Here is a 57,671-nt window from a genome sequence, read left to right on the forward strand (position 1 = left end):
TGCAGCCCGGAGCGGGTGGGGCAGTTTTGCATCGCGCCGCCTGAGCCCTTCCGCGGCTTGGAGGGCCCGCTTCGCAGGATCGGGGAAGCTCACAGGGAGGTCATCCGCGAACTTGAAGGGCTGGAGCGCCTGCCGCAGCAGCTTGTGCACGGGGACCTGAATGCCTCCAATCTGCTGGTGGATGCAGACAAGCCTGAGCAGGTCACGGCGCTGCTCGACTTTGAATTTTGCACCCGTGACGTACGGGCAATGGAGCCCGCTGTCATCCTTCCGGGGCTGCTGGGGGACGATCCCGATACCGGCATGGAGGCGGCCGTTCAGTTTTGCCGCGGCTTCGGCAGCCGCGTCCGCCTGACTCCGGATGAAATCCGGGCGATCCCGGTGCTGATGAAGCTGCGGAACGTGGACGTGTTCCTGCATTTTATGACCCGGTACGATGAAGGTACGGACGGCCCCGAGGTGCTGCGCGAGCAGATTTCGGCCATTGGTGCCGAACTTGCACGGCTGGAACGGGACAGGACGGCGGTCGAAGCTCTGCTCGAACGATACCTGGGCTCAGAATGACATCAAAGGCGAACTTCCCTTACAACGGGAAGTTCGCCTTTATTTTCAGAAATATCTTACCTGCCTTGAGAACCCTTTGCTATTTTTACGATGATTGTATGGGTCGCTCTCTATTCATGCGGAGCAGCAGAGGTTGATGCTTGTTGACCAGGGCCTCTATCGAACGATAGGGATAAAAATTGTTGCGTGTATTTCTGTGCTTCTTCAAATCTCTTCCTGTTTCTGCAGTAGCGGGAAAGCATCATGAGAATCGACAGGTAGATGGTCTGCTCTTCCGGACGCATATCGTCATGCTGATAAGCATCAAAGCGCTCCGTCAAAGGCGCGATATACTTATCGACGTTAAGATCCTGGGAAAGGGCGCATTCTAAAAGGGTCAGCAATCCGGATAATGTTTCGGATGGATGCTGATTTAGAAATTGGGCGTACTCATCGAGTTTTGTAAGATTTCCCGATAGAAGGTGTACAGACAGTAAATTGGCATAAGCATAAAAAGCATATTGGTCGAGTATCCGCTGGCTGCGTTCGCTTCCGTCCAGAAACCGGCCAAGATCTTTATACTGATCAATACACTTCAGCGATTCCCCGTATTGCTTGTCTTTTTGATAGCCGATTCCCTTCATCAGCAGACTATATCCTATATAATAAATCATCGGTTTTTGTGCCTGTTTATTGTGAATAAATGATTGATACGCGTCGTTGTAGAGCTGATCCGATCGCCGAATCAGAAGTGTCCAATTTTCTAATGAATAGGCGTTGTTCAAGGCGGATACGGCCGTATCCAAATTCATATCTCCATCATTTCCGCAATCGTCCATGGCATCCTCCTAGCATTCCTATTTCTTCCAATGAGTAGAGTATATAAGGTAGGCCGGTTACGGTCAATTTATTGAAAAAAAGAACACCGGGCGTGGTCGCTGCGATTTTTGCGGTTCAACAATCCAATACATGCAAAAGGCGACCTCCCCAATATGACGGAAGGTCGCCTGTTTATGCGCTACATTATTTCTTTTGCACCGTAATTGTCCAGGATGCATCGTCGATCTGTTCGAAATTCGTGACGGTGTGGCCGGCTTCTGCAGCCCAGCGCGGTATGGCTTCGGTGGCCTGCGTGCAGTCGAAGTCGATGACCAGCTCGTCGCCGCTGTTCAGCTCTTCGATCGCCTGCTTGGCTTCAATTAACGGGAACGGACAGACCATGCCCAGAACGGCTAGTTTTTGTTGTTTCATGGAAGTAACCTCCTTAAGATGTGACTAGTTTAACGTAAAGCTCCTAATTAGGTTGTCGTGGTTTGCAGCGAAGCGGACTGCTTCAGCTTGGCTTTGGTGCGAGGGCGGACGTACACGAAATAAGAAGCCGTCCATGTGCCCAAAATCATAAACACGAGGGATACCCAGCCCTGCCATGTCATCATGGCGGTCATGACGAGACCGTTACCGATCGAGCAGCCGCCTGCCCAGCTGGCGCCGAAGCCCATCAGGATGCCTCCGGCAAAGCTCGAAACCGCCGTCTTTGCATCCGGGGCGCGGAAGCGGAATTCCCGGCTGCCTTTGGCGGCGATAAAGGATCCGACAAGGATACCCAGCACCAGGAACATGCCCCAGTTCACATACTTATCGCTGTCTCCCGTAACCAAGTACTGCAAAATGTTAGCGGAAGGCGTCGTGATCCCAAGACCCGACATACGTCCGGTCGCCTCGCTCAGCGGCCAGGCCAGCAGGGCGATCAGGCCGACAAGAATGGCGGTAAAAAACGGATGCCAGCGTTTTTCGAACAGCAGATGGCTGAGCCCGGTACGCTTTGGCTTCATTGCCGGAATGGCCACCTTCGGTTTGCGCAGTGTACGGATGACCATCACGATCGTAATGATAGCTAAAAGGGCGATAAACGGCCAAACCGAAATGCCGAAGGTGTCCGGAATGGAGTTGGCCGGAGCTTCTACTTTCTTGATTCCGTTATTGAGCGGCGCCAAGGCACCCGATTTCATCGTGGCGCTCATCGCCATATAACCGAACAGTGCGATCCAGCTGCCGATCAGTCCTTCACCGGCCCGGTACCAGGTTCCTGTCGCGCATCCCCCGGCTAAAATAATACCAATCCCAAATATAAACGAGCCGACTACGGTAGCCACCCAAGGGAACGTGCCGGCGCTGAATTCGATGAGTCCAAGCTGGATCAGCGCAAACACGCCGATGCTCTGAATCGAAATGGCGATCAGCAGGGCATAAAACATGCGGTTGTCCTTGGTCAGATACATGTCCCTGAATCCGCCTGTCAGGCAGAAGCGTCCACGCTGCATGACGAAGCCGAGCAGGGCGCCGCATAGCAGGCCTGTTAACATCAACATGACGTCATTCTCCTCCTTTGCTTATATACGAGTAATTCACTTTGTTTTATCGGTATTTATGATTTTAACAAACGGGCAGGAGAAGTCAATGGACAAATGTTCCAATGAAACTGACATATCATGTGATCGTGTTGATGAGCGGAGGCATGCCTGACCGCTGCGCCTGTGCAACGTATTCGGTAGGGGAGAGGCCGCAGTACTTTTTGAACACCCGGTGGAAATACGAAGTATCGTAATAACCGAGGTACTGCGATATGCCCGCGACTGTCATATTTGAGCCCAGCAGCAGGCTGCATGCCTCCTGCATGCGCAGCTCATGCATATACCGGATCGGGGACCGGCCGTAAACCTCCTTGAAGACGGCGGTTACGTAATTGGGGGAGCGGCCGATCAAAGCGGCCAGCCGGGCAATCTCGATCTGCTCCCGGTAATGCTCCAGCAGATAGGCTTTGACCGCTTCGGCATATTTCAGCTTGCTCGGTGTCAGTGCGGGCTGTTCGAGTTCCCGGGCCATCATGCCCAGGAGCTCCTGCAATATACCAAGACAGATGATGGAACGGTAGCTTTTCCCGCCCCGCATCTCTTCGTACAGCCTGTCGCAGCGGTGATAGGCGTACTGGATTGGGGAGAGCCTGAACTTGATGAAATGTCCTTGATCCACGAACGGAATTCCCGTCTCAGCCCCGGGCTCGCATGTAAATAAAACGGTATGCTTTTGGTGGGGAATGCCGTCCTTGTTCTCTCCTGAACGGCGGGCTCCGCGGGGGATAAAGAGCACGTCCTCCGCTTCGGCGATCACAACACTGCCATTAATCTCGTACCGGACCTGGCCCTGCCGGACGACGACCAGAACGTTGTACGGAATTGTCTCAAGGTTGGTCCTCCATTGGGGGATTTCATTGTCGAAATTTACACTCATGATTTGAAGCATGCAGCTGCACCTCTTTATCCCATAACTTAATAAAACCCTATCATAATGCCGACTTCTCGTAAATTATGCTTCCTTGCAATCGGCATATATCTTATAAATTGCAATAGAAATGTACATCGGATCAATGAAATGTACATGGACGCATATGGAGCGTCACGCCTATAATTCAGCTGCAAAGGCATTTCATATTATCCGGAGAGGACGGATGAACGATGAGAGTGTTACTGCTGGATTTGGATTCAACGAGACCGGATCACCTTGGCTGTTATGGCTACCACCGCAATACGTCGCCGCACATCGACCGGGTCGCGGCCGAAGGCGTACGCTTTGACAACTACTATACATCGGACGCCCCGTGCTTCCCGTCGCGTACGGCATTGATGACGGGCCGTTTCGGCATACATAACGGCGTCGTGGGACACGGCGGGACGGCGGCGGACGTCCGGTACGAAGGAGCTGACCGCGATTTCCACGACAAGCTCGCGTCAGAGAGCTTCCCGGCGGTCTTCCGCCGCGCGGGCATGCGGACGGCCCTAGTCAGCCCATTTGGGGAGCGGCATTCCGCCTGGACCTTCTATGCGGGATTCAACGAAATTTACAATACGGGCAAGGGCGGCATGGAGTCGGCCGAGGAGGTCACCCCCGTTGTGCTGGACTGGATCGAGCGGAACGCAGACCAGGAAGACTGGCTGCTGTACGTGAACTACTGGGATCCGCACACACCTTACCGGGCGCCGGCATCGTTCGGCAATCCGTTTCAGGACGAACCGCTTCCGGAGTGGATCACCGAAGAAGTGCTGGAGCGCCACAAGCAAAAGGTTGGCCCGCACGGCGCAAACGAAATCAATATGTATAACAGCAGCACGTCGCCTCAGTATCCCCGCCATCCCGGCGACATTCAGAACATGGACGATTTGCGGAGGATGATCGATGGGTATGACTGCGGCATCCGGCATATGGACGACAACATCGGGATGATTTTCGATCGTTTGACGGAGAAGGGGATTATGGACGACCTGGTGATCATCATTACCGCCGACCATGGCGAAAACATGGGCGAGCTCGGCATTTACGGCGAGCACGGCACCGCCGACCAGGGCACCTGCCGGATCCCGATGATCATCCGGTGGCCGGGGATGCAGAAGGGGATTTCCGATGATTCCCTGCATTATCATCTCGATCTGGTGCCGACCGTCGCGGAACTGCTGGGCGTTCAACCTGCGCCAAGCTGGGACGGCCGCAGCTACGCCGGTACGCTCCGCAGCCGAGAGGACGGCGGAAGGGAGTACCTCGTCGTCTCGCAGTGCGCCCACGTATGCCAGCGCAGCGTACGATTCGGGGACTGGCTGTATACCCGCACGTACCATGACGGATATCATCTTTTTGACAAAGAGATGCTGTTCCATATTACCGAGGATGCCCACGAGCAGAACAACCTGGCTCAGGAACGGAGAGACCTGTGCAGGGAAGCGGTCTACTTGCTGAACGAGTGGCATGACGAGATGATGATGTCGATGAAGTTTGACGTCGATCCGCTATGGACGGTCATTCAGGAAGGCGGGCCGTATCATGCGAAAGGGCATCTGCCGATGTACATCGAGCGGCTGGAACAGACCGGGAGAGGGCATGCCGTGGATGAGCTGAAGCGCCGCCATCCGCGGGAGTTTGCACAGAAATAAGCGGTATGCGGCGGGAATGAAGACAAGGGGCTATCGATTGGCGATAGCCCCTTTCTTTATTGCCGGTCGGCGCTGACCATGCTGGCAACGGCGGTTTACCATGCATCGGCGCAGCTTAGTTCAAATCTTCGAGCAGCAGCGGTGCGATGAAATCGCGGAACACATTTGCCGGATGCCGCTCTTTTTTACGCTTGTCATCGGTCAGGACTACAACCGTCTCCAGGACGGGGACGATATAGATGAACTGTCCTGCATATCCGCGGGCGTAAAAATAGTCAAATGAAAGCGGGGATGCTGCAGCGGAATGACCACCAAGCTCGGCTCCAAAAGTATCCGTCCACCAATGCCAGCCATAAAAGCCGCGGTTTGGCGGACCAGCGGGGATGAACGGCTGTACGGACCGGTTCACAAGCTCACTTGGGATTAGCTGCCGCTGTTCCCAGCGTCCCTGCTGCAGATACAGCTGCCCGAACCTCAGCAAATCCCCGGGACGGAGCCATAAGCCGTAGCCTCCGGTGTGGATGCCCTGCGGGTCGGACTCCCAACGATAGTCTTCGATGCCCAGCGGTCCAAATAGATTTTCTTCGGCGTACCGGGCCGTTGACTTGCCGGCAGCTTGAACCAGGATCGCGGACAGAAGCTGGGAGCATCCCGAGCTATACTCCATCCGGGTCCCAGGTGTATCGGAAATCGGCTGCTCGAGCACAAATTCGACCCAATTGCCGGTTCGGGTCATGCGCGGAAACGACTTGATCCCGCCGAATTCGCTCCATTCAAAGCCGGCTGACATCGTCAGCAGATGCTCCAACGTGATCTCCCGCTTGCGCGGATCAGAAGCGGAACGTAGCTGCGGGAAAAATTCGGTGATCGGCGTCTCCGCACCCGGCAGGATGCCTTGGTCCATTGCGACGCAGATCAGGGCTGACAGAAAGCTTTTGGTGCAGGAATTGACCTTCGCCTTCTCGTCAGGGATGCGGGGATGGCGGTAGTGCTCAAACACCAGCCTGCCGTTTTGGCTGATCAGGCAGCTTCTCAGGTCGACCGGTGCGATCATTGAAGCGAGTGCAGATATATTCATCGGAATCTTCCTTTGTTAAGTATGGCTTTTGTGGCATGACGCCGCCTATACATTATGGCAAACTGACGCCTCCCGGACAAGGTTCGGACGATGCTCCAATGGTTATTTTCGATCGAAGGACCAGCACGTATAATGAATACATAGTCCGCTTGAACCTCATCTATACACGTAAAAAGACAGCGGCTCCAGGTGAACCGCTGTCTTCGGCGAAGGCTGTTATTTAGTTAAAAGGTTAATATGATCAAGCTCCGTGCTGCTGTTGAAAATAAACTCGAGCTTATAGTTGCCGCGGTTGTACGTCAGCTTGGTTTGCGTCTTGTTCCCGGTTTTGAAGGTGGACACCGAACTTGGTGCATACCAGTTCTGCTTCAGCATCTTCATCGTAATGCCGCCGATATTGGTCTGGCGTTCAACGTTAGTGCCGAAGTAACGCATCTCACGGATTTTCCCGAGCTTATAATGGATGGCGTAGCCGGGATTGCCCATATTCGCGCTGTATACATCGAACCCATCGGCATCCTTCATCGGATTTTCGGGTTCCCCGATCTTGTGAAGGACATCCTGTCGGGTGCTCTTACCAACGGTGAGGCCGCTAACTGCCCCTGGGAACTGGCCTTTCAGCGCCGGTTTGTAGAAACTGTTCAGCGTCTGGAGTGCCTGCTTGGATGCGTAACCCGCATCGGCTGCCGCAGCAGCGTTTGCTTGATGTACGGAATATGTCGTGCCTGCGCCTACGGCTCCCAGGCCTACCATGCCCGCCACGGTCATGGCCATGATTGCTTTTTTTGCCGGTTTTGTGATGTTCATGCTGTATCCTCTCCTTGTAACTTCTGGGGTCTCTATGTTTGTATTACCCATTCTGCGTAAGATTCAATTCTTCTACAGCATAGTAGAACCCGAAGGAGATTGGGTTACGATTCCGTGAAAGAATATGTCAATTTTGACACGGATGGCGTTAAAGGACGCGTTCAGGGAACGGACAGAAGCCAGGATTGGCTGATGACAGCATCTTGGTATATTCCGGCTGAAGCTTGGATAACTCGTTGAAATAGCTGGAGATGACGTGGTTCCCGCCGAAGGATCCGAGCTGAAAATGCCGGGGTGACAAGTTCTTTACATGGCTGTAATAAAATGTTTTGGACCGTTTCGGCAGTTTGTATACGGCAGGTGGCGCATGGGTCACGACATCAAACAGATTGGCGATGCGAAAGCTGTTGGGGACATAGCTGGCACAAGCCTTGGCAAAGGCCGGATCGCCTACCCGCGGTGAACCGAATGTGAACAGGTAAGGGGAGCGGAACCCGGTATTGGCTGCAACATCGACCGCGCATAAGGTCGCCAGCGCCGCACCGAGGCTGTGACCGGTAATAAACAGCGTCTTGCCGCGGGAGACCTTAGCCAGTGTCGAGATAATGCGGGTCCTTGCGGAGGCATAAATGTCCGTGAAGCCCCGATGTGTCATACAGTCTTCTTTAATGTATTTGTATTTCTTCTGAGATGCGATCAGGTCCGCGATCCAGTTGGTCGTCGTGCTGGTTCCCCGGAATGCAATGATGACCTCTTGATCCGAATCGAGAATAAAACCGAAGCGTTCCCAATCGTTCGTAATGGACCTGGCCTCAATCGTCTCAAGCCGTGTGTATGGAGAAGGGACGACAAACGACCCGTCTGCATTCTCAAATTGAGCATAGGTCTGTCCGCAGATGGCCGCCAAAAAAATGGTACGCTGCTGCAAATCGTCTGCCTTGCTCATACGCATCCCGCCTTTCACTCCTACACTATATTAAGAGGATAAGGATCGGGTGCTTGGGCATGAATAGTCTAATAAGGAGGTGTCCATCATTCCGATTCATATCAAACGGGTCTATGAAAAGCCTGAAGCATCAGACGGCAAACGAATCCTGGTCGACCGTCTCTGGCCGAGGGGACTCACGAAAGAGCAGGCCGCGGTCGACGAATGGATGAAAGAGATCGCGCCCAGTCATGAGCTGAGAAAATGGTACGCGCATCGGCTGGAGCATTACGAGAAGTTCAAAGAGCTCTACCTGCAGGAGCTGCAGCAGGACAAGCCTTCCCAGCTTTTACGGCATATCCGGGAGTTGGCGGAGGATTGTACCGTTACGCTGTTATATGCCGCGAAGGATACCACCATGAATCAGGCGGTTGTGCTCAAAGAAATCATTGAAACGTCTTAAGCACCGCGGGCTGGCCGGATAGTTGTAGTCGTTTGCTCTCTCGTATATCATTCCGGTGACCGTAATGGCGCCTCCTTAAGCCCAAGGGCTGCAGGGGGCGCCATTTTGAGTTGGTTGAGCCGCGCCTCTAATTGCCTGCCAATCACAAATGGTTTTGCCGCAGCACAAAATATTTGCTGCCTCTGTCATCTGTTTTTGGACCGCCATTGGCTCGGGGCTTCGCCCATCAGCCGCTTGAAGTGCCGGTTGAAGCTGGATAAGGTCGCATAGCCGACCTCCTCGGAAATAGCCAAAATGCTGCTGCCGCTATGGCACAGCAGGGCAGCCGCAACCTGAATGCGCACGTTGTTGATATAGTCCAGCGGAGCCATGCCCATGCATTTGTGGAAAATGCGCCGGAAATGGGTGACGCTGAGGCAGCATAGCTCGGCTAACCGGTGGATCGGGACCGGTTCCATATAATGCTGGGAAATGTACTCGAGCGCTTTTGAAATTTGCTGCATCGCCCGCCGGTCGGCCCCGCCAGCCGCAGCTTCAGCTGTGCCGCTCTCTTGAAGCAGCAGCTGCCTGCCGATCAGCGTCAGGAGCGTCCAGATGTATCCTTTTACAGCCGATTCATATCCCGGCCGGTGTTTCTCCAGCTCCTTCATCGCGTGATCTGTCAGCCAGACGACCTCAGCGTGATCATCCGGGGTGACGATGTTGTTGAACCGGGGATACGTATCCGTTCCGACCCGGTCCCAGAATCGGGAAGACATCGGGTCAGACGAAAAGAGGGCGTCCGGATCAATAAAGCAGAAATGCCACCTGCTTTCTTTTCCCTTTAAGCTTTGGGCAAGATGCAGCTGATTCGGAAAGATGATGCTCACATCCCCTTGGGTGTAAGGCAGGATTTTGTCTTCTACGAAAAAGACGCCTGAGCCTTCCAGGCAGTAGCCGATCTCAAGGCAGTTGTGAAAGTGCAAATACGTAATTTCATTGTCTCCCTGCACATAATTGCTGAGCCAATCCACAGGGAAATCGGAAGGAAGCATATAAGGCTGGGATACGACTTTATAATCAAATGGTCGATTCTGCACAGCTTTCAGTCCTTTTTCGGCGGAAGTCATTGTTTTCATTATAATAAACTATCCTTGAACGAAATTCATTGATCTTGGGAAAGGAGTTTATTGATATGGCTTATCCTAAGGAACCGAGGCTCCACGAACTGGCAGGCAAAATTATTGAGTACGGGCGGCTCGCGCACGAATACGGAGGACGGGGCGTGGCCGATGCCTGGATCGACATGGAAGAGAAGATGAAAGAAACGTTGGAGAAACTGCAGGGATTACCCATTGACGCCGAGCTTAAGGAGCGGGAGCCGGACGATCTGCCTTCCATTCGAGCGCAGCGTACTGAAGGACCAAGAAGGCTATGGGCATCGTTTGACAAGGCGGTCTACAAGGAAAAGCTCGAAGGGGCGATGCTCGCCCGTTTTGCCGGATGTACGCTGGGGGCGCCGGTGGAATTCTGGGAAGTGAGCGACATGGAGAAATGGGCCGCATATATCGGGGATGCCTTTCCTCCACAGCATTATTGGTCCAAAATCAAAAATCCGAACGATCTCCGTTACGGCAAAAGCACCTTTTATGAATATACCTTGGAAGGCTTGACCCAAGTCCCTGTCGATGACGACATTACTTATACGATCCTCGGACTGCTCATTGCCGAAGAGCACGGCCTCAACTTCACGACAGAGGATGTGGGTAAGAGCTGGCTCAAGTACCTGCCGGTTGCTTGTACTGCGGAGGAGGCTGCGCTCAACAATTTGAAGGCGGGCATCCCGGCGCTGCAAGCAGCTGACGTAAACAATCCGTTCTGCCAGTGGATCGGTGCGGATATCCGCTCGGATCCGTGGGCTTACCTGGCTCCAGCGTACCCGGCGAAAGCGGCGGAATACGCCTATCGGGACGCTTATTTGAGCCATCGGCGGAACGGGATTTACGGGGAGATGTTTTTCAGTGCTGCGCAGTCCGCGGCGTTCGCCGTCGATCATCCCGAGCAGGCGCTTCGTATCGGCTTGACCGAAATTCCGAAGGAATGCAGCCTTTACAAGGATGTGGAGTGGGCGCTTGCCGTTAGCGGTGAAATCCATGATTACAAGGAAGCCAGAGCGGCGGTTGATGAGCGCTTCAAGGGAATGTCGGGCGTGCACACCAACAATAACGCCTGCTTGACGGTGTTCGGCCTAATGATCGGGGGGACCGATGTGTCCAAGGTGATCTCAGAGACGGTTGCCATGGGACTGGACAACGACTGTACGGCTGCGACGGCCGGCAGCATCGTTGGCGCGATCGTCGGGAAATCCGGCGTGCCGGAGCATTGGGTTAAGCCGTTTCACGATACGGTCACAACGTATATGACGAACGCGGAGAAGTTTCAGATCAGCGACCTGATCGACCGATTTACCATCCTTGCCGGCAAAACGCATCACGAAGCGTAACTTGGCGACGTCGGCCGTAGTTCTTTTTAAGAACGATCCAGCGTGAATCCGTATGTGATCGAACAAAAGACATATCAAATCCATCCACGAATCATGCCCTTGGATCCATGGACAACGGGCGGAGGATCGGAAACAATGGGGGAAACGGTGTCCAATCAACCGGGAGAGGTGGAAAAGGATGAAACTCAAATTGATCAAGGCGTTGTGGGGCATGGAGGGAACGGGCACATTGGAAGAGCAGGTGGCGCGTATCGCTTCCGCCGGTTATGATGGCGTAGAGGCGCCCCTGCCGGGACCTGACGACGAACAGCGGTTTAAGGAGCTCCTCGCAAGCCATAAGCTTGATTACGTAGGGATGATTTTTACCGAAGGGCCGGACCACTATGCTTCTTTCGAAGCACAATTGGAACGGGCAACGTCGTTTGGGCCGATCCATGTTACTGCGCATTCCCTAAAGGACTATGTTCCGCTGGAGGAGCAGATCGATTATTTCCGGCGGGCCGTTCAGCTTGAGCAGCAGCTTGGCGTCAAGGTGGGCCATGAAACCCACCGGGGCAGAGCTTTATTTAATCCCTGGGATACGGGGAAGGTGCTGAATGCGGTCCCTGGACTTGGACTGACGGCCGATTTTAGCCATTGGTGCTGCGTTACCGAATCGACGCTGGAACATTTCGAGAGCGAGCTGGACCTGGCTATCGCCCGCACCGTACATATCCATGGGCGTGTCGGTTATGCGCAGGGCCCTCAAGTTCCCGATCCGCGTGCACCCGAGTACGCACATGAAGTCGCTCGGCATTTTGACTGGTGGAACCGGATCGCCGATGCGAGGCAGCATGCCGGTGCCTCCGAATTGACCTTTACGCCGGAATACGGTCCGCCGGGTTATCTTCACACGCTGCCTTTTACCAATCAGCCGGTTACGGATTTGTGGCAGGTATGTAAGTGGACGGTAGAACAATACCGTGAAAACTTCGAACGAACCCAATCCGTGAGAGCCACCTGACAAACATGAGTGAACCTATGTAAAAGAATGCAAAAAAGGCTGACGCAGTGCTTCGACAGCATGCGGGCAGCCTTTTGTCATAGATGCAGGTACATCCGGCCGAAATTAATTTCGGTAGAGCTGCCGGAAAGACTTCGGGGTATGACCGGTATATCTCGCAAAGCTCCTAACGAAATAAGGAAAGGATCCGAAACCCGTCTGCTCGGCGACACGTCCGATCGGATCGTCGGTATGGATCAGAGTTTGCTTGGCCTGCTCGATCCTGTGCCTCGTTAAATACTCCAGCGGCGTACAGCCGAACGTCTTTTTCATACATATGGCGATGTAGTTGGAATGAAAGTGCAGGGCTTCCGACATCCGCTTATAGCTGACGGGCTCCCGGTAATGCCGGCGAAGATATTCGCCCGCCAGTTCCGCTACCTTCAGATGTGGATTCTGTACTTCTCCACCTTCCGTCTGCTGCAGCATGGACAGCAGGTCCTGAAAGCAGATCTGCTGCTTCCAGCGGGCGGATACAGTCTGTTCCGGGTGCAGCAGCATCAGCCTGCGGAGGAGCTCTTCCACTTGACTTGGGAGAAGCGGGGCTCCTTGCTGGGAAATATAGATTGAGAATTTCTCGATCTGATAGAGCGGATGGCCTTCAAATGCCGGTAAAGAGGAATCCTGCTCGGAAACTTCGTTCCAGCTGCCCAAGGTTTGATAATGCAGCCAGTAAAAATGCGTTTCTTCCAAACAGGGCCGGGCGGTCCGGTGCGACCGGTCAGGCCGAAGGATGGCGTAATGTCCCGCCGGGATGGTGAGCATCGTAAGCTCTTCCTCCAGAAACAGGCAACCCCTCGTCACGAAGATCAGGTCAAAGACGCCGATGCCGCTGCGGTCCGGATGGGTTCCGCCAATCGGGTAGGTGTCCTCCCCGCAGGTAATGTAATGGGGCAGAGGCGGAGCGATGAATTGAAACATGGCGATCCTCCTTCCTTCGAATCGAATTGCTTCTATCATAAAGGATTGCACATGGCGAAGCCATATGTTTTGCCTGCATGATGAGGTTGTGATTGGACAAAAACATGTTGATATCCGGTATCGGTAAATAGCGGGGGACATGGTATATTTCATAGCGTTAGCCAAAGTAAACCGAAGATGAAAAGGGAGTGGCGAGCTATGAAATTCGTTAAAACCGCTTTTGAACAACTGCCGCTTGGCGCGGTTAAACCTTCCGGTTGGCTTAAGGATCAACTGTTGATTCAAGCAAAAGGTCTTACCGGGCATTTGGAGGAGCATTGGGCGGATGTCGGGCCCGAAAACGGGTGGATCGGAGGCAGCGGAGAAAGCTGGGAACGCGGACCGTACTACTTGGACGGGCTCCTTCCGCTGGCCTATTTGCTCGAAGATGAAAGGTTGATCGCCAAAGCCAACCGGTGGGTTGAATGGTCGCTTGCCAGTCAGCAGGACGATGGCCACTTCGGTCCGAAACGGATCGAAACCGTCAACCGTGAGGTCGATAAAAAGCACGATTGGTGGCATTACATGATCATGCTAAAGGTTATGATGCAGCATGAAGAAGCGACGAAAGATGAACGGATCGTTCCCTTTCTGACGAAATTTTTCGGCTATGTCCGAAGCACCATTGAAGAGAATCCGCTGCAAGGCTGGGCGAAAACCCGGGGAGCAGAAATGCTGCTCTGCCTGGTATGGCTGTATAAACGGACGCAGGATCCTTTGCTGCTGGAAGTGGCGGAGATCGTTGCCAAGCAGACGACAGACTGGTCCGATATTTTTTACGATTTCCCGTTCTGGCGAAAGGTAGAGGAATGGGACTGGACGACGCATGTGGTCAATGTGGCGATGGGGATCAAGACGCCGGGGGTTTTGTACGAACTGACCGGAGATGCCGTCTTGAGGGAGGCTGTGCACCGCGGAATCGATTCGCTGATGACATACCACGGTCAGGCACATGGCATGTTTTCGGGTGACGAGTGGCTCTCCGGCACGCACCCGAGTCAGGGTGTCGAGCTGTGCGCCGTGGTGGAATACATGTTTTCGATGGAGCAGCTGACGCGGATATTCGGCGACGGCAGGTTCGGCGACATTCTTGAGAAAGTGGCGTTTAATGCGCTGCCGGCGGCAATCTCTCCGGATTGGACCTCCCATCAGTACGATCAGCAGGTGAACCAGATTTTGTGCAACGTCGCTCCCCGCAGCTGGGTGAACGGGCCTGACGCGAACCTTTTCGGCCTGGAGCCGCATTTCGGCTGCTGCACCGCGAATATGCACCAAGGATGGCCGAAGCTGACGTCGCATTTGTGGATGAAGGACCATGAGGGAGGGCTTGCAGCCGTCTCCTATGCGCCGTGTACTGTCGAGACCCCGGTTGGCAACGGTTCCTTGGCCAAACTGGCCGTCAGCGGAGAATATCCCTTCCGGGACCATGTCTCCATCTCAATCACTTTGGAGCGCCCGGAAACATTTACGGTTTCCTTGCGGATCCCGTCCTGGTGTACACAGCCTGAAATCCGGATCAACGGTATGCCGGTGAACGTTCAGACCGAGAACGGCTATGCCAAAATCAACCGCGAGTGGGCGAGCGGAGACGGGATCGAACTGACGCTGCCGATGGCCGTCAGCACGACGTCGCGCAACCTTTATGCGGTCAGCGTAGAGAGGGGACCGCTTGTCTATGTGCTGCCGGTCCGGGAGCAATGGCAGATGGTGCGGGAGCGTGAAATGTTCCATGATTGGGAGCTGTATCCGGGATCGGCCTGGAAATACGGCCTGTTGGCCGATACCGGCTTTGAGGTAACCGAGGCGGATATTCTAAGCCAGCCGTTCTCCGCGGATGGAGCCCCCGTGCGGATCAAAGCATCGGGACAGCTGGTCAAAGACTGGAAGATGGAAGGCAACAATGCAGGCACACCGCCCATTCATCCCGACTGTAACGGTCAGCCTGTGGCGGAGCTTGAGCTGATCCCTTACGGAAGCGCGCGGCTGCGGATCGGTGAGTTTCCGCTCATCGGCAGCCGGAAGCGGTTCAAGGAGCAATAAGAGAAGCTGTGTTAGACAGGGCTTCTCACCCTGCACGGCAAGGCGTGCGGAATCCGTCCCGGGTTCGCTCAAAAGAGAGATGCTGCAGGGCATGCGGTCATCTCTCTTTTTTTGGGCTGCAGGGCGCGGTTTAATAGTGTATCATGCTATTAAAACGAGCGGTTCCGATCCGGCAGCGAGAGGGCCAGAGACTAGGGAGGTTGTGCATCGTTGCTTACATTACCCGCCATTCATGCCATGGGGGACATCGCCGTGAAGCCGGGATCCGTTCTAGGGAGTCGTACGATCGACGATTTCGAATTGGTATACTTCCCGGCAGGGACCCGATCCGTTTACGAAATCGACCGGGGGCCGTTTGCGCTGGACCGTCCGGGAGTCGTGTTCACCCGCCCCGGAGAACCGCACCGGTACCGGTTTGATCCCAGCCTTCCCACAAGGCACTTATTCGTTCACTTCGAATTTGCTGCGTTTCGGGAAGCCTTCTGCGGGGCGGACCCCAACCGGAAAAATTTCCGTGACTGGTCGGTCATTGCCGGAGGGAGCCTGATTCCCTCCATGCTTAAGCAGATGCTGAAGATCGCACATATGAAGCCGGCCGGCTGGCAGCGAAGGGCGTCCGTTTTACTGATGGGCGTCCTAGAGGAATGGCAGGCGATTGAGGAAGACGAGTCGATGTCGGCCGCTTCGCTGCCCGCTCCCATTATGCGGGCCATGGACTATATGGAGCAGCAGCTTCACCGCCAGATTACCATTGAAGAAATCGCGGCCAGCTCAGGCTGGACCCATGAGCATTTCACCCGGATGTTCGTCCGCTGGATGGGCATTCCGCCTCAGAAGGCGCTGCTGGAACGCCGTCTCCGGAGAGCTGAGCAGCTCCTGATTCAGGCGGAGCGGACCATCAAGCAGATCGCTTACGACGTCGGATTCACTGATGAGCATTACTTCTCCCGCATGTTCAAGCGAACCCGTGGAATGACGGCCCTGGAGTTTCGCGACCGGTTCGCGGATCCGTTGTTCCGGCATTTGGCCGTCATCGAGGAGGAGGAGGCCGCGTATCCTTTGAACCGGCATTTTGTCGTACTGGATCATGGGGATTCCCGGTAAAGCGGATATCAAATCCGTCCACCGTTTTCCGTGTCCTCTCCATTGAGAACGCTTACGAAATCCTTCACACTTAAGATAATCAATGCGTGTGGAGGGGATCAACCATGGGGCAGACTTATGTGCCGAAAGCCAAATTAAGAGAGGACCGTTATTATGTAACGGTGGAAGAGTATAAGCAGTATCACAGGGACGGATTCGTCATCGTCCGAGGGCTGCTGGATCCGAAAGAAATCGAACAGTACGCCGTGTGGGCAGAACGGCTGCGGATCGAGAATGAAGGAAAGCGCGAGCAGGCATCCGAGGAGGATACCGACCCGCTCAAAGCGGAGTTCGCTGAAAAAACGCGGGTGCATATGATCTCACGCCTCTTCCCGGAAGGGGAGCAGCTGATGCTGTATCCCCGAATCCTCGACGTGCTTGAGGCGCTTACGGGTCCGGATGTGTATGCCCTGCAGTCCATGATCTTTTTTAATCCTCCGGGAAAAGGGGGACAGGGATGGCATCAGGACGCATACTACATCAAAACCCATCCCGACACGCTGATCGGAGCCTGGATCGCTCTTGAGGACGCCGATGAAGAGAACGGCTGCCTGTGGGTGGTTCCCGGCTCCAACCATGAGCCGATTTATCCGCCGCCGGGAGATCATGGCGGAAACGTTCACGCCAGGGAGGCGTTTTCCGATCTCCATTCCGTGGAGCATGTCAGTCACCTGGATGACGAAGTCAACACGCTGTCGAAGGTGGTGTCCCATTATCCGGACCCGATTCCGGTTCCGTTAAAGCCTGGGGACGTGCTGTTCTTCCATTCACACCTGTTTCACCGCTCCTACCCGAATCGAACGACGGACCGTTACCGCCGATCGTATGTGTGCCATTACTGCAACGCCCGTTCATTTGTTCCATGGGACCATGACGGCTACGAGGGCGACAGCGGGAATTACCGCCAAATCTTGGCGCGCGGACGGACGCATCTGGCATATGCCGAACCGCTATTCGATACGCCGGTTGATATTACGCAGCATGATGAGATTCCCGAGTCCACCAGCGTGACGATGATGGGGATGGACGACGGCATGATGATGCCGGTCGTTCAGGAAAAAGACGAACAGGACTGAATCGCGGTACCTGGACTTTTTTGGAGTCATGAATCCAGCCTTTTGTATCTTTCATAAAAAGAGCCCGGCACCTGTGCCGCGCTCTTCTTTGTTTTGAAGGCGTATGCCCCCAATCACGCTATTCTTCATCCAGTATGGCGATCGGACTGAAGGCTTCATAATGAATGCGCTCCTTAGGAATTTCCAGCTCTTTCAATGCTTGATGGATTGCTTTCATGAAGGAGACGGATCCGCAGAAATAATAAACCGCCGGCCCGGACGGAAGAATGGAGCGCAGCCACTCTGCATCAACAAAGCCCTTGTGTGAAAAGCTTTCTGATCCCAGGTCTTGCTCGGTTGGAGAAGAATACGCCGTGAAGCAGCGGAGGTTCGGATGGCTGTTGGCCAGCCCGGCAAGATGCTCCTTGAACGGATGGTTGTTCCCGTTCGCGGCCGCTTGCACAAAGGTTACTTCGCGGCCTGAAGATTGATCGGCAACGGTATTGATCATGCTCATCAAGGGAGTAACTCCGATTCCTCCGCCGATGAGGACCAGATGGTCGTTGGTATGGTCCAGGGTGAAATCACCTGCCGGCGCTGAAAAGAGGAGGGAATCCCCTTCTTGAACGCGGTCATGCAGATCGTTCGATACGATCCCGGCCGGTTTCCCCTCGTTCGAATGCTCCCGCTTCACGCTGATCCGGTAATAGCTTTTGCCCGGGGCGTCCGAAAGGCTGTAATGCCGAATGTGCTTATACTTTTCGCCCGGAACTTCCGCTTTGATCGTTAGATATTGGCCGGGTTCAAAGCCAGCAAGGGCCTGTGTGTCCGAAGGCTCGAGGTAGAAGGAGGTCACATCGTCGCTTTCCGCTACTTTCCGGGTAACCGTAAAGCTGCGGAAACCTTCCCACCCTCCGGCTTGTTCTTTGGCTTCTTTATAAAGATCCTGTTCAATTTGAATAAAGGCATCGGCAATATATTCGTATGCCTTACCCCACGCCCCGATAATGTCATCGGTTGCTGCACTTCCAAGCACCTCCTTGACCGCCTCGAGAAGCGTCTCACCGACCAACGGGTATTGCTCCGGTTTTACGCCGATGGCCCGGTGCTTTTGGGTGACCCTGGTAATGACCGGCATGATGGCATCCAGATTCGTAATATGTTCACCCGCGGCGTATACCGCATAACCCAATGCCTCCTGCTGCAGCCCGCGCTTCTGGTTGGTCTGGTTAAATAGGTTGTACAGATCCGGAGCCTTGGCAAACAACAATTCGTAAAACTTTTTACCGATTTGTTCGCTGTGCTGCTTAAGAACAGGCGCTGTCGATTGAACGATTTCGATCGTTTTAGAGTCAAGCATGTCTGTTGAGCCTCCATCCATATTTCATTACCAACCATTATCTTGACCGATTTCATTTTGCATTAGTCAAAATTTTTCCAATAGATGGGGCTGTATGATATGCGGTACAGGGAGGGGGCAAGAACAGATTATTTTTTTGAGAAAAAGAGGAAAAAGCAAAACAGATGTAGAATAACCTTGATAGGAACATTTGTTTGTATTGTGTTTTTTATTCACAATCCCAAGGGGCAGATCTTATGCGATGATGGTACAAGGGAGTGAGGTGAGTTATATGACGGAAACAACCCTTAATTCTTCCTTCCCGGGGGAATTTGCCGGATTATTGGCCGAAGTGAGACCCCAGCTGCTGCAGTACTGCCGATCGCTGACCCATCGGGAATGGGAAGCCGAGGACCTGGTTCAGGATACCATGGTCAGATTGATGAACCGGTGTATACAAATGCCGGAGATGACCCTGAGCAAGCCGTATGTGTTTCGCACGGCCCGCAATCTTTGGATCGACCGCTGCAGGTCCAGCCGGAGGCTGGTCACCATGCCGGTCGAACAATTTGAATCGGCTTACGGAAGTGAACCGGAACCCTTCGCGGACAACCTGATCACCCGCGATCTGCTGGAAGAGCTGATGTACCAGCTGAAGCCGAAGGCTTTCGTCATGGTCCTCCTGTGCGACGTATTCGGGTTTACCGCCAAGGAAGCGGGAAGCTGCATCAACATGGCGGAGGGGGCCGTTCAGGTCGCCCTTTCCCGGGCGCGCAAACGGCTGCGCCTGCTGGCGCTCCATAAGTTGGAAGGGATCGGGAACGATGCATGCGCGCCGCGGAGCCGGCCGGGAGATCCCAGGTCGGCCGCCAAGCTTCTGGAAGCGGTTGCCACTGCTTTTATCCGCCATGATCCCCACATGATTTATGAAGCTTATCTCCGGGTGTACGAGAACGGCTGCCGCATTGCGGACATCCGGACCCGCGATGGTCGATTTTATTTTACTTTTCAGGATCCGGACGGCAATGTTTTTATGGTGAGCGAAACATTTTAATCATCACTTTAAGGTGATTGTGTATGGTTGTAGGCAGAATCATCGTTATTTACATGTGTGGGCATTTAAGCTAGAGAGGAGGTAGAGTGTCATGCCATCAGGCAGCGCTTCATTTGTATGCATCGACAGAGTCATTCTGCCGGTCCCTGATGCCAAGGCGGCTGCGGAATGGTACATCAACGAGTTTGAATTCCGGATCGGGCGCAGAGGCAGTAAGGAGATCGACTTGCGAATACATGATGGGGAAACATTGCTTACGCTGACGGAACATTCCGGAAACCAGCGTTATCAGCCGCTTATCCACCTGGACGCCCCCGGCCACGTTCCATGCTTCAACTTTTATAGTCATTGGGACGATCTGCACAGCGGCTGGCTTCGTTCCAGGAACATTTCGGTCACGTCAACGATGCAGACGGCTCACATGAACGTTTGTGAGATGACCGATCCATACGGAAACGTGACCGGGATCTGCCATGAAAAAAGCAATTCGCTCTTCTACACGCCGGCTCCCGGACCGGTTCCCCCGATGTTTCACCGGATTCTCGCCGTTTTTCTTCCCGTTATAGATTTGGATTCCTCGATCCGATGGTACTCGGATATGCTTGGCTTTGAGCTGGTAAACCATTGGGGGCAGGGGGCCGATCTCAAAATCGGCAAGGGAGAAACAATTGTCACGATGATTGTTATGGACGAAGAGCTGCACCGTCAAGCGTTGCTGAGGCTGAACGGCCAGGCTTATTATTCGCTGCAAACGCCCAGCATTCACGATGCTTACCGGCAGCTGTCCCAATTAGGCGTCCCAGCCGAGTCATGCAGGGAACAGGATGGAGTCAACAGGTTCCATATTTGTTCTCCGGAAGGTTTAATCATCCGTATATCGGAAAAGGAGCTGATTCAAATTGTCTCAACATGAAGAAATGAACCACACCACCACGATCCCGTTCGAGAACCGGGTCGCAAGCGTGTTTGTGCATGTCACGAATCTTCGGGAATCCGCTGAGTGGTACAGCCGCCTGCTGGGTCTTCCGATCAAGGAAGAACGGTTAAACGGCGGACCGGTGTATTGGTTTGATTTTCAAGGAACGCACCTCATCCTGGATTCCAATTCGGGGAACAGGGAAAATCCGGATTGGAAGGAAGACATGATGCCGCGTATGATGTTACCTGCCAAGGATATTGACGAGGCATACTTTTTTATTCGGGAGCAAGGCACGCCTCTATCTGAACCGGAAAGACACGGGCCGATGGCATACTTTAACTTCCGCGACCCGGAAGGGAACGTACAGATGGCATGCTGGGCAGAGAACCGTGAGGAAGACCTCTCTTTGGCAGGATTAAGCCGAAGTCCGATTTTGCCGAGAATCGGCGGCGTATTTGTTGACGTGAAGCATATGCCGGCGGCTGCCCGGTGGTACTCGGGTCTGCTTGGTGCGGAATATGATGAAGAGGCTGCCGAGCAGCGGATTTATTCCGTTCCGACGGCATCCGGTGCCGCGCTTCTGCTTGACCATAACCGTCATCTGAACGGGGAGTCGTTTTCGGAGCTGTTTTATTTCGAAACACAGGATTTTGACGGGGCACTCCAATTTGTAAAGTCAAACGGCTTTGAGTTGGCCGGTGAACCGCAAATCTTTCCTGACCTGAGCGAATTTGCGCTTCTGGACCCGGATGGGAACCGGATCGTCATTGCACAAATGAACGAGAAAGGACATTGAAAGAATGAGGGAGAAGCGTACGGCGCGTTGTTCAGCTGGTTTGAGCAAGGGCCTTATGAAAGGGATGTAAGTGATGGCGTCGGAGCAGCCCCCCAAGCGTTTGCTTGGGGGATCCGCTGTGAATACCGCCCCTGTCAGCCTGGCCAGAATGGCTGCAAATCACGGTAATTCATCCTGCACGCTTGTTTGCCACCCTCCGGATTTCATTGATTCATTAATGCGGGTAGGCGGTGCCGAATTCGATGCCGCAAGGACCGCCGTCCGGATTGACATCGAGATCGACCTCACTTCCGTCCCTGCGGAACAACGGCCGATAAAATGAACTGATCTGGGTAGCGGAAGCGTTGGCATAATGGCAAATAAAAGCACGCCGGAAACGATTCTGCGATTTGTTGCGGTAAGACCCATGGATCAGATTACCGTTGAAGAACAGAACGTCTCCCCGGTCCATGATGGCAGGCACGGCTTTCCTGTCTTTGGGCGGCTTGACCAGATGAGTCGTGAACGACTCACTGGAATCTGCTTCCTCCGGACATACCAGCGCATAATCGCTCGTTTTGGGAACGATGAGCATTCCGCCGTTTTCTTCATCCGCCGGGTCGATTGCGGTCCAGGCCGCAATGCAGTTACCCGGTTCGACCTGCAAGTAGAAGTTGTCCTGATGCAGCGCTTGCCCGCGTGAGCCCGGCGGTTTGTAATAAAACATGCTTTGTGCCGCCAATGCCTCCTCGCCGTACAAATCGGCGAGCACATCCATCACGGGCTTATGCAGCATATACTTTTTTGCGGTAGCGTTGAACCGGTGGGGATGCATGACGCGAGGATATCGCTTCAGCGGATCGCCTGCTTCCTGATCGAGCACCGGCTCGAAGTGTCCGGGTACGACGGTGTTGCCGATCTCTTCGAAGGTAGCGTCAATGTCTCTCAATTCTTCCGGCTGAAAAAGCCCCTTTACGATTAAATACCCTTCCGTTTCAAACATTCGCAGCTGTTCTTCCGTCAAAACTTGCGGATTCGTCTGCATGGGGGTCCCTCCCTGATTCGTAATGGATACTGATTGACAATAGCATACGGTACCTCTATGTTAAGGAGAAGACTGAAATCTGCTATTAAGTCACGGAATCCTGCTATCATCCGAAATGAGGGGAGGTGCGAATGTGTCAGGGTTTATTCGTCAACGCGACGTCCTTGAAGGAACTGGCGCAGCGATATTCGGTGACCATTTTGAAAAAGATGACACCTACAGACTTCACCGGCCAAACGGGATGCGGGACTGGCTGCTGGTCTATACGCTTAGCGGCGAGGGTTACTTCCTGACACCCAGCGGAAAAAAGTGGTGCGGAGCCGGGCAGCTTGGCTTGCTCCGGTCAGGCGTGCCGCACGAATACGGGACGGTCCGCGGATCATGGTGGAATTTTTTATGGATCCATTATTCCGGACTCCCGGAAAACGCTTATCTGCCCGAAGACGACATCCTGATTGAAACGCTGTCCGAAGATCGCATCAAAGACCGGATCGAGCGGGCGTTTCGCAACGTCCTTCAGGATTCGCGCGACAGATCCGTTTTGTGGAAGCCCTTGTGCGAGAACGCGATTCGTGAAGTGCTGCTTCTGCTTGCGCAGCGGACGAAGAAACGGTTTGATCCCAGAATCGAACAGACGCTGGGCATCCTCTCCAGCCGGATGAAGGAGGAGATCAGGGTTGATTTGTTGGCCCGGGAGGTCGGGCTGTCCCCTTCACGCCTGGCCCATTTGTTTAAGGCGGAGACGGGCCGCACCATTGTGCAGCATGTCAATCAAATGCGCATCCGTCAAGCGGCTTTGCTGATGAAGCATTCCGGAAGGCTGGCGGTAGAAGCCGCCATAGAGGTCGGTTTCGGTAACTACAACCACTTTGCCGACCAATTTCGCAAATATTACGGAGTTACGCCCCGTGAATACCGCAATCCGTCCCCTACTATGGACAGGGGCTCTTAACGATGAAAACCGATGGTTGAATCGGGCAGTAAAAGAGTGGTATATATGAACGAGACAGGCGACCGCAAGTCGGCGTTCTTGACCCAGCAATGCGGGAGGGCGGCATGATGACACATGCGGAGCGCGACATTTGTGAAAGGGGAAATGGCTATGAGCAGTTTCGAACGTTTGACCCCGCTGTTCAAAAGGTATATGGAACAGGGAGGACCGTCTGGTTGCGCCTGCTTGGTGATGCGCAGTGGTGAAACGGTCTATGATGAGAAATTCGGATATGCGAATTTGGAAACAAAGCAGCTTATCCAATCGGACACCATCTATCGCATATATTCCATGACGAAAGTCATCACATGCGCAGCAGCTCTCCAGCTGTATGAACGTGGATTGTACCTGCTTGATGATCCGCTGGAGGAATATTTGCCCGAGTTCAAGAACCCGTCGGTATTTCGTCAAGATGAAAGCGGTAACATGGTGGCCGGCCCAGCGGCGGGTCCGATTCGCATTAGGGATCTCTTTACGATGACGTCCGGTCTCACCTATGGCGGCAGCGGATCGGAAACGGAGCGGTTAACGGGGCCGATTTATCAAAAAGCGACGGCGTCGATGGACGTGCGTTCTTTCACCCGCGCGCTGGCGGAAGTTCCGCTCGCCTTCGATCCCGGAACACGCTGGCAATACGGCCTGAGCCATGATGTGCTCGGGGCGCTGATTGAAGTGCTGTCCGGACAGACGTTCGAACAATACTTGAAGCAGGAAATATTCGACCCGCTGGGGATGAAGGACACTTCTTTCCGAATTAGCGAAGACAAGCGGGATCGTCTTGCCGTGATGTACAATCTTGCGGAAGACGGAACGCTATCGCCCAACAACTCGCTCGAAACTCCTTATCAACCGGAGTGCCTGTTCGAGAGCGGCGGGGGCGGGCTGTTGTCGACGATTGGTGATTACGCCCGATTCGCACAGGCTCTCGTTCGTGGAGGGGAATTGGACGGCTACCGGCTGTTGAGCCCAAAAACTGTTCAATTGATGGCGAGTAATCATTTAACCCCACAACAGATGAATGATTACAATTGGGGGCATTTAAACGGATACGGTTACGGGCTTGGCGTTCGGGTGATGATCGAATCCGGCGGCGGGCGGCACAGGCAGCTCGATCGGGGAATACGGCTGGGCCGGCATGGCCGGTTCCTGGGTTATGATCGACCCGCAGGAAGACTTGACCCTCGTGTATATGCAGCAGATGCTGCCGAGCCGTGAGCCTTATATTGCGAACCGGATCCGCAACGTCGTTTACAGCGCGTTGGATTAAACAAACTAGAGATACGTCTTCGGCTTTTTTTATATCTTTACTGCGGCTTACGTCATCCACTGGACGTAAGCCGTTTCTATTTCCGGGAGATGGCATAGTAGGTACCTTATATTAGTCAAAATGTACTTGTGTATTGGTCAGTTTGGCAGGGGGCGATCCAGCCCTTTTGCCGCTTGTTGGAAAGCGAATCGCCGCCCATAATGGAAACGGGTCCCAATTCTGACAAGGAGCTGATGAAATGATGATGACAATCACTAAACGGTCCGGCAAACCATCGAATATCCGCAAATGGCTGTTTGGGGCAGCTGTTGGCCTATGGGGCATAATCGTCGGCAGCCATGTATTTGCGGAGCCGTCCGCCCTGAAACCCCCAGAGATTCTTTCTTATTCGGACTTGAATGCTAGTGCTGGCGATGTATTTGAACACGGGACGAACGAGATATCCTATGCCGGAATTCAAGGGGATCAGGTAGTCGTCCATTCGATCGGCGCTTATGGTCAAATCAAGAAGGAAATCAGCTTTCCCAAACATGAGCTTGAATATATCGCGGAGTTCCACCACACCCAGGATCAGGGGTATATCGCTGGAGGTGGATCACAGATTTTAAAGGTGGGCGAAAAAGGGCAAAAGGAGTGGGCTTATACCCTGGAGAAGGCGGACAGTTATATCGTTTCGGTGGATCAATTGAAAAACGGAAAATATGCGGCTGCAGTGGATACACCTGGAAGCACCTCCAATAGCCATACGCTGCATTGGATCGTATTTTCCGAAGCGGGAAAAGCATTGCATGAAGGAGATCTGGTAGACGTTGCCTTCGAACGGATTCATTCCGTGCAGCACACGTCGGATGGAGGGTTTCTCATATCCGGCAGTGAGTACCGGGACGGGGAGAAGGGGCATGTGGTGCTGGCCAAATTCGCTCCATCGGGTCAAGTCAAGTGGAAGCAATCGATCGCCGTGGCAGACGATTCCCAGAACGTTGAAGTTTTGTCGCTCGCCGAAGGACATGACGGCAGTATCGTGGCCGCCGGCTATTATAACCATCCAAACCCGAACGATCCGATCCGTTATTTGACTACAGGCTTTGTGCTGTCGGTGGATCGCAGCGGCACGCTGCAATGGACAACTATACTTGATTCTGCGTTTGACCGCAGCATGGTGAACGATATCCAGCCTGCATCAGACGGCGGATTTATCGCGACGGGCAAGGTGAATGAGGATTGGCACGGGACGGTATCCCGACAAGGGGTTTGGGGAATCGCTCCTGACGGGGATACGACGTGGACGAAAGTGATTAACCGTGCCAGCTACAATGCCGGTGAACTCGTACAGCCTTTACAGAATGGGCAGACGCTGCTCATTGGCACTGCGGACGGAGCTTACAAGCTAATAAAGCTTGGTGCCGCCGCCCTTCAGAACTAGTGAAATCCGCTGAAATTTGACGATGTATACGAAAAAAATGATCAAAACAAAGTGCCCATCCACGGCGGTATCGACGCCGAATGGGCTTTTTACTTATGCGAACTCTCTCTGCTTCTTATAGGCGTTCACTTCCCGCTCCGATGTCCACGGACAGCGGCTTCGTATCTGTTTCGCATGATTCGAAAGTTTTTTCTTTATTTCGAGTATGCTACACTTACAACAAAGGCACAGAGCGAGCGGCAAATCGCTCCTGTCCACTACAGACGCACTAGTAGCGGCGCAAATTGAATGAGAAGGGAGCTTTTGTTCGATGGAAATATCCGATTTTCTGTTCCCCAAAGACAAGGTGGCTTACATCCATTCTTCTTCCACGATGCAGGAGGCTATGGACAAGCTGGAGCAAAGCCAGTATTCGGCGATCCCCGTCATCGATGAAGAGGGGAAATACGCAGGCACGCTGGCCGAAGGGGATCTATTATGGAAAATGAAGAATACCCCCGGGCTGAGCTTTCAAAATTTGGATACCGTCAAGGTCCATGAGATTAAGCGCCGGATTAAAAATGAATGCGTTTCAATCCATGCGCATCTGGAAGATATGCTGGAATTGGCCGCCGACCAAAACTTTGTTCCCGTCGTGGATGAAAACGAGATCTTTATCGGCATCATCCGCCGCAAGGTCATTATAGAGTATTACACGAGCAACATAAGTGATTGATCATTCGGTCAGATCAAGACCGGAACAACGGGTGAATGAATCTTATGAACAAGTTCACAGCCATCCTGAGCAAGTATTACGGTCTGGAGCAGGTGGAGGTTCTCCGGCAGAAGGGCGGATGGGCCGCGCTGGCCTATAAGGTGACGGAACCGGAAAGCCGCCGCTCCTACTTTTTGAAGGTATATGAAAAAGACAGATCGTCCACGCCCAAATGGACCGCGCGGATTGATCAATATGTACCCATCACGAGCTGGCTTGAGCGGTCTACAGGGCTGCATGGGAAAATACCTGTTCCGATGATGACGACCCATGGCCATTACCGTTGTGAAGATGATTATGGCATCTATCTCCTCTATGACTATATTGATGGTGAGACTATTGGGGACAAACCGCTGACACAGGAACAAATTTGCCAGCTCGCGGCAATCGTGGCCGAACTGCATAGCTGCGGTAAAGAGATGCCTGTTCAGTCCGAAAATATCGTGGAAAATTTCGAGCTGCCGTTTGCATTAAGCTTGAAAAATATCCTGATGACTAAGGGTGCCGGTCTTCCTGGCGATGTATATGATCTGCTGGGGCCATACCTTGAAGCGTTAAACCGGATGATCTTCAATGCCGATGAAATATCGGCCGTGCTAAAACAGAGCAACCTTCCGCTTACGCTGTGCCATACGGATATCCATCCTTGGAATTTAATGCAGCCTCAAAGCCGCCGTCAACTGATGCTAATTGACTGGGAGGGCCTAAAGCTAGCTCCTGTGGAAGCTGACCTGATGTTTGTGGTAGACCAACCCTACTTTAATGAATTTATGCAGATTTACCGGCAATTTCATCCCGATTTCACGCTGAATGACAGGACGCTGCTGTTCTACCAAATCAGACGGAAGCTGGAGGATGTATGGGAGTTTATTGAACAGCTGTTATTTGACCGTCAATCACCGTCAGAACGAACATCGACCCTTCAGAGTTTAGAGAAGGAACTGCTGGAAATAAAATGATCCAACGATGACTGAAATTTTCATCTCGGATGTTGATATATTCATACACGAGCTGAAAAGAGGAGGAAGCCAACCGGCGTCCTCCTCTTTTCATAAAGATTAATTGCGCTGCAGCAGCAGGTACCCGCTGATATCGGAAGTCATTTTGCGGAATACGATTTTAAATCCTACATCATGATCCTGTAGACAAGCCAATGCAGTGCTGAGCAGCGCATTGGGTCTTAAGTCTTGCCTGCAGGGAGCGGCGCTGCCAATGACACGAGCAGCGACGATTCTGCGTGCAGAACCGGGAACCAGCGGGTTTCTGGACCAGCTGATCAGTACAAGGTCCGGCTGCCGGACAGCCTTCACACGACGGGGCATAGCGTCTCACCTCTCTTCTAGTAGTTCGCTATATTCAATGCAGTGGAGATAGAAAACGTGCTAGACAGGAACCTCACAAGACACGGGGATCCCTATCGCTTGCTTATATAAGGATAAAAGCTGCAATAGATTGGCATTGCTTTAAGTTTTCAGGGTTAGGCTCATCAGTTCCATACAGCCATTGTTGAGGCGATGCCAACGATCCGGCTATTTTGAATGCTTTGGGTACATCCTAAAATGGAGGTCGCTGGAATAACGCATTCGACAATTTTCTGGTATAATCAACTCAGTTTCAGAAAATAAGCATTCACGCAGAACAAAGGGGAAATTCACATGCCGAAGATTATGAAGACGTTAACCATTGCCGGCAGCGACTCCAGCGGGGGCGCAGGCATTCAGGCGGATTTGAAAACTTTCGAAGAGTACGGCACTTACGGTTTCAGCGCGCTGACCACGATCGTGACGATGGACCCGGACAACGGCTGGCACCATAACGTATATCCGGTGGATTCGGCTTTGGTTGCGGAGCAGCTGAAGACGGTCTTTGCCGGTGGACCGGTGGACGCCATGAAGACAGGCATGCTTGGCAGCGTGGACATCGTCCGCGTAGCAGAGCAGGCGATCAAAAGCAATCAGCAGAAAAACGTGGTCATTGACCCGGTTATGGTCTGCAAAGGCGAAGACGAAGTGCTGAATCCCGAAAGCGCAGATGCGATTCGCGACCTGCTGCTTCCGCTGGCCACGGTGGTTACGCCCAATCTGTTTGAAGCCGGCGTGCTGTCCGGTCTGGGCAAGCTGACCAGCATCGAGGAAATGAAGGAGGCGGCCCGCAAAATTCACGGCCTCGGCGCCCAAAACGTCGTTGTCAAAGGCGGCAAGGCACTCGGTGGAGACCGTGCGATCGACGTATTCTTCGACGGCAAGGACTTTACCGTCCTGGAGACGGACAAGATCGAACCGGCCTACAACCACGGTGCCGGTTGTACTTTCGCCGCGGCGATTACGGGCGGACTGGCGAACGGACTATCTGTCGCAGAGGCGGTGGCCAAAGCCAAAGATTTTGTGTCGGCGGCCATTCGCAGCGGATACCAGTTCAACGAATACGTGGGGCCGGTCTTTCACGGCGGGTATCGTCTGAACCGGTAATTTCGAAGCCGATGGGCAGCAGGCTGCTGTGGAGCCATAAAGAAAAAAAGGATGCACATTCCCGGAATGAGCATCCTTTTTTATTTTGTTTTTATGATATAGGCAGCGGGGGGATTACTCACCGCCGATAGAAAGGCGTGAGCCGCTCCAGTCCGATCGCGCTGATCAGCATCCGCTGCTTTTTATTCCCGATCAGCTGCTGCGTCCAGTTTACGAATCCGCCGTCGCCGATGGCATAGGTGTTTCCTTGAATTTCGGTCACTAAAGTGAACTGGAGACCCTCGTAATACGCGTTATTTGTTTTGTCTGAGTGAAGGGAAACGGTCACGTCAACCGATTCCGTTTTGCCGGCCCCGGCCACCCGGCGCACCAGCCCTTCGGGATCCGCATAACCTTGACGGACTTGGATTTCAATGCTGATGGAACTGTGGAACAGCCGGTCGAAAATGTCCCGATATACCCGGATATGCTCCCAAAAGGAAGGGATTTCAAAGCTGTACGATCCTTGGTCCATGCCGGATGAAACCATGCAAAAGACATGAAAGTGGGGTACCATTCCGGGGGCATGAAACCGCTGGGCCCGCACGTGACGATGTGTCGTACTGAGCCGGACGTGGCGGCTCCGGTTATCCAGCTCACCGCTCTTTAACCCGTCGCTTATATGCAAGGCGAGCATGTTGGTCGCATCCGCCACAAGCTCGGTTCCCCTTAAGGCGGATATGACCTTGTTCTGGTCGACGGTGGCGACGACCGAGCACGACCCGAGCGGGGCGGCAGGAGAGAGCTGAATGGGATCAAAAGCATGCGCATTGGCGATTTCGAGCACGTCCAGCTCCAGCCTTTTTAAATCAAGCGCGGACACTTCGGCCGGTTTGACAAACCGGTTGTCATGGTACCTTTTCAGCAAATCGGAGGCATTCCCCGCTCGGGTCCGTTCCCTGAATACCTTCAGCAGCAGCGTGTTCAGCTCCGAACCCGACAGCCGCCTGCTTAATGTTTCCGATAACGGCCCTTGATCCAATGTATGTTCCGTATGAATTCTATGGTTGGTTTCATCTGACACTTCTGATCCCTCCCTTGAGCCAAACCGCACAGAAGGCAGCAGCCCCTAATTAGGGGGATTATAGGCAGTGGGTGGACCCCGTGTCAAGGTAATGTAACAGCCAAAATGAATCGGGACATCAAAAAGAAGGCCGGGCATCCAAAACGGACACCCAGCCTTCGCTATAAATTAATACGCCTGTTCAACCTCAACATCAACGTGAGCCGTGATTTCTTCATCCAAATCCAGCGTCACCTGCTCGCGGTAAGCCCGAATGTTATATTCGCTGTAGAGGTAACGCAGGATGGCTTCAATCATGTTGGACTCGACCAAATACTGGCTCCGTCCCTGTGCCCAAACCTCTGCGGAATATCCTGTTTCCTCGTCCCAGCTCAGCTCCACCTGCACATCCGTCGGACGGATCTGCTTACGCTCGGCGGTATGAAGACAAATCGCGTTCACGATTTCATCCATGGTCAGAATCAACATGATTAATACCGTCCGTCATTCGGATTCGGTCGTTTCCGGTTGCGGAACGCTCTGTATCCGGCCCGGATGAGCGAGAAGAGAACGTAAATGGCCAGCAGGTTGATGATCAATCCGAAGAGATCGCCCATGAATCCCATGTTGCTGAACATGCCGCCGAACAGAAGTCCGGCCAATCCGCCGATCATGAGTCCCTTCATAAAGCTGCCGCCGCTGAAGAAGCCGCGTTTTGCCGTTGTGCCGGCTGTACTCGAGGTGTTGTTGGTCGACTTTTTGACGTTGCTGTTCGGCGTCGACTTGCTTGGCGTGTTCGTGTAGGATCTTGTGCCGGATTTAAATCCACCGCCTGCACGTCTGGCGTCCGCGTTATCCGGTACGGTAACAGCGAAGAAGAACGTAAACGCCAAAGCAATCAGCATCCACTTCTGTAAAGATTTTTTCATGGTTTGAAATATACCTCCCTGAGAATGGTGAAAGCATGTCTATCTCATAATACATTACGTACCAAATATCTTAAGGTTTCAAAATTAATTAAATTAATTTTTGACGATAAAAGATGAATAATGTCTGATCATTCAATTTACGGTTTGACTAAAACCGGAGGCTCTGAATAATCGCATTCTCTCAATATGCCCAGAACCCAGTTGCACCATTCCAAACCGGCTGCCGCATTAAAGATTCCTTTCTGAATCAGCAGGTGATCGTAAAATTCCCGGGTACCGAATTTCTTATGTTCCTCTGTCACTTTGCCCTGCATCGATTGGAACGATTCCAGCCGGCGGATGAAGTAAGATTTGCGGGTTTCCACGATATCGATGGCGTTATCCCTGTCGGTCATCCACATGCAGAAGGTTTTCATCGATAATTCGTCGCGGGTCACCGGATCGGGAAGCGGTTTGTACATCCATTCCTTGAGCTTGCGGATGCCGCTGTCCGTAATGGAGTATACCTTTTTATCCGGCTTGTCGCATTGTTTCACCCAATGGGAGCTCAGCAGCTCGTTCTCTTCCATCTGCGCCAGCAGCGGATAGATTTGGCTGTGCTTGGCCTGCCAGAACGGCTGAATCTTGAGCATCACATCATATCCTGATCCGGGTTCCCGTGCAAGGAAAGCTAGTAGTCCATAGGAAAGTGTATTCATTAGCATATCTCCTATACGTGAGATGGTCTTTTCAACCAAAGTGTACACTTAAACTGTATGGTTTTCAACCTGAGCTCATGACTGAAAAGCATGGATCGGAACGGAAAAAGAAAATGATGTTCGTCTAACAATGATAAATCGAGTTTTAAGGAGCGCGGTTCGGCGCTGGACTGCTGCCCGCTGTTCACAAAATAGAAAAAACACGGATGATGATCATCCGTGTTTTTGCAAATCCAAACGTATTCTACTTATCGTAACCGTCGACAACCAGCTCGAGGTGGCCTGTTTTCGGATCGATGACCATGCCGTGAACGCTGCAGCCCGGCGGGAGAAGCGGGTGATTTTTGATCAGGCCCACGGTTCCTTTTACGCCTTCCTGTACGTTATCGAATCCGCGCAGCCAATCGTTCAGATTGATGCCGGAGTTCTCCAGCGTCGACAGCACCTCATCGGAGATGCCGCGCTCCTTCATATGCTCGATCATGACGTCTGCGTTAAGCGCCGCCATGCCGCAGTCTAGATGCCCGACGACGATGACTTCGTCAGCTTTCAGTTCATACAGAGCGACGAGAACGCTCCGCATGACGCTGCCGAACGGATGCGAGATGATCGCACCGGCGTTTTTGATGAGCTTCACGTCGCCGTTGCGGACGTTCATCGCTTTGGGCAGCAGCTCTACGAGGCGCGTATCCATGCAGGTGACGATGACGAGCTTTTTCTCGGGGAACTTGCCGGTAATGTATTTTTCGTACTCTTTACTTTCTACGAACTGCTGGTTGAACTCCAAAATCTGCGAAACGGTTGTCATAATGAATTGCTCCTTCCATTGTTGGGTAATGATGCATGATGTAAGGCGTCAACGCTTATCCACTAGCCTGATATTTTGACCGTACAGCTGGCCGTCCCCGGTGAGCCGGAACGATGGATAGTTTTTTTCGGAGTCCAGGTATAGATGCTCTTCGAAAAAAACCGCCTGCAGGCGGTGAATAATAAAATGCAGATGATTACTCTCTATTTCCACATCATCGGTCTCTTTGGCGGAAACGATCCAGAGTGCCGGCAGCCCGTTAACGCCGCAGCCGCAGCCTTCGGAATCGTAGGCTAGCCGGATTATGGCAGGCTCCGACCCGGCAAGCGACTCGATATGCTTTTTGGCAGTTTCGGTAACTTGGATAACCAAGGCGGGTTTCAGGCTCCTTCCCTATGTAAAAAGGATAATAGCGTCTATTAAATATTGATTATACTTTCCAGTAAAAGTATCATCAAGAAGGAAGAAAAAATTCGGCGTGAGGTGAACCTAATTATGGAAAAAGAAGCAAAAGCGACATTGGACTCATTTCTCGGGCTGGTCCGCAAAATCAGAAGCTATGACGAGGCCATCGGCTTGATGCACTGGGACTTGCGGACGGGTGCACCTCGTAAAGGAGCAGAGCAGCGTTCCGAGGTGATCGGGATGCTGTCGGCGGAAGATTTCAAACTCCGAATTTCGGATGAAATGGGCTCGTATCTGGAGGCGTTGACCCGTCCTGATACATATGAGGGGCTGGACGATATTTCCAGAAGGATCGTTGACGAGTGCAAAAAAGAATATGACGAGAACAAAAGCATCCCTGCGGAAAAGTTTCAGGAATTTATGGTGCTGTCATCCCATTCCCAGACGATTTGGGAGGAAGCGAAGGCGAAGAGCGATTTTGCCATGCTGGAGCCTAACTTGACGAAGCTGGTGGGCATGCTGAAGGAATTCATCGGATATTGGGGCGTCAAGGGAACGCCATATGACACGCTGCTGGACCGTTATGAGCCGGATATGACGGTTGAGAAGCTGGACCAGGTGTTCAGCAAGCTTCGTGATCGGCTGGTTCCGCTCGTGGAGGCGATTGCGGCATCTCCGAACAAACCGGATACGTCGTTCCTGGACCAGCTGTTCGAGCAGGAGCAGCAGGCGAAGATGAGCCGCTTCATTCTGGGCGAAATGGGGTACGATTTCGAAGCCGGGCGCCTCGATGAGAGCGTACACCCGTTTGCCACCGGCTTGAACCCGGGAGATGTCCGGATTACGACCCATTATTTGCAGGACGACGTGACGAGCGCGCTGTTCAGCTCCTTGCATGAAGGCGGCCATGCCCTGTACGAGCAAAACGTGAGCAAGGAGCTGGCCGGAACGCCGCTCGCCCAAGGGACGTCCATGGGCATTCACGAATCGCAGTCCCGCCTGTGGGAAAATATGATCGGACGCAGCCGCGCCTTCTGGGAACGCTACTATGCCGATCTGCAGCAGCATTTCCCGCAGCAGCTGAAAGATGTGCAGCTGGATGATTTCTACCGGGCGGTCAACCGCGTGGAGAACTCCCTGATCCGGATCGAATCTGATGAGCTGACGTATAACCTGCACATTATTATCCGCTATGAAATCGAGAAGATGCTGTTTAACGAAGGGCTTGAGGTCAAGGATCTGCCTAAAGTATGGAACGAGAAATACGAGCAGTACCTCGGCATTACGCCGCCAAGCGACAGCCTGGGCGTCCTTCAGGACGTGCACTGGTCCGGCGGGGATTTCGGTTACTTCGCCTCCTATTCCCTCGGCAACATGTATGCTGCGCAAATCATGAACACGCTGCGCAAGGAGATGCCAGAGCTGGATCAGCATATTAAGGAAGGCAATCTGGCACCGATCCGCGAATGGCTGACGGAGAAGATTTACCGCTACGGCAAGAGCCGCAAGCCGTCCGAGATCATTTTGCAGGTGACTGGTGAAGAGCTGAACCCGGACTATTTGGCCGATTACCTGGAAACGAAATATAAGGAAATTTATCAATTGTAATGCAGCACAGGAACGCTTGACATCAGATCCAACCATCCAAGCGTAAGCACAGAAGCACCCCTGTCACTTCCGTAAAGAAGCCCCGAGGCTACTTGAGGAAATGGCGGGGGTGTTTTTGTGTTCGTCCGTGGCCATGTTTAACCCTTTGCTGGGCGCATGCATAAGATGGCATATGGCTGGAACGCGAAGAAGGATGGAGGACAATGACAATGAGAAAGGGTAAACGTGGATTCGCCCTGGTGCTTGCGGCGGTTCTCCTTTGCGCAGCCGTGCTGTCCGGTTGCTCCGGAAGCAAGGGCGACGTGAAGGTCAGAATCGGCGAAGTGACGCGCTCGGTATTTTACGCTCCGGAATATGTGGCGCTTGGGAAAGGCTTTTTTAAAGAAGAAGGACTGGATGTGGAGCTGCAGACGATTCCCGGCGGTGATAAGACGATGACGGCGCTGCTCTCGGGTGCCATCGATGTGGCCCTGGTCGGATCCGAGACGTCGATTTACGTATATCAACAAGGTTCGGACGACCCGGTGATCAACTTCGGTCAGGTGACGCAGACGGACGGCACGTTCCTCGTCTCGAGGCAGGATGAAGGAGAGCTGGACTGGAATCAGCTGAAAGGGAAAACGTTCCTCGGGCAGCGCAAGGGCGGCATGCCGCAGATGGCCGGCGAGTTTACGCTGAGAAAGCATGGCATCGATCCGCATCAGGATCTGAACCTGATCCAAAACATCGATTTTGCCAATATCGCTTCGGCGTTTTTGTCCGGAACGGGTGAATACGTGCAGCTGTTTGAGCCGCAGGCCTCGATTTTTGAAAAAGAAGGCAAAGGGCATGTCGTCGCCTCATTCGGAGTGGAGAGCGGACATCTGCCCTATACGGTCTTTATGAGCAAGCAGAGCTATATCAAGAAGAACGGCGAGACTGTTCAGAAATTTACGAACGCGCTCCAGAAAGCCCAAAATTGGGTGCAGCAGCACACCCCCGAGGAGATCGCCGACGTCATTCTTCCTTATTTTAAGGACACCGATAAGGATATCGTTGTCTCGGCGGTCAAACGGTATAAGGATCAGGGAACGTACGCGGCGGATCCCGTCGTGGATGAGACGGAGTGGAACAACCTGCTGGACGTCATGAATCAGGCTGGTGAACTGAAAGAGAAGGTGCCTGCCTCCGCCATCGTGGACAACAGTTTTGCCGAAAAGGCCAAATCGTCTGTGAAATAATGGTTATGGAAAGGAGATCGTGCGCATGGAGCCGGTAGTCGAACTTAAAAATTTGACGCATGTATACGTTAACGACCGGGAAGCTTCGCTTGCTGTCGAAGGACTGAATCTGACGGTACATCCCGGAGAGTTCATCAGCCTGGTCGGACCGAGCGGATGCGGAAAAACGACGATTCTGTCCATGATCGCCGGGCTCTTGCATCCGACGAACGGCGAGGTGCTTGTCTATGGGCGGAAGGTGGAGGGGCCTTCCCCGGATGTCGGGTATATGCTGCAGCAGGATTATTTGTTCCCTTGGCGCACAATCCTTCAAAACGCGGCCATCGGGCTTGAGGTAACCGGGCGCCTGCAGCGGGAATCGATGGATCACCTGACGCAGCTGCTTGACGAGATGGGGCTGGAAGGAACGGGGAGCCTGTACCCGCAGCAGCTGTCGGGTGGGATGAGGCAGCGGGTTGCCCTGGTACGGACGCTGTCGACCGATCCCGGACTGCTGCTGCTCGATGAGCCCTTCTCGGCGCTTGACTATCAGACCAAACTGCAGCTTGAAGATTTAATTGCCGGGACGCTGCGGGAAAAGAACAAAACGGCAATTCTGGTCACGCACGATTTATCCGAGGCCGTGGCCGTCAGCGACCGGGTCGTTCTGCTGGGTAAAAATCCCGGCCGAATCCGCCGTACCTTTGAAGTGCCCGTACACATCCGGGAGACACAGCCTTTCTATGCCAGAAAGGAGGAAGGTTTCAATGAATTGTTTCACGAAATCTGGCGCGAGATGGAGTCGGAGGAAGACTGATAAACGGAAGAAGGGAGGCGGCGCGTGTGAACAGCGTGCTTAGATCGGATGAAGTGATCCAGAGGGACCGGGGTTCCAGCCTCGATGCTCTGCATACAGCTCATTTGCGCCGCCGGCGCAAGCTGCGGGCTCAGGTGCTATCCGTGCAGATGGCCATTCTTGTGCTGTTCTTTGCCTTATGGGAAGTCGCCGGACGTTTGAAATGGATCGACGTGCTGCTGTTCAGCTATCCGAGCAAAGTGTTTGCGCAAATTTGGAAGGATGCGGTCAGCGGAGAGCTGTGGGGACATTTGGGCGTGACGGTGGGCGAGACGGTCGTCGGATTTTTGCTGGGAACGATCGTGGGGACGCTGCTGGCTGTCTTAATCTGGTGGTCGCCGTTTCTTTCAAAAGTGCTGGATCCATATATGGTCGTGTTCAACAGCATGCCCAAGGTGGCGCTCGGTCCGATCTTCATCGTGATGTTCGGCGCAGGCTTTATGGCCATCACCATTACGACGCTGTCGATTACCGTTATTGTGACAACGCTGGTCGTTTACAACGCATTTAAGGAAGTGGACCCGAATCTGGTCAAGGTCGTCCGCACGTTTGGCGGAACCCGGAGGCAGATATTCAACCAGGTCATCCTCCCGGCGTCGTTTCCAACCATCATTTCCACGCTGAAAGTCAATGTGGGCATGGCATGGGTCGGCGTGATCGTCGGCGAGTTTCTTGTCGCAAAAATAGGTCTCGGTTATTTGATCATTTACGGGTTCCAGGTGTTCAACTTTACGCTGGTACTTGCCAGCCTGATGATCATCGCGGTCGTCGCCACGGCTATGTACCAGCTGGTCGTTTATATTGAAAGAAAGCTGCTTGCGCATCGGCAGTAGGGAGCAGCCTTGAAGGGCCGGAACTGCGGGGACGGGAAAGAGAAGATAGGTGCGGATATACTTGCTATGGTATAGAGCCTTTGCCCTTTCCCGGACCGCAGCCTCACCGGCTTTTGATTAACATTGAATGTATTTCTGAAAATTTCATACCCATGTCACGTTGTGTGAAGCATCAAAATCAAGTACCATGAAATACGTCAACATGTATAGAGAGAGGCGGTTTCATGGGTTTTCGTATTATTAAAACGGCTATTGCAACGCTGATGGCGATTCTGGTCTCGGATGCCTGCGGCGTGACGGGACCACTGTCGGCGGGGATCCTGGCCGTGCTCGGGGTCGATGTGACGCGAAAAAGGAGCCTGAAGACGGTATCCGCACGTTTTTTCGCCTCGCTGCTGGGACTGTTTTTTGCCTGCATTTTATTTGAACTGCTTGGTTTCCATTACTGGGTGCTCGCGATATATATTTTGATCGCCTTTCCGGCCATCACCCGAGCGAACTTCAAGGAAGGCATCGTTACCAGCTCGGTCGTAGTGTTCCGGGTGTTTGGCAGTGCGGAAGTCAGCACGGATGTCATCGTGACGCAAATTGAGCTGCTCGTGATCGGGCTTGGCTCGGCCATGCTCGTCAACATGGTGTACATGCCCCCGGCTTCAGAGCAAATGACGTCGATCCGCAGGCGGGTGGATGAGCAGTTTTCGAAAATCTTCAGACAGATCGCACTAACCCTTCGCGACCCTTCCTACGTATGGGACGGGCATGAACTCATCGCCGCGGGAAAAGCGATTCAGAGCGGCAAGGAAGCCGCTAGCCGGGAGATGGAAAACCAGGTGCTGCACCCTGACGAGTCGTGGACCATCTATTTTTATATGAGAAAAGAGCAGCTGGAATCGATCCAAAATATGCTGCAGCTCATTTCCCACGTCTATCAGAAGCTCCCGCAGGCGGATGACGTAGCCGAGCTGTTCGAACAGCTCAGCCGGGACGTTACGGAGGAAAACTACACGGGACGCACGGAGAAGCTGCTGGTCGACCTCGAGAAGGAATTTAAGGGAATGGAGCTTCCGGCGACGCGGGAGGAGTTTGAAGTCAGATCGGCCATTTTGCAGCTGATACGTGAGCTGGGACAATATTTGAAAATCGCGAAAAAAAATAAGACGCCGGCACCTGGCAAGTTACGAAAACCCTCTGCCGGGTCCTGAAAACGCAAAGAAACCCCTTGGCAGCTGCCAAGGGGTTTTTATACAATGAAAGCCGCATAAAGTAGAGTGACGTAAAGTTTCAGACTAGATTAAAAGGGCCGTAAAATCCAGGCCAGCCAAGGTATTTCGGCGCTCGCGTCATAGCATTATTCCTATTCTAGCCGGGCGATCACAATAATATTTCAATCATTTATGCTCGTTTAATCAACAAATGCCTATGTCCTGCATACACTTAAGTGAATGATTGTATGGAGGAGGTTCAAAGATGTCATTAAGCGATAAACATCAATGTAGAGAGATCATCACGAAAGCGATCTGCGGCAAGGGTCGTAAGTTCTCTACCGTAACACATACCGTGACTCCGCCTCATAATCCTACCAGTATTTTGGGGGCATGGATTATAAACCATCAGTACGAAGCGGTTGCCGCAGGCGACGGAATTGAAGTTATTGGTACTTACGATTGCAACATCTGGTATTCCTACGACAAAAACTCCCAAACTGACGTTGCCAAAGAAACGGTATCTTATGTAGAATTCGTACCGCTGTCTTACCTGGATCCGAAACACCGGGCTTCAACCGTCGAAGTCTCTGCGGAGGCCACGCAGGAGCCGAGCTGCGTTGAAGCCAGTGTCTCTTCGGGAGGCGGCAATGTCATCATCCGCGTGGAGCGGGAATTCGCGGTCGAGCTCGTCGCCGAGACCAAGGTGCGTGTTTTGGTGTGCAGCCGCGGCCATGGCGACTATGACGACAAAGAGTTCGAGTTCGCCGGCGACGATGGGGACTATGAGGATCTCGATCCCGATTCCCTTGATGATGAGCTGTAATTCGTAGAGCAAGGAAAAGAGGTATGATGTACTATATGCCGGGAGAGCGGCGGCGAAGAGGGCGGATGCCCTCCTTTTTTTATTTTATTTTCAGCGGGTGAGGGGGGGGATGAGGGTGACAGAGGAGGAAAAAGAAGCCCGGTATGCCGGATGGCCCGACCGGGTTAAGCATGCCCGTCTGGTCCGTTCCGGCATCAGCTCCCTCCTGCTGCCGGAAGAGGACGCGGCTGCCCGGGAATCCGCCCGATACCGGCGAAGATACGCCGTTAACGTCGCTTGCCTGCAAGCCGTTGACTTGAAGCGCGTCGAGGGAAGCGCAGACGGCTTGCGTGTTCCCCTCGGTTCGGCCCACGGGGGTGAGGCACCGCTCATCGGGCTGTATGCCCGCCTGGAGAAGGCGGCGGTGCGGGCCCTTTATGCGCTTGGTCTGGACTCGGGCGAAGTCGTGCTGGCTTCCTCCGGAGAGCGGAGGTTCGGCGTTGAGCGTGTCACGCCTTCCTCCGGAATCAAAGATCCGCGCATCAAGGCGCGTTATGACCGGGCGGAGACGGAGCTTGCCCGCCGGCTGCGGCGGGAAGAGGAGGAGGGGATCCGCCTCGTGATGGGCATGGATCCGGAGTTTGTGCTTGTGGATGCGGGCAGCAACGAGATGGTTCCCGCATCCCGGTTTTTGGACCGGGAGGGGGAGGTCGGCTGCGACGCCGTCCACGGCGAGGGCTTTACGACCTTCCCCATCGCCGAGCTTCGCCCGGATCCAAGCGGGGACCCCACCGGTCTGCTCAAGCGCCTGATGTTCACGATGCAGGCCGCCGGCCGGATGATCGGGGACCGGTCGCTCATCTGGCAGGCGGGGGGCATGCCCAGACCCGGTTTGCCGCTCGGCGGGCATCTGCATTTCAGCGGCATCGTGCTTACCCCGGAGCTGCTGCGGGCGCTGGATAACTACCTAACGCTGCCCGTCTCGCTGCTCGAAGACGAGAACAGCCGGGCGCGGCGGCCCAAATACGGCTATTTGGGCGACTTTCGCCGCCAGCCGCACGGCGGCTTCGAATACCGCACACTGCCGAGCTTTCTCGTGTCCCCCTTGCTGGCCAAAGGGGTGGTATACCTCTCCTATTTGATCGTCAGCCATTACAGAGAGCTGAAAATGCGGCCGCTGGACGCCAGCGAGCGGGTGCACCGGGCGTATTACCGGGGTGACCGCGAGGTGATGAAGCCAGCTGTTCGGCCGCTGCTCAGAGAGATCCGGCAGCTGCCGGATTACGGCAATTACGCCGGCTCTATCGAACCGCTCTTTGCGCATATCGAGCGGGGAACAACGTGGAACGAGAGCAGGGATATCCGGCCGCTGTGGAACATTCCGGTCGAACCTTGATTCCCGCCCACTTACTTTCTGTTATAATAGGGCGTGAGCACAAGTGAAGTCTGGAGGTACCTCATGGCCAAGTATACGCCAATGATTGAACAATATTTGGAAATCAAGCAGCAAGCCCAGGATGCGTTTTTGTTTTTCCGCCTGGGCGATTTTTACGAAATGTTTTTCGAGGACGCCTTAAAAGCCTCCCGGGAACTGGAAATTACGTTAACCGGCCGGGAAGGCGGCGGGGACGAAAAAATCCCGATGTGCGGGGTTCCCTACCATTCGGCTGAGAGTTACATACAGCGGCTGATCGAGAAGGGCTACAAAGTGGCCATTTGCGAGCAGCTGGAAGACCCGGCGGTGACCAAAGGCATGGTCAAGCGCGGCATCGTCCGCGTCGTGACGCCGGGGACGATCATGGAAGGCAAAAACGTAGCCGACAAATCCAACAATTATTTGGTATGCGTGACCGAGACCGACCGCATGATGTCGCTGGCGGCCTGCGATCTGACGACAGGCGAGCTGTACGTGACTTCCATGCCCGCATCCGTGGAGTGGTTGCGCGACGAAATCGGCATCTACGAACCGGCGGAAGTGATCGGCGACCCGAAGATGCTGGATTTGATCAAGGCGGAACAGCTCCAGTGGAGCCGGCCGGTCGTCTACACGTCATGGGAAAAAAGGGAGGAGCAGACGGTCCGCGCGCAGTTCGGCGAATCGGCCTGGGCCCGGCTCGATCCGGAGCGGCAGGCATGCGTGGCCGTGCTTATTTCGTACCTGAGCGAGACGCAGCGGCGTTCGCTCGGCCAGCTGACGCAAATTTCGCCCTATGAACCCGGCCATTACATGATTCTCGATCCGTTCACGCGGCGAAACCTGGAGCTCGTCGAGACGGTGCGCGACCGATCCAAGAAAGGGTCGCTGCTCTGGCTGCTGGACCGGACCGAAACGTCGATGGGGGCCCGGCTGCTGCGCAGATGGATCGACAAGCCTCTTCTGCACCGCGGGCCGATCGAAGAGCGCCTGGAAGCCGTGGAGCATCTCTACAACCAGTTTATCCTGCGAGAAGACCTGCGGGCTGCGCTGAAAGACATTTACGATCTGGAGCGGCTGGTCGCAAGAATCGCTTTCGGCAATGCGAACGGGCGGGACCTGAACGCCCTCAAGCTGTCGCTGGCGCAAATTCCTTCCTTGAAGGAACTGTGCGCGTCGTCGGCGTCTTCCACCCTACGGAAGCTGGCGGCGGAGATGGACGAATGCCGCGATCTTTATGAAGCGATCGACGCGGCGATCGTCGATGATCCGCCCGTATCTGTGCGGGACGGCGGCTTGATCAAGCCGGGCTATCACGATCACCTGGACGAGCTCAGAGAAGCCAGCGTGAACGGCAAACGCTGGATCGCCGAGCTTGAGGCCAAGGAGCGTGAAGCGACGGGCATCCGCTCGCTGAAGGTCGGATTCAACAAAGTGTTCGGGTATTACATTGAAGTGACCAAATCGAATTTGGGCACCCTGCCGGAAGGCCGGTACGAACGGAAGCAGACGCTGGCCAATGCCGAGCGGTTCGTAACGCCGGAATTGAAGGAGAAAGAGGGGCTCATTCTCGAAGCCCAGGACAAAATGGTGGACCTCGAATATTCCCTCTTCAGCGGACTGAGGGACCGGCTGAGCGCGGAAATCCCGCGGCTGCAGGCACTCGCCGAGAAGGTTGCCGTCACCGACGTCTATCAGTCGCTGGCAGCCGTCAGCGCGGAGCAGGGCTTTGTGAAGCCCAAGCTGACCGAAGGTTATGACCTGGTCGTAGAGAACGGGCGCCATCCGGTGGTCGAGGCGGTGATGAAGGACGCCTCCTTCATTGCCAATGGGACCCGGCTGACCCGGGAGGAAGCGGCGATTCTGCTCATTACCGGGCCGAATATGGCCGGAAAGAGTACGTATATGCGGCAGGTGGCGCTGATCTCGATCATGGCGCAAATCGGGTGTTTCGTGCCGGCCAAGGCGGCGGAAATTCCGCTCGTTGACCGGATCTTTACCCGGATCGGAGCGGCGGATGACCTGATCGGCGGCCAGAGCACGTTCATGGTGGAAATGGCCGACATTCAGGTCATGACCGAAAAAGCGACGCCGCGCAGCTTGATCATTATCGACGAGCTGGGCCGGGGCACGTCGACCAGCGAAGGCATGGCCATCGCCCAGGCGGTGATCGAATATGTCCATGATACGATCGGCTGCAAGGCGCTCGTATCGACCCATTTTCACGAGCTTGCGCATTTGGAGGACAGCCTGCAGAGCCTGCGCAATTACTCCATGGCGGTGCAGGAGAGCGGCGACAAGGTTCACTTCCTGCGGAAGCTGATCGCCGGGCCTGCAGGCAGCAGCTACGGCATCTACTGCGCCCGGCTGGCCGGACTGCCGTCGTCCATTATAGGACGGGCATACACGCTGCTGCAGGGCCTTGAGGAAAGCGCAGCCCAGACGGCTGCAGCCGCAGAAGCGACCAAGGCTGAACCGCCTGTACAGCTCAGGGAGCGGGCGGATGCTGGCGAATGGGAACGTTCGCTGACGGATACGGAAGCAGGGCACGCCGAACCGGCCGTCGGAGCTCCTGTTCAGGAGCCGGCTTCAGGCCGGGGAGAGTCAAACGTTGCGGAAGTCGTACAGCTCTCGATCTTCGGGGATGAGGAGCTGGAGCCGGTGAAGCGAAGCGCTGCCGCTCCTGAACCGCAGCCGGTTAATCCAGCGGTAACGCAAATTTTGGAATCGGTGAAAAGCGCCGACGTCATGAACATGACTCCGCTGCAGGCCATGCAGCTGCTGAACGAGCTGAAAATGAAGGCAAAGGATCTGTAAACAAGTGGGACAAGGCCGATTGTCCGTTCATATCTTTTTTGAAATGGGGGAACGGTATGGCGAAAATTCGCGTTTTAGACGAGCACATAGCCAACCAGATAGCGGCCGGTGAAGTGGTTGAGCGTCCCGCCTCGGTTGTCAAAGAACTGGTGGAGAACGCCATTGATGCCGGAAGCTCTCGGATCGAGGTCACGGTAGAGGAGGGCGGGCTTGAAAGCATACGCGTAACCGACGACGGCTCGGGGATCGAACCGGAAGACGTTAGCACCGCCTTTTACCGCCATGCGACGAGCAAAATCGAAAACAGCAGGGATCTGTTCAACATCACGAGCCTCGGGTTCCGCGGCGAGGCACTGCCGAGCATCGCCGCCGTGGCCAAAGTGGAATTGGTCACAGCGAGCGCCGATAACGGACTTGGGCGGCGAATCGTCATCGAAGGCGGCAGGCTCGTGACCGAAGAGGACACGGCGGCGCCGAAGGGAACCGACTTGACGGTCCGGGAGCTCTTCTACAACACGCCGGCCCGGTTGAAATATATGAAGACGATCCAGACGGAGCTGGGGCATATTTCCGATTACATGTACCGCATCGCCCTGTCGCATCCGGGGATCGCGATTACGCTGCGGCATAACGGAAACGTGCTGCTGCAGACCGTCGGGAACGGGGATCTGCTGCAGGTGGTCGCCGCCATATACGGCCGGCAGGCCGCCAAGGCGCTGCTGCCGATTCATGCGGAGAACCTGGATTTTACGATCGACGGGTACGTCAGCCGTCCGGATTGGACCCGTTCGAACCGGAACGGGATCTCGATCATCGTCAACGGGCGATACATCCGCAGCTACGGCCTGAATCAGGCCATTCAACGGGCGTACCATACGCTGCTGCCGATCAACCGCTACCCGCTCGCCGTCCTGGAAGTCAAGATGCATCCGTCCCTGGTGGACGTCAACGTGCATCCGGCCAAGCTGGAGGTGCGCTTCAGCAAAGAGCAGGAGCTGTTCCCGTTCGTGGAGAGCAGCATCCATCAGGTGCTCCGGCAGGAAGTGCTCATTCCGCAGCCGGTTAAGCAGAGCATCGGCGATAAGGATAAAGGATCGTTTATCCAGGAGCAGTTTCACTTCTCCAAAAGCCCTGCCTCGCAGGCCGGACCGATGGACGGGCTCATGGACGGCCGGGAAGCCCCGTTGCCGCAGGACCCCAGCCCAGCCGGCCACACCGGAAATTCGGACGCTAGCGGCTCCCTCAATCCGGTGAGCGCATCCGGCAGCCAGCCGGTGAAGTCTCCTCTGGCCGCCGGAGCGGAAGGCGCCGGCACGGGCTTCTCCGGCCCGCGTGCACAGGCGCCGGCGCAGCAAGGCTATTCCGGTCAAAGCAGCCCGAATGCAGGAAGCGTGCGCAAGCCCGATGAAGCCGCCTATACGCAGCAAAAGCTTCCGTATTCTGCGCGCGAAACGGTTCGCGAAAATACGATTCCCGGCTACCGGCTGAACTTGTCGCAGAGCGGGCGGGTATCGCAGAGCTCGAATCCGGCGCTGGCGAGCCGGCTGCTGGCGGGCACAGAGGCGCCGCCCGAAATTCCGCCTTTTCCGGAGCTGACGCTGATCGGCCAGCATCACGGGACGTACCTGATCGCCCAAAACGCGGACGGGCTGTTCCTGATCGACCAGCACGCAGCGCATGAGCGAATCAATTACGAATTCTATTACGAGAAATTCGGCCGTCCGGCCGATGCTTCCCAGGAGCTGCTGCTGCCGATCACGCTGGAGTTTACGCCGTCGGAGTCGGAGCAGCTGACGCAGAAACTGCACTGGTTCGAGCAGGTCGGCGTATATCTGGAGCATTTCGGCGGGCAGACCTTCCGCGTGGTTTCCCATCCATACTGGTTCCCTAAAGGGGAGGAGAAAGCGCTGATCGAAGAGATGGCCGAATGGGTGCTCAGCGAGCGCAGCATCGACTTGGCCAAGCTCCGCGAGACGTCGTCCATTCTTTGCTCCTGCAAAGCTTCAATCAAGGCGAACCAGAAGCTGACCGAGCAGGAAGCGACGACGCTGCTGGACCGCCTTGCGGCATGCCGGCAGCCTTATACCTGCCCTCACGGGCGGCCGATCGTCGTTTCCTTTTCGACCTATGACCTGGAAAAGCTGTTTAAGCGCGTTATGTAACGCGGCAGGCGGTTCAACACAACGGGCAGCGGAAAGTGACGGAGAGGAACGGTTCATAAAACGAATTAAGGTGTATAACTAAACCAACAGCGCATTTGCTTGGCTGGTGCCCGATTTTATACAGGATTGGAGATTGTCATGATTATTACGACGGGGGATAAAGCGGCTGAATCGATCGTAGGCAGAGCGGTCGCCCTGGCCAACGAGACGGGGGGCAAATATGTCCCGAGAAGCCACACCCCATTAACGAGAATGGCCAAAATGCACGGCGATGACGAAATCATCGTCGTGCTGGACGGCGGAGCGAGGCTTGTCAGGCCGGGAAGTCCGCCGATGGAGTTTCATCCCAGCATGGGCTTTGTCCGCGCCAAGCGGCTGCTCAAGGGCGAGAGCGACCCGATGCTGGACGCGGCGTCGATGACTGCGGGGGACACGGTGCTCGACTGTACGGCCGGCCTCGGGTCGGATTCGCTCGTCTTTGCGGTCCAAGGAGGGTCCGGCGCGCATGTCACCGCGGTTGAAAGCTCGCCGGCCCTGGCGGCGATGCTTGCCGAAGGGCTGGCTCACTACCGTTCCGGCCTGGCTGAGGTGGATGACGCCATGCGCCGGATCCGGGTAGCCTGCGGCCATCATCTGGACGTGCTGCGCAAGCAGCCGGACAACAGCGTGGACATCGTATACTTCGACCCGATGTTCCGCGAGCCGCTGATGGATTCTTCGTCCATCAGCCCGCTGCGCGGGTTTGCCAACAGCGACCCGCTGCAGCCGGAGAGCATCCGCGAAGCCGTCCGGGTTGCTCGCAAGACCGTTGTGCTGAAGGAGAAACAAGGCAGCGGCGAGTTTGCCCGTCTCGGCTTCGTGCCGATCGACCGGCCGCATTCAAAAATTTCGTATGGAGTGATATGTGTTGACCGACCGCTTGACAACTGAGACGAAGCCGCGGCTTCTGGTGCTGATCGGCCCCACCGCCGTCGGCAAAACCAAAATGAGCATCGAGATCGCCAAGGCGCTGGGCTGCGAGATCATCTCCGGGGATTCCATGCAGGTCTACCGCCAAATGGACATCGGAACCGCCAAAATTACCAAAGAAGAGATGCAGGGCATCCCGCATCATCTGATCGACATACACGAGCCGGACGAGTCCTACTCGGTCGCCGAGTTTCAGGAAGAATGTTCCCGGCTGATCGCGGATATCCATGCCAGGGGCAAGCTGCCTTTTATCGTCGGGGGGACCGGTCTGTATGTGGAATCGGTGTGCTACGGTTTTCAGTTTGCCGAAGCGGGAGAGGACAAGGCGTTCAGGCAGGAACAGGCCGACTATGCGGAGCGTTACGGTGCCGAGGCACTTCATGCCAGGCTGGCGGAAGTCGACCCGGAGAGCGCCCTGAGGCTGCATCCCCATGACCAAAGGCGCATTATCCGGGCGCTTGAGATCTATCATTTGACGGGTATCCCTCTTTCGGCCCAGTTGAAGAGCCAAACCCGGGAATCACCGTATCAATTATGCCTGGTCGGTTTGACAATGGATAGGCAAATGCTATATAAACGTATTGAAGCCCGTATCGATGAGATGCTGGAGCAGGGTTTGGTAGAAGAGGTTTCTTCTCTGCTGGATAAGGGCTACGGACCGGATCTGGTCTCGATGCAGGGACTGGGTTACAAACAGATCATCTCATATTTGCAGGGTGAAGCTACCCTGGAAGAGGCTGTTGCCATTTTGAAGAGAGATACGCGCAGGTTTGCCAAACGCCAGCTGTCCTGGTTCCGCCACATGAAGGAAATCCAGTGGGTGGACGTCACGGACACGGGAAATTTTCTCGCGAATTTCGCCGCAATCCGTGATATAATAGCAGGAAAGTTTCTCTTAAATCTTGAATATACTTCAAAACAATCTAATTGAATCGTTGGGGGTACGGCTAATGAACAAATCCATCAATATCCAAGATACATTTTTAAACCAGCTTCGCAAAGAAAACATCCCTGTCACCATTTTTCTTGTGAACGGATTTCAAATCAGAGGCTTAATCAAGGCGTTTGACAACTTCACCGTCGTGGTGGATACGGACGGCAAGCAGCAAATGCTGTTCAAGCATGCGATTTCAACGGTTACGCCTCAACGCAATGTATCCCTGATGCAGGAAACCCAGAACGAGGTATAATTTAACAGGACAAGCCTCATAGCTGAAACTTTTTCAAATGACTTTCGTTAAAGAGTATAGGATGGCGGGGATGCGGATAAATCCGTTATAGACGTTCATTCTGTAAGCATAGGAAATGGAGCGGAGCAACCTGCAAGGGTTGTTCTTTTCATTCCGAGCTTAGAAATCAAAAGGGAGTCAGGAGGGTACCATGGACAACAACAAGCTGTCGAGGTCTGATAGAAACAAAGAACAGCCCAAGACAATGAAAAAGACAACCAAGAATAAGAAGAAAAAAATATCCGGAAAGCGCGTGTTTTGGACGTTATTTTTCACCTGTGCATTTGCTATCTTCTGTGCGCTTGCCGGATATTTGTATATTACGGTCAACGGGGAGCGCCTGCTGCAGGCGAACAAGGATAAGCTGACCGTACACGAAACATCCAAGGTATTCGACCGCAACGGCAATCTGATGGGTGAGCTGTCCCTGCAGAAGAGCGATCCGGTCCAGAGCGAGGATATTCCGAAGCTGCTGAAGGAGGCTTTTGTGGCGACAGAGGACAAACGCTTCTATGAGCACAGCGGCGTCGATCTGTGGTCGATCGGCCGGGCGGCCGTCAAGGACGTCATCGCCAGATCGAAGGTCGAAGGCGGCAGTACCATTACGCAGCAGCTCGCCAAAAACATTTTTCTGACCCGGGACAAAACGTTCTTCCGGAAGGCGACCGAGGTGTCCATCGCCATGGCGCTGGAACGGAACATGAACAAGGACGACATCATTACGATGTATTTGAACCGTATTCCGTTCGGCGGGCAGATTTATGGCATTAAAGAAGCATCAAAGTATTATTTCGGCAAAAGCAATTTGAATGATTTGAAATTGTGGGAGATGGCCACCCTGGCGGCCATGCCGAAGGGTCCTTCGAAATACAACCCGGTGCGCAATCCGGACTTGTCCATGCAGCGCCGCGCCGTCGTGCTGAACCTGATGGCCCAGGAAGGGTACATCACGCAGGAAGAGGCCGACGCCGCGAAAAAAGTCGAATATACGTATAAACCGCCGAAAAAACAGCAGCAGTACCAGAACTTCATGGACTACGTCATGAATGAGGCGGAAGAAGTCACCGGGCTCAGCGAAGACGATCTGAACATCGGCGGCTATAAAATTTATACGACGATGGACGCGAACGCCCAGAAAGTGCTGGAGAAAGAGTTTGCGGACGAATCGAACTTCGAGAAAAGCCCGGATGACCAGCCGGTGCAGGGCTCCATGGTCATCATGAACCAGGAGTCTGGAGCGCTTGTCGCCCTGCTCGGCGGACGGGATTATACGCGCGGCGGCTACAGCCGCGTCACGAACAGCCGCAGGCAGCCGGGGTCGGCCTTTAAGCCGATCGTATCGTACGCGCCTGCGCTGGAAAGCGGCAAGTTCGATATGTACTCGTCGCTCAGCAACAAGAAGCAGTGCTTCGGCAGCTACTGCCCAGGCAACCTGCACGGATACTCGGATACGATCGGCATGGCCGAAGCGATCCAGAAATCCGAGAACATTCCGGCTGTATGGCTGCTGAACCAAATCGGGGTAAATACCGGCTTCAAATTCGCGGAATCCCTCGGCATTCAGCTGACCGAAGATGACAAGAACCTTGCGATGGCGCTCGGCGGTATCAGCAAGGGAACGAACACGCTGGAAATGGCCCAGGCCTACAGCGCCTTTGCCAACGGCGGCAAGATGAACGAGGCGTATTCGATCAAGAAGATCGTCGACAGCGACGAAAAGCCGGTTTATGAGCATAAAGACAGCGCCAAGAAAGTCATGAGCGAAAATACCGCATACCAAATGACCGAAATGATGAAAAAGGTCGTTGAAGACGGTACGGGCCGGAAAGCCAGAATCGACCGTCCGGTAGCAGGTAAGACAGGCACAACGCAAAGCGGTTATACCGGTGTCAAATCGAACCGCGACGTATGGTTCGTCGGCTACACGCCGGAACTGACCGCTGCGGTTTGGATGGGCTATGACAAGCCGGACAAAACGCATCTGCTGCACAACAGCAGTCCGCTGGCGGCGGCCTTCTGGGGTAAGGTCATGGACCAGGTCGTGAAGGACTTCCCTCAGAAGGAGTTCCCGGTTCCGGACAACGTCAAAGATCAGGAGCCGGTGAAGGAACCGGAGCAGGATCAGAACCAGGGCCACGTAAGCGGCTTGAGCGCCGATTACAACATCGACACCCAGACGGTCACGCTGGGCTGGAATGGCGTGGATTCCGGTAACGCCCAGTATCGTATCTATCGTAAAGAATCGTCCGAAGCGAACTACTCGCTGATTCTGGATGGCGTAGCAGGCACGACGGCCCAGGATATGGGAGCACTGCCGGGTATGACGTACGAATACTATGTCACGGCATACTTCCCGGATTCGGGTACCGAGTCGGATCCGTCCAATACGGTGCAGATCACGATCGATACACCGCCTGACGAACAAACCCCGCCTGATCAGAACAACGGAGATAACGGTCAGGACGGAAACGGTAATCCGGATAACGGCAATACCGACAACGGCCAGGGCGGAGACAACGGCGATATGGGTAACGGAAATGGGAGCGATAACGGCAACAATGGAAATTGGAATGACGGCGGCCCGGGCAATAACGGCAATGGAAACGGCAACGGGAACGGCGGTTCCAATGGCAACAACGGCAATGGCCATGGAGGCGGCGCCAATAGCGGCAGCGACGGCTCTAGCGGGGATACAACCGGCGATAGCGGCACAGGTACGATAACCCCGCCTGAGAACGGCGGAACGACCGACAATGGCAGCAGTGACGGAACCGGAAGCACCGACGGAACGACCTTCCAAAACCCGGGTGATTCCAGTTCCGGCAGCACAGGAACCGTGACCACTCCGTAACCGAATAGAATAAGTTTTGTTTTAGACCCCTTTCATTTAGGGGTCTTTTTTTTGCTGTCCGCACATCTGTCAGGCAATATTTTGAGTGTGATTCCCAAATGTGATAAGCTGAAGACACCATATTGGAGAGGGAATTTTCCATGAAACGAAAATTTGGAGATCGAGCGAACTGGCGCCGGATTTCCCGCCGCCGCTTCGCCTGCCGTTATGTTGAGAGCGACGCATTCACAGGCTATATTACGCTGTACACGATTTACAACCTGAAAGAGCCGCTCTGGAAAAACTACGGAAATCACACCTACCGCATCGCGGATAAAGGATACTCGTGGCTGCAGTACTTTCCCCATAACAGCCATTATATTGTCACGGCAATGTTCGATGAGCGGAACGAAATCATCCAATGGTACATCGACACCTGCAAAACGCAGGGGGTCACGGAACAAGGCGTGCCTTGGTTTGACGATTTGTATCTGGATGTGGTCGTCCTTCGAAACGGAGAGGTGTTCCTGCTGGATGAGGACGAACTGGATGATGCGCTGACCCGTGGGGATATCACCAAGGAAGACTACCAATTGGCCATCTCAACGGCGAAGAACGTGATGAAAGCCATTGATGCGCATCAGTTTCCGTACTTCCTCATGTCCCTTGAGGACCGGAAGCGACTATTTGACAACGGTGAATTCCGGAGGAAGTCATGAACGCCCGCAGCGGGGGGCCGGTGGTCGTAACCAAGCGTAAGAGAATGTCCGTGCTTCGGAAGCTGCTGATTACCTTCGCCGTTCTGGTCCTGCTCGGACTGCTGTGGGTCGGGTATGCATGGCGGCTCATGAACGGGGCCCACAGCTCCGTACCCTCATCGGCAAGCGATGTCGGCATTATTCTCGGCGCATCGATGTGGGGGGACTCGCCGAGCCCCGGTCTCCGGGAACGCTTGGACGAAGGGCTCCGCCTCTATCAGGAAGGCAAGTTTCCGTATATTATCGTCACCGGCGGCCTGGACCGGGCGGATTACAAGTATACCGAAGCCGAAGGCATGCGGAATTACCTGGTGGACCACGGCGTGCCGGCATCGGCTATTATTCTGGAAAACAAGGCGACGAGTACCTATGAGAATTTGCTGTTCAGCCGGGAGATTATGAGAGAGCGGGGTTGGCAAAGCGCCGTCATCGTTACGCATCAATACCATGGCATGCGCTCATTGGACATTGCGAAATTTTTGGACTACACCCGACCGGCCCTTGGTTTAACAGAGTCCAGAACGCTGCAGATGAAGTATCACAAGCCGCGGGAAGTGCTGGCCTACACCAAATGGAAGCTGGATGAGCTGCTGCTGCTGACAGGCCTGAAATAGATGGGAAACTGCTAATAACGCCTGGGCAAGTAGAATACATTGAATAGAGAATACATCTCTGTAGATAAATGAGGTGATGGATGCATGAACGGGCGTATAGCGGCCGCGAACGGCCGGCCGGAGGGCAGGCCATCCAGACAAATCAATGTGATTTTGCGCAGCCAGGAGCCTCCTGTCGTCAGCAGTGCCGTTCCGGAGAAGGAACCGGTCTCTGCCCAGAAGAATACAGCTCAGCACAGCCTGTATCAGGAAATTCAAAAAGAGCTGGATCAGCTGGTAGGGCTGGACAGCATCAAGGATTTCGTGTTTGAAATTTACGCCATGCTCCAAATCGCCCATATGCGTCAGGAAGCGGGGCTGGCCAGCGGCGGACATGTATATCATATGGTGTTTAAAGGGAACCCCGGCACGGGTAAAACCACAGTAGCACGAATCATCGCCAAGCTGTTTCAAAAAATGGGTGTGCTGAGCAAAGGCCACCTGATCGAAGTGGAACGCGCCGACCTCGTCGGTGAGTATATTGGACATACCGCGCAGAAAACCAGGGACTTGGTCAAGAAAGCCCTTGGCGGCATTCTTTTTATCGATGAAGCGTACAGTCTGGCCAGAGGTGGCGAGAAGGATTTCGGCAAAGAGGCAATCGATACGCTGGTCAAGGCGATGGAAGACCACAAAAATCAGTTCATTCTGATTCTTGCCGGATATTCCGAGGAGATTGACTTTTTTCTGCAAACGAATCCGGGGCTGCCGTCGCGTTTTCCGATTCAGGTCGATTTCCCCGATTATACGATCGATCAGCTGATCCAGATCTCCGAGCTGATGGCCAAGGAGCGGGACTACATCCTGATGCCGCAGGCGATACTAAAATTGAGGCAGCACCTGATTCAGGAGAAAGGCGAAAGCGAGCACGCCTTCAGCAATGCGAGGTACGTGCGCAATACGATCGAGAAGTCCATCCGGAATCAGGCTGTGCGGCTGCTGAATCATTATGCGCACAGCAACCCGGGTAAGCTGGAGCTTATGACGCTCCGGACCGAGGATTTTAAGCTGGAAGCCAAAGGCGCGCCCGGCAGTTTGAACTGATCTTTATTTTGCAGCAATGGACGCTGAAGCGAAAAGGAGCAGATCATCATGGCAAACCAAACGTATGACACGAATCATGAAATTCCGGACCGGGCCGTACTGGTCAGCCTGGTGACCGACGAGGTGAAGAGATCCGGCATGAATACGGAGCACTCGCTTCAAGAGCTCGTCCGGCTGGCCGAGACGGCCGGCGTGGAAGTGCTGGAAATGCTTGTGCAGAACCGGGATGTGCCGGATGCGAGATGGTTTATCGGCAAGGGCAAGGTGGAAGAGCTGAAGCAGGCCCTGGAAATGCATGGCGGCAATACGGCCATCTTTGATCAGGAGCTCTCCGGCGCCCAGGTCCGGAACCTGGAAGAGGCCCTCGATGCCAAAATCATCGACCGCACCCAGCTTATCCTGGATATCTTCGCCCAGCGCGCCAAAACGCGCGAAGGGATTATCCAGGTGGAGCTGGCTCAGCTGACGTACCTGCTGCCACGGCTGTCTGGACACGGCAAAAACCTTTCCCGTCTCGGCGGGGGAATCGGGACGCGGGGGCCGGGGGAAAGCAAGCTGGAAACCGACCGCCGGCACATCCGCGGTCGGATCGGCGACCTGAAACGCCAGCTTGAAGAGGTTACCAAGCACCGGAAGCTGCACCGCGGCCGCAGGCAGAAGAGCGGGGTGGTCCAGGTCGCGCTGGTGGGCTACACGAACGCGGGCAAGTCAACGCTGCTCAAACAGCTGACCAACGCTGACGTCTATATCGAAAACCAGCTGTTTGCGACGCTGGATCCAACCTCGCGCATCATGAAGCTGCCCGGCGGCAGTGAAGTGATCCTGACCGACACGGTCGGCTTCATCCAGAACCTCCCGCATGACCTCATCGCCGCGTTCCGCGCCACGCTGGAGGAAGTGAATGAGGCTGATCTCGTGCTGCACGTTGTAGACGCATCGTCGGAGATGCGCGATGAACAAATGCGGGTGGTGGATTCCATTCTGGAAGAGCTGGGGGCGGCTGACAAGCCGCAGCTGATCCTTTTTAACAAAAAAGACGCCTGCACCCGGGAGCAGCTGGAGATGCTGCCGTCCGGGACGGGTTATTTAAAAATCAGCGCTTTTGCGGAAGGAGATCTGCTGGCCGTTCGCGAAGCAGTACAGACGAGGCTGACGGGAGATACATTAACCTTCCGCGTACCTGCCGGACGCGGTGATATATTGTCCCAGCTGCACCGGGTCGGCGAAGTGATTGGCCAGGATGCCGACAATGATGATATGATTTATACGGTGCAGGTGCACAAGCCTGACTATGAGAAGTACGGTTACATCGTAGAGAGCTTTAAAGAACAGGTCAGACCTTCTGACCAATGAGAAGTGAGGAGAAACCGGGAACATGGTAACATTTGCAGACGAACTAATACAGTGGAAAGATACAGCCGAGCGGCGGATCGAAGATCAGCTCCGGATGGTGGACGGAATCGTGGACCATAATCAGTGGAAGGTCATCGAAGCGTTCCAGCGCCATCAGGTGAGCGATTTTCATTTCGCCGGCTCAACCGGTTATGCCTATAACGACCGAGGAAGAGAAGTGCTTGACTTGGTGTATGCGGACGTATTCGGAGCCGAAGCCGCTCTGGTACGCCCGCATTTTGCTTCCGGGACCCATACGATTTCAACAGCCTTGTTCGGGGTGCTCCGCCCTGGCGACGAGCTGTTCTACATTACCGGACGTCCGTACGATACATTACATAAGGTGATCGGCCGCAAAGGGGATGGTACGGGCTCCCTGGCCGATTTCGGGATTACTTACCGCGAAGCTGCCTTGACTGCGTCAGGAGACGTAGACTGGGAGGCTGTAGAAGCCGGCATTTCCGGCTCAACGAAGGTGATCGGCATCCAGCGGTCGCGCGGGTATGACTGGCGTTCCTCGTTCACGGTGGAGCAGATTGGCGAAATGGTCCGGCGCGTGAAGCAAATCAAGCCGGATGTGATCGTGTTTGTGGACAACTGCTACGGCGAATTTACGGAGGAAATAGAGCCGACGCAGGTCGGAGTAGATCTGATGGCGGGCTCGCTGATCAAAAACCCCGGCGGGGGTATAGCCGAAACCGGCGGCTATATTTGTGGCAGACAAGCCCTAGTTGATCTTGCAGCCTACCGGCTGACCGCCCCGGGCATCGGCGGTGAGGTGGGAGCGATGCTGGGAGCGACCCGGGGGATTTACCAGGGGCTCTTCCTGGCGCCGACGCTTGTGGGCCAAGCGGTCAAGGGCAGCATTTTCGCAGCCGCGATGTTTGAGCAGGCGGGGTTCGAGAGCAAGCCGGCATGGAACGAGAAGCGCACCGACCTGATCCAGGCCATTTCCTTTACCGGACCGGATCATTTGATCGCTTTCGTCCAGGGGATCCAGCGCGCGGCAGCGGTCGACAGCCACGTCGTTCCCGAGCCGTGGGACATGCCCGGCTACGAGCATCCGGTCATTATGGCTGCCGGGACGTTCATTCAAGGGGGAAGCCTGGAGCTGTCTGCAGACGCGCCGATCCGGGAGCCTTATATCGGATACATGCAGGGCGGACTCACCTATTCACACGTCAAATATGGCGTAATGATGGCGTTACAGACGATGAAAAATCGAAAATTATTGTAAGTTTATCTGACACGTTATTGACGTGTGATATCATGAAATGTACAATGGAACATGAGAAATAGTTCATGTGGAAGGTTGAGATGAGTCATGGGTGATGAAATTCGCAGAAACATGGCATTATTCCCGATAGGTATCGTCATGAAGCTGACCGATTTGTCCGCGCGGCAGATCCGGTATTACGAACAGCACAATTTGATCGTGCCTGCGCGCACCTCCGGCAACCAGCGGTTGTTCTCGTTTAACGATGTGGAGAGATTGCTGGAGATTAAGGCGCTCATTGAGAAGGGCGTCAACATCGCGGGAATCAAGCAGGTCATGAATCCTGTATCCAAAGAGTCTGAGGAAGCCACTGTCCTTAATGCCGACACCGAGGTAAAGCGCAGAGAACTGTCGGAATCTCAGCTGCACCGATTGCTGAAGCAGCAGCTGGTATCTGGTAAGAGACCGGGTCAGGTCTCATTGATTCAAGGCGAGCTGTCCCGGTTTTTTAATAAAAAATAACAGGAATCACATGTGAGAAAGGGAGAGGATATCGTGAGTTATACTAAAGAGGATATTCTGCGTATTGCGGAGGAAGAGAACGTCCGTTTTATCCGTCTTCAATTCACGGACTTGCTGGGAACGATCAAAAATGTTGAGATTCCCGTCAGCCAGCTGAAGAAGGCGCTCGACAATAAAATGATGTTCGATGGATCTTCCATCGAAGGGTATGTGCGCATCGAGGAATCCGATATGTACCTGTATCCGGATTTGGACACTTGGGTCATTTTCCCTTGGGTGACGGAAGACCGCGTTGCACGTCTCATCTGTGACATTTATATGCCGGACGGCACTCCGTTTGCCGGAGACCCTCGCGGTATTCTGAAACGCAACCTGAAAGAAGCGGAAGCGATGGGCTACACGTCCATGAACGTAGGTCCGGAGCCGGAATTTTTCCTGTTCAAGACCGACGAGAAAGGCAATCCGACGACGGAACTGAACGACCAGGGCGGATATTTTGACCTGGCCCCGACTGACCTCGGAGAGAACTGCCGCCGCGAGATCGTATTGACGCTGGAAGAAATGGGATTTGAAATCGAGGCTTCCCACCACGAAGTGGCGCCGGGACAGCACGAGATCGACTTTAAATACGAGAACGCCGTGAAGGCAGCGGACCAGATCCAAACGTTCAAGCTGGTCGTTAAAACGATTGCCCGTCAGCATGGTCTGCATGCGACCTTTATGCCGAA

55 protein-coding genes (2 of these 55 cut by a window edge) are annotated in these 57,671 nt (G+C 54.3%); 37 read left to right on the top strand and 18 right to left on the bottom strand.

Annotated elements, in window-relative coordinates:
* Window positions 1-564, top strand: the 3' portion of a protein-coding gene (locus ABID47_RS03860; RefSeq protein WP_354494972.1) for a phosphotransferase. 450 nt of this gene lie to the left of the window's left edge; 564 of the gene's 1,014 nt are visible here — the last part of the coding sequence; its start codon lies off the left edge, out of view; its stop codon occupies window positions 562-564.
* 110 nt (window positions 565-674) lie between these two features.
* On the opposite strand, the gene ABID47_RS03865 is transcribed toward ABID47_RS03860, so the two are convergent.
* The 4 genes from ABID47_RS03865 to ABID47_RS03880 all read right to left on the bottom strand — a co-directional run bounded on the left by ABID47_RS03865 (window position 675) and on the right by ABID47_RS03880 (window position 3,843).
* On the bottom strand, window positions 675-1,382 hold the full coding sequence (locus ABID47_RS03865) for a hypothetical protein (protein WP_354494973.1): 708 nt from the start codon (window positions 1,380-1,382) through the stop codon (window positions 675-677).
* Window positions 1,383-1,566: 184 nt separating this feature from the next.
* The gene (locus ABID47_RS03870; protein WP_076171113.1) at window positions 1,567-1,794 is read right to left on the bottom strand and encodes a sulfurtransferase TusA family protein; all 228 of its coding nucleotides are present in this window, start codon (window positions 1,792-1,794) and stop codon (window positions 1,567-1,569) included.
* A gap of 47 nt (window positions 1,795-1,841) precedes the next feature.
* Window positions 1,842-2,912: a YeeE/YedE family protein gene (locus ABID47_RS03875; protein WP_145024098.1), complete on the bottom strand. Its 1,071-nt coding sequence runs from the start codon at window positions 2,910-2,912 to the stop codon at window positions 1,842-1,844.
* A 118-nt stretch (window positions 2,913-3,030) separates the two neighbouring features.
* Window positions 3,031-3,843, bottom strand: coding sequence for a helix-turn-helix domain-containing protein (locus ABID47_RS03880; protein WP_251676855.1), 813 nt, complete (start codon window positions 3,841-3,843; stop codon window positions 3,031-3,033).
* Window positions 3,844-4,055: 212 nt separating this feature from the next.
* On the opposite strand from ABID47_RS03880, the gene ABID47_RS03885 reads away from it, so the two are divergent.
* Window positions 4,056-5,522 (top strand): sulfatase family protein, encoded by a 1,467-nt coding sequence (locus tag ABID47_RS03885; RefSeq protein ID WP_354494974.1) that lies wholly within the window; start codon window positions 4,056-4,058, stop codon window positions 5,520-5,522.
* Window positions 5,523-5,637: 115 nt separating this feature from the next.
* Here ABID47_RS03885 and ABID47_RS03890 read toward each other — a convergent pair whose 3' ends face one another.
* The 3 genes from ABID47_RS03890 to ABID47_RS03900 form a co-directional block, all read right to left on the bottom strand.
* Window positions 5,638-6,600, bottom strand: coding sequence for a serine hydrolase domain-containing protein (locus ABID47_RS03890; protein WP_354494975.1), 963 nt, complete (start codon window positions 6,598-6,600; stop codon window positions 5,638-5,640).
* Between the two features lie 216 nt (window positions 6,601-6,816).
* Window positions 6,817-7,407 carry a YjgB family protein gene (locus ABID47_RS03895; RefSeq protein ID WP_354494976.1) on the bottom strand — a complete coding sequence of 197 codons (591 nt, stop codon included), beginning with the start codon at window positions 7,405-7,407 and terminating at the stop codon, window positions 6,817-6,819.
* Between the two features lie 148 nt (window positions 7,408-7,555).
* Window positions 7,556-8,353: a lipase family protein gene (locus tag ABID47_RS03900; protein ID WP_306433675.1), complete on the bottom strand. Its 798-nt coding sequence runs from the start codon at window positions 8,351-8,353 to the stop codon at window positions 7,556-7,558.
* 79 nt (window positions 8,354-8,432) lie between these two features.
* On the opposite strand from ABID47_RS03900, the gene ABID47_RS03905 reads away from it, so the two are divergent.
* The gene (locus tag ABID47_RS03905; RefSeq protein WP_354494977.1) at window positions 8,433-8,795 is read left to right on the top strand and encodes a DUF488 domain-containing protein; all 363 of its coding nucleotides are present in this window, start codon (window positions 8,433-8,435) and stop codon (window positions 8,793-8,795) included.
* Window positions 8,796-8,980: 185 nt separating this feature from the next.
* On the opposite strand, the gene ABID47_RS03910 is transcribed toward ABID47_RS03905, so the two are convergent.
* The gene (locus ABID47_RS03910) at window positions 8,981-9,913 is read right to left on the bottom strand and encodes an AraC family transcriptional regulator (protein ID WP_354494978.1); all 933 of its coding nucleotides are present in this window, start codon (window positions 9,911-9,913) and stop codon (window positions 8,981-8,983) included.
* 56 nt (window positions 9,914-9,969) lie between these two features.
* Between ABID47_RS03910 and ABID47_RS03915 the strand changes: the two genes are divergently transcribed.
* Window positions 9,970-11,277, top strand: a complete 1,308-nt coding sequence (locus ABID47_RS03915; RefSeq protein ID WP_354494979.1) for an ADP-ribosylglycohydrolase family protein — start codon at window positions 9,970-9,972, stop codon at window positions 11,275-11,277.
* Window positions 11,278-11,455: 178 nt separating this feature from the next.
* Window positions 11,456-12,280, top strand: a complete 825-nt coding sequence (locus ABID47_RS03920; protein ID WP_354494980.1) for a sugar phosphate isomerase/epimerase family protein — start codon at window positions 11,456-11,458, stop codon at window positions 12,278-12,280.
* A gap of 105 nt (window positions 12,281-12,385) precedes the next feature.
* Here the strand turns inward: ABID47_RS03920 and ABID47_RS03925 are convergent, their stop codons facing one another.
* Entirely contained in the window at window positions 12,386-13,240 is an 855-nt protein-coding gene (locus tag ABID47_RS03925) for a helix-turn-helix transcriptional regulator (RefSeq protein WP_354494981.1), read from the bottom strand.
* 198 nt (window positions 13,241-13,438) lie between these two features.
* Between ABID47_RS03925 and ABID47_RS03930 the strand changes: the two genes are divergently transcribed.
* The 3 genes from ABID47_RS03930 to ABID47_RS03940 all read left to right on the top strand — a co-directional run bounded on the left by ABID47_RS03930 (window position 13,439) and on the right by ABID47_RS03940 (window position 17,538).
* Window positions 13,439-15,319 (top strand): beta-L-arabinofuranosidase domain-containing protein, encoded by a 1,881-nt coding sequence (locus tag ABID47_RS03930; RefSeq protein WP_354494982.1) that lies wholly within the window; start codon window positions 13,439-13,441, stop codon window positions 15,317-15,319.
* A 210-nt stretch (window positions 15,320-15,529) separates the two neighbouring features.
* Entirely contained in the window at window positions 15,530-16,423 is an 894-nt protein-coding gene (locus ABID47_RS03935) for an AraC family transcriptional regulator (RefSeq protein ID WP_354494983.1), read from the top strand.
* Window positions 16,424-16,527: 104 nt separating this feature from the next.
* Entirely contained in the window at window positions 16,528-17,538 is a 1,011-nt protein-coding gene (locus ABID47_RS03940; RefSeq protein WP_354494984.1) for a phytanoyl-CoA dioxygenase family protein, read from the top strand.
* A 118-nt stretch (window positions 17,539-17,656) separates the two neighbouring features.
* On the opposite strand, the gene hmpA is transcribed toward ABID47_RS03940, so the two are convergent.
* Entirely contained in the window at window positions 17,657-18,877 is a 1,221-nt protein-coding gene (gene hmpA, locus ABID47_RS03945; RefSeq protein ID WP_354494985.1) for an NO-inducible flavohemoprotein, read from the bottom strand.
* Between the two features lie 271 nt (window positions 18,878-19,148).
* Between hmpA and ABID47_RS03950 the strand changes: the two genes are divergently transcribed.
* The 3 genes from ABID47_RS03950 to ABID47_RS03960 all read left to right on the top strand — a co-directional run bounded on the left by ABID47_RS03950 (window position 19,149) and on the right by ABID47_RS03960 (window position 21,625).
* Complete coding sequence (locus ABID47_RS03950; protein ID WP_354494986.1) at window positions 19,149-19,910, top strand: sigma-70 family RNA polymerase sigma factor; 762 nt, start codon at window positions 19,149-19,151, stop codon at window positions 19,908-19,910.
* A 91-nt stretch (window positions 19,911-20,001) separates the two neighbouring features.
* On the top strand, window positions 20,002-20,823 hold the full coding sequence (locus ABID47_RS03955) for a VOC family protein (RefSeq protein WP_354494987.1): 822 nt from the start codon (window positions 20,002-20,004) through the stop codon (window positions 20,821-20,823).
* On the top strand, window positions 20,810-21,625 hold the full coding sequence (locus ABID47_RS03960; protein WP_354494988.1) for a VOC family protein: 816 nt from the start codon (window positions 20,810-20,812) through the stop codon (window positions 21,623-21,625). The genes ABID47_RS03955 and ABID47_RS03960 overlap by 14 nt, the downstream gene beginning before the upstream one ends.
* A gap of 214 nt (window positions 21,626-21,839) precedes the next feature.
* Here ABID47_RS03960 and ABID47_RS03965 read toward each other — a convergent pair whose 3' ends face one another.
* Window positions 21,840-22,649: a phytanoyl-CoA dioxygenase family protein gene (locus ABID47_RS03965; RefSeq protein WP_076171158.1), complete on the bottom strand. Its 810-nt coding sequence runs from the start codon at window positions 22,647-22,649 to the stop codon at window positions 21,840-21,842.
* Window positions 22,650-22,782: 133 nt separating this feature from the next.
* Here ABID47_RS03965 and ABID47_RS03970 point away from each other — a divergent pair, with 133 nt between their 5' ends.
* The 5 genes from ABID47_RS03970 (at window position 22,783) to ABID47_RS03990 (ending at window position 28,043) form a co-directional block, all read left to right on the top strand.
* Window positions 22,783-23,601, top strand: coding sequence for a helix-turn-helix domain-containing protein (locus tag ABID47_RS03970; protein WP_354494989.1), 819 nt, complete (start codon window positions 22,783-22,785; stop codon window positions 23,599-23,601).
* Between the two features lie 150 nt (window positions 23,602-23,751).
* Entirely contained in the window at window positions 23,752-24,855 is a 1,104-nt protein-coding gene (locus ABID47_RS03975; RefSeq protein ID WP_354494990.1) for a serine hydrolase domain-containing protein, read from the top strand.
* 290 nt (window positions 24,856-25,145) lie between these two features.
* Window positions 25,146-26,330: a hypothetical protein gene (locus tag ABID47_RS03980; protein ID WP_354494991.1), complete on the top strand. Its 1,185-nt coding sequence runs from the start codon at window positions 25,146-25,148 to the stop codon at window positions 26,328-26,330.
* Window positions 26,331-26,640: 310 nt separating this feature from the next.
* Window positions 26,641-27,045 carry a CBS domain-containing protein gene (locus tag ABID47_RS03985; RefSeq protein WP_076171166.1) on the top strand — a complete coding sequence of 135 codons (405 nt, stop codon included), beginning with the start codon at window positions 26,641-26,643 and terminating at the stop codon, window positions 27,043-27,045.
* Between the two features lie 44 nt (window positions 27,046-27,089).
* Complete coding sequence (locus tag ABID47_RS03990) at window positions 27,090-28,043, top strand: aminoglycoside phosphotransferase family protein (protein WP_354494992.1); 954 nt, start codon at window positions 27,090-27,092, stop codon at window positions 28,041-28,043.
* 99 nt (window positions 28,044-28,142) lie between these two features.
* On the opposite strand, the gene ABID47_RS03995 is transcribed toward ABID47_RS03990, so the two are convergent.
* Window positions 28,143-28,406, bottom strand: coding sequence for a hypothetical protein (locus ABID47_RS03995; RefSeq protein ID WP_089547926.1), 264 nt, complete (start codon window positions 28,404-28,406; stop codon window positions 28,143-28,145).
* 333 nt (window positions 28,407-28,739) lie between these two features.
* On the opposite strand from ABID47_RS03995, the gene pdxK reads away from it, so the two are divergent.
* On the top strand, window positions 28,740-29,552 hold the full coding sequence (pdxK, locus tag ABID47_RS04000; protein WP_354494993.1) for a pyridoxine/pyridoxal/pyridoxamine kinase: 813 nt from the start codon (window positions 28,740-28,742) through the stop codon (window positions 29,550-29,552).
* 118 nt (window positions 29,553-29,670) lie between these two features.
* Here the strand turns inward: pdxK and ABID47_RS04005 are convergent, their stop codons facing one another.
* The 6 genes from ABID47_RS04005 to ABID47_RS04030 form a co-directional block, all read right to left on the bottom strand.
* Window positions 29,671-30,615 (bottom strand): hypothetical protein, encoded by a 945-nt coding sequence (locus ABID47_RS04005; protein WP_354494994.1) that lies wholly within the window; start codon window positions 30,613-30,615, stop codon window positions 29,671-29,673.
* Window positions 30,616-30,783: 168 nt separating this feature from the next.
* Complete coding sequence (locus ABID47_RS04010) at window positions 30,784-31,080, bottom strand: YxcD family protein (protein ID WP_076171759.1); 297 nt, start codon at window positions 31,078-31,080, stop codon at window positions 30,784-30,786.
* Between the two features lie 5 nt (window positions 31,081-31,085).
* Window positions 31,086-31,523: a hypothetical protein gene (locus tag ABID47_RS04015; RefSeq protein WP_354494995.1), complete on the bottom strand. Its 438-nt coding sequence runs from the start codon at window positions 31,521-31,523 to the stop codon at window positions 31,086-31,088.
* Between the two features lie 137 nt (window positions 31,524-31,660).
* On the bottom strand, window positions 31,661-32,221 hold the full coding sequence (locus tag ABID47_RS04020; protein ID WP_354494996.1) for a PadR family transcriptional regulator: 561 nt from the start codon (window positions 32,219-32,221) through the stop codon (window positions 31,661-31,663).
* Between the two features lie 244 nt (window positions 32,222-32,465).
* On the bottom strand, window positions 32,466-33,029 hold the full coding sequence (locus ABID47_RS04025) for a beta-class carbonic anhydrase (RefSeq protein WP_076171181.1): 564 nt from the start codon (window positions 33,027-33,029) through the stop codon (window positions 32,466-32,468).
* A 48-nt stretch (window positions 33,030-33,077) separates the two neighbouring features.
* Window positions 33,078-33,401, bottom strand: coding sequence for an iron-sulfur cluster biosynthesis family protein (locus ABID47_RS04030; RefSeq protein ID WP_354494997.1), 324 nt, complete (start codon window positions 33,399-33,401; stop codon window positions 33,078-33,080).
* 123 nt (window positions 33,402-33,524) lie between these two features.
* Between ABID47_RS04030 and ABID47_RS04035 the strand changes: the two genes are divergently transcribed.
* The 20 genes from ABID47_RS04035 to glnA all read left to right on the top strand — a co-directional run.
* Complete coding sequence (locus ABID47_RS04035) at window positions 33,525-35,042, top strand: carboxypeptidase M32 (RefSeq protein WP_354494998.1); 1,518 nt, start codon at window positions 33,525-33,527, stop codon at window positions 35,040-35,042.
* Window positions 35,043-35,251: 209 nt separating this feature from the next.
* Window positions 35,252-36,262, top strand: a complete 1,011-nt coding sequence (locus tag ABID47_RS04040; protein ID WP_354494999.1) for an ABC transporter substrate-binding protein — start codon at window positions 35,252-35,254, stop codon at window positions 36,260-36,262.
* A 25-nt stretch (window positions 36,263-36,287) separates the two neighbouring features.
* The gene (locus tag ABID47_RS04045) at window positions 36,288-37,058 is read left to right on the top strand and encodes an ABC transporter ATP-binding protein (RefSeq protein WP_116229839.1); all 771 of its coding nucleotides are present in this window, start codon (window positions 36,288-36,290) and stop codon (window positions 37,056-37,058) included.
* Window positions 37,059-37,147: 89 nt separating this feature from the next.
* A complete protein-coding gene (locus ABID47_RS04050) occupies window positions 37,148-37,930 on the top strand; it encodes an ABC transporter permease (RefSeq protein ID WP_260986845.1) in 783 nt (260 codons plus the stop codon).
* Between the two features lie 224 nt (window positions 37,931-38,154).
* Complete coding sequence (locus ABID47_RS04055) at window positions 38,155-39,132, top strand: aromatic acid exporter family protein (protein ID WP_354495000.1); 978 nt, start codon at window positions 38,155-38,157, stop codon at window positions 39,130-39,132.
* A 265-nt stretch (window positions 39,133-39,397) separates the two neighbouring features.
* Complete coding sequence (locus ABID47_RS04060) at window positions 39,398-39,958, top strand: outer spore coat protein CotE (protein ID WP_116229842.1); 561 nt, start codon at window positions 39,398-39,400, stop codon at window positions 39,956-39,958.
* 115 nt (window positions 39,959-40,073) lie between these two features.
* The gene (locus ABID47_RS04065; protein ID WP_354495001.1) at window positions 40,074-41,333 is read left to right on the top strand and encodes a putative amidoligase domain-containing protein; all 1,260 of its coding nucleotides are present in this window, start codon (window positions 40,074-40,076) and stop codon (window positions 41,331-41,333) included.
* Between the two features lie 63 nt (window positions 41,334-41,396).
* Complete coding sequence (mutS, locus tag ABID47_RS04070) at window positions 41,397-44,168, top strand: DNA mismatch repair protein MutS (protein ID WP_354495002.1); 2,772 nt, start codon at window positions 41,397-41,399, stop codon at window positions 44,166-44,168.
* 56 nt (window positions 44,169-44,224) lie between these two features.
* On the top strand, window positions 44,225-46,330 hold the full coding sequence (gene mutL / locus ABID47_RS04075; protein ID WP_354495003.1) for a DNA mismatch repair endonuclease MutL: 2,106 nt from the start codon (window positions 44,225-44,227) through the stop codon (window positions 46,328-46,330).
* Between the two features lie 138 nt (window positions 46,331-46,468).
* On the top strand, window positions 46,469-47,260 hold the full coding sequence (locus tag ABID47_RS04080; protein WP_354495004.1) for a class I SAM-dependent methyltransferase: 792 nt from the start codon (window positions 46,469-46,471) through the stop codon (window positions 47,258-47,260).
* Window positions 47,250-48,230, top strand: coding sequence for a tRNA (adenosine(37)-N6)-dimethylallyltransferase MiaA (miaA, locus tag ABID47_RS04085; protein WP_354495709.1), 981 nt, complete (start codon window positions 47,250-47,252; stop codon window positions 48,228-48,230). The genes ABID47_RS04080 and miaA overlap by 11 nt, the downstream gene beginning before the upstream one ends.
* A gap of 19 nt (window positions 48,231-48,249) precedes the next feature.
* The gene (gene hfq, locus ABID47_RS04090) at window positions 48,250-48,489 is read left to right on the top strand and encodes an RNA chaperone Hfq (RefSeq protein WP_076171204.1); all 240 of its coding nucleotides are present in this window, start codon (window positions 48,250-48,252) and stop codon (window positions 48,487-48,489) included.
* Window positions 48,490-48,679: 190 nt separating this feature from the next.
* Entirely contained in the window at window positions 48,680-51,379 is a 2,700-nt protein-coding gene (locus ABID47_RS04095; protein ID WP_354495005.1) for a PBP1A family penicillin-binding protein, read from the top strand.
* A gap of 140 nt (window positions 51,380-51,519) precedes the next feature.
* Entirely contained in the window at window positions 51,520-52,077 is a 558-nt protein-coding gene (locus ABID47_RS04100) for a ribonuclease FAU-1 family protein (RefSeq protein WP_116229848.1), read from the top strand.
* Window positions 52,074-52,730 (top strand): YdcF family protein, encoded by a 657-nt coding sequence (locus tag ABID47_RS04105; protein ID WP_354495006.1) that lies wholly within the window; start codon window positions 52,074-52,076, stop codon window positions 52,728-52,730. Before ABID47_RS04100 ends, ABID47_RS04105 begins: the two co-directional genes overlap by 4 nt.
* Before the next feature lie 84 nt (window positions 52,731-52,814).
* A complete protein-coding gene (locus ABID47_RS04110; RefSeq protein ID WP_116229850.1) occupies window positions 52,815-53,813 on the top strand; it encodes an AAA family ATPase in 999 nt (332 codons plus the stop codon).
* A 48-nt stretch (window positions 53,814-53,861) separates the two neighbouring features.
* On the top strand, window positions 53,862-55,166 hold the full coding sequence (gene hflX, locus ABID47_RS04115) for a GTPase HflX (RefSeq protein ID WP_354495007.1): 1,305 nt from the start codon (window positions 53,862-53,864) through the stop codon (window positions 55,164-55,166).
* A 22-nt stretch (window positions 55,167-55,188) separates the two neighbouring features.
* Window positions 55,189-56,442: a methionine gamma-lyase family protein gene (locus ABID47_RS04120; RefSeq protein ID WP_354495008.1), complete on the top strand. Its 1,254-nt coding sequence runs from the start codon at window positions 55,189-55,191 to the stop codon at window positions 56,440-56,442.
* 87 nt (window positions 56,443-56,529) lie between these two features.
* A complete protein-coding gene (locus tag ABID47_RS04125; RefSeq protein WP_076171220.1) occupies window positions 56,530-56,943 on the top strand; it encodes a MerR family transcriptional regulator in 414 nt (137 codons plus the stop codon).
* A gap of 33 nt (window positions 56,944-56,976) precedes the next feature.
* Window positions 56,977-57,671, top strand: partial view of a type I glutamate--ammonia ligase gene (gene glnA, locus ABID47_RS04130; protein WP_076171222.1) — the 5' portion only. It continues 634 nt past the right edge of the window; the window shows 695 of its 1,329 coding nt (coding positions 1-695); the start codon lies at window positions 56,977-56,979; its stop codon lies beyond the right edge, outside the window.

Origin of the sequence: Paenibacillus favisporus (assembly GCF_040545415.1) — a bacterium.
GTDB classification, from domain to species: Bacteria; Bacillota; Bacilli; order Paenibacillales; family Paenibacillaceae; genus Paenibacillus_AQ; species Paenibacillus_AQ favisporus.

Bases quoted from the DNA above. Each gene is read 5' to 3' on its own strand.
- mutS (WP_354495002.1), top strand. From the start codon at position 41,397: ATGGCCAAGTATACGCCAATGATTGAACAATATTTGGAAATCAAGCAG.
- hmpA (WP_354494985.1), bottom strand. From the start codon at position 18,877: ATGCTTGACTCTAAAACGATCGAAATCGTTCAATCGACAGCGCCTGTT.
- ABID47_RS04095 (WP_354495005.1), top strand. From the start codon at position 48,680: ATGGACAACAACAAGCTGTCGAGGTCTGATAGAAACAAAGAACAGCCC.
- ABID47_RS03895 (WP_354494976.1), bottom strand. From the start codon at position 7,407: ATGAACATCACAAAACCGGCAAAAAAAGCAATCATGGCCATGACCGTG.
- ABID47_RS04100 (WP_116229848.1), top strand. From the start codon at position 51,520: ATGAAACGAAAATTTGGAGATCGAGCGAACTGGCGCCGGATTTCCCGC.
- hfq (WP_076171204.1), top strand. From the start codon at position 48,250: ATGAACAAATCCATCAATATCCAAGATACATTTTTAAACCAGCTTCGC.
- ABID47_RS04055 (WP_354495000.1), top strand. From the start codon at position 38,155: ATGGGTTTTCGTATTATTAAAACGGCTATTGCAACGCTGATGGCGATT.
- ABID47_RS03875 (WP_145024098.1), bottom strand. From the start codon at position 2,912: ATGTTGATGTTAACAGGCCTGCTATGCGGCGCCCTGCTCGGCTTCGTC.
- ABID47_RS03990 (WP_354494992.1), top strand. From the start codon at position 27,090: ATGAACAAGTTCACAGCCATCCTGAGCAAGTATTACGGTCTGGAGCAG.
- ABID47_RS04040 (WP_354494999.1), top strand. From the start codon at position 35,252: ATGAGAAAGGGTAAACGTGGATTCGCCCTGGTGCTTGCGGCGGTTCTC.
- ABID47_RS03980 (WP_354494991.1), top strand. From the start codon at position 25,146: ATGATGATGACAATCACTAAACGGTCCGGCAAACCATCGAATATCCGC.
- ABID47_RS04105 (WP_354495006.1), top strand. From the start codon at position 52,074: ATGAACGCCCGCAGCGGGGGGCCGGTGGTCGTAACCAAGCGTAAGAGA.
- ABID47_RS03910 (WP_354494978.1), bottom strand. From the start codon at position 9,913: ATGAAAACAATGACTTCCGCCGAAAAAGGACTGAAAGCTGTGCAGAAT.
- ABID47_RS03885 (WP_354494974.1), top strand. From the start codon at position 4,056: ATGAGAGTGTTACTGCTGGATTTGGATTCAACGAGACCGGATCACCTT.
- ABID47_RS03965 (WP_076171158.1), bottom strand. From the start codon at position 22,649: ATGCAGACGAATCCGCAAGTTTTGACGGAAGAACAGCTGCGAATGTTT.
- ABID47_RS04015 (WP_354494995.1), bottom strand. From the start codon at position 31,523: ATGAAAAAATCTTTACAGAAGTGGATGCTGATTGCTTTGGCGTTTACG.
- ABID47_RS03985 (WP_076171166.1), top strand. From the start codon at position 26,641: ATGGAAATATCCGATTTTCTGTTCCCCAAAGACAAGGTGGCTTACATC.
- hflX (WP_354495007.1), top strand. From the start codon at position 53,862: ATGGCAAACCAAACGTATGACACGAATCATGAAATTCCGGACCGGGCC.
- ABID47_RS03940 (WP_354494984.1), top strand. From the start codon at position 16,528: ATGGGGCAGACTTATGTGCCGAAAGCCAAATTAAGAGAGGACCGTTAT.
- pdxK (WP_354494993.1), top strand. From the start codon at position 28,740: ATGCCGAAGATTATGAAGACGTTAACCATTGCCGGCAGCGACTCCAGC.
- ABID47_RS03930 (WP_354494982.1), top strand. From the start codon at position 13,439: ATGAAATTCGTTAAAACCGCTTTTGAACAACTGCCGCTTGGCGCGGTT.
- ABID47_RS04025 (WP_076171181.1), bottom strand. From the start codon at position 33,029: ATGACAACCGTTTCGCAGATTTTGGAGTTCAACCAGCAGTTCGTAGAA.
- ABID47_RS04035 (WP_354494998.1), top strand. From the start codon at position 33,525: ATGGAAAAAGAAGCAAAAGCGACATTGGACTCATTTCTCGGGCTGGTC.
- ABID47_RS03865 (WP_354494973.1), bottom strand. From the start codon at position 1,382: ATGGACGATTGCGGAAATGATGGAGATATGAATTTGGATACGGCCGTA.
- ABID47_RS04120 (WP_354495008.1), top strand. From the start codon at position 55,189: ATGGTAACATTTGCAGACGAACTAATACAGTGGAAAGATACAGCCGAG.
- ABID47_RS03925 (WP_354494981.1), bottom strand. From the start codon at position 13,240: ATGTTTCAATTCATCGCTCCGCCTCTGCCCCATTACATTACCTGCGGG.
- mutL (WP_354495003.1), top strand. From the start codon at position 44,225: ATGGCGAAAATTCGCGTTTTAGACGAGCACATAGCCAACCAGATAGCG.
- ABID47_RS04060 (WP_116229842.1), top strand. From the start codon at position 39,398: ATGTCATTAAGCGATAAACATCAATGTAGAGAGATCATCACGAAAGCG.
- ABID47_RS03890 (WP_354494975.1), bottom strand. From the start codon at position 6,600: ATGAATATATCTGCACTCGCTTCAATGATCGCACCGGTCGACCTGAGA.
- ABID47_RS03995 (WP_089547926.1), bottom strand. From the start codon at position 28,406: ATGCCCCGTCGTGTGAAGGCTGTCCGGCAGCCGGACCTTGTACTGATC.
- ABID47_RS03955 (WP_354494987.1), top strand. From the start codon at position 20,002: ATGCCATCAGGCAGCGCTTCATTTGTATGCATCGACAGAGTCATTCTG.
- ABID47_RS03880 (WP_251676855.1), bottom strand. From the start codon at position 3,843: ATGCTTCAAATCATGAGTGTAAATTTCGACAATGAAATCCCCCAATGG.
- ABID47_RS04080 (WP_354495004.1), top strand. From the start codon at position 46,469: ATGATTATTACGACGGGGGATAAAGCGGCTGAATCGATCGTAGGCAGA.
- ABID47_RS03975 (WP_354494990.1), top strand. From the start codon at position 23,752: ATGAGCAGTTTCGAACGTTTGACCCCGCTGTTCAAAAGGTATATGGAA.
- ABID47_RS04045 (WP_116229839.1), top strand. From the start codon at position 36,288: ATGGAGCCGGTAGTCGAACTTAAAAATTTGACGCATGTATACGTTAAC.
- ABID47_RS03870 (WP_076171113.1), bottom strand. From the start codon at position 1,794: ATGAAACAACAAAAACTAGCCGTTCTGGGCATGGTCTGTCCGTTCCCG.
- ABID47_RS04125 (WP_076171220.1), top strand. From the start codon at position 56,530: ATGGGTGATGAAATTCGCAGAAACATGGCATTATTCCCGATAGGTATC.
- ABID47_RS03920 (WP_354494980.1), top strand. From the start codon at position 11,456: ATGAAACTCAAATTGATCAAGGCGTTGTGGGGCATGGAGGGAACGGGC.
- ABID47_RS04110 (WP_116229850.1), top strand. From the start codon at position 52,815: ATGAACGGGCGTATAGCGGCCGCGAACGGCCGGCCGGAGGGCAGGCCA.
- ABID47_RS03900 (WP_306433675.1), bottom strand. From the start codon at position 8,353: ATGAGCAAGGCAGACGATTTGCAGCAGCGTACCATTTTTTTGGCGGCC.
- ABID47_RS03950 (WP_354494986.1), top strand. From the start codon at position 19,149: ATGACGGAAACAACCCTTAATTCTTCCTTCCCGGGGGAATTTGCCGGA.
- ABID47_RS04020 (WP_354494996.1), bottom strand. From the start codon at position 32,221: ATGAATACACTTTCCTATGGACTACTAGCTTTCCTTGCACGGGAACCC.
- ABID47_RS03915 (WP_354494979.1), top strand. From the start codon at position 9,970: ATGGCTTATCCTAAGGAACCGAGGCTCCACGAACTGGCAGGCAAAATT.